Origin of the sequence: Campylobacter sp. 7477a (assembly GCF_014892335.1) — a bacterium.
Taxonomy (GTDB): Bacteria; Campylobacterota; Campylobacteria; order Campylobacterales; family Campylobacteraceae; genus Campylobacter_A; species Campylobacter_A californiensis.
Genome location: NZ_JADBJH010000006.1, coordinates 53369 through 103990, shown reverse-complemented (window position 1 = coordinate 103990; position 50622 = coordinate 53369). Strand labels below are relative to the sequence as shown.

General features: G+C 38.3%; 46 protein-coding genes, 5 tRNA genes, 3 pseudogenes and 1 CRISPR repeat array (1 of these 55 running past the window's edge). Of the genes and pseudogenes, 30 read left to right on the top strand and 24 right to left on the bottom strand.

The window, feature by feature from the left end; translation table 11 throughout:
- The first annotated feature begins 99 nt into the window (after positions 1-99).
- The gene (locus tag CCAL5182_RS04285) at positions 100-537 is read left to right on the top strand and encodes a hypothetical protein (protein ID WP_169938538.1); all 438 of its coding nucleotides are present in this window, start codon (positions 100-102) and stop codon (positions 535-537) included.
- Between the two features lie 62 nt (positions 538-599).
- Positions 600-1043, top strand: a complete 444-nt coding sequence (locus tag CCAL5182_RS04280; RefSeq protein ID WP_336610341.1) for a copper resistance protein CopD — start codon at positions 600-602, stop codon at positions 1041-1043.
- Between the two features lie 35 nt (positions 1044-1078).
- On the opposite strand, the gene CCAL5182_RS04275 is transcribed toward CCAL5182_RS04280, so the two are convergent.
- From CCAL5182_RS04275 to CCAL5182_RS04245, 7 genes and pseudogenes are all read right to left on the bottom strand, one after another.
- Positions 1079-2686 (bottom strand): flagellar hook protein FlgE, encoded by a 1608-nt coding sequence (locus CCAL5182_RS04275; RefSeq protein ID WP_336610340.1) that lies wholly within the window; start codon positions 2684-2686, stop codon positions 1079-1081.
- A 4-nt stretch (positions 2687-2690) separates the two neighbouring features.
- Entirely contained in the window at positions 2691-3542 is an 852-nt protein-coding gene (locus CCAL5182_RS04270) for a flagellar basal body rod modification protein (protein WP_336610339.1), read from the bottom strand.
- A gap of 19 nt (positions 3543-3561) precedes the next feature.
- The gene (fliK, locus tag CCAL5182_RS04265; protein WP_336610338.1) at positions 3562-4968 is read right to left on the bottom strand and encodes a flagellar hook-length control protein FliK; all 1407 of its coding nucleotides are present in this window, start codon (positions 4966-4968) and stop codon (positions 3562-3564) included.
- A gap of 51 nt (positions 4969-5019) precedes the next feature.
- Entirely contained in the window at positions 5020-7032 is a 2013-nt protein-coding gene (locus CCAL5182_RS04260) for a TonB-dependent siderophore receptor (RefSeq protein WP_336610337.1), read from the bottom strand.
- A gap of 15 nt (positions 7033-7047) precedes the next feature.
- Positions 7048-8940 (bottom strand): iron ABC transporter permease, encoded by a 1893-nt coding sequence (locus CCAL5182_RS04255; RefSeq protein ID WP_336610336.1) that lies wholly within the window; start codon positions 8938-8940, stop codon positions 7048-7050.
- On the bottom strand, positions 8937-9785 hold the full coding sequence (locus tag CCAL5182_RS04250; RefSeq protein ID WP_336610335.1) for an ABC transporter substrate-binding protein: 849 nt from the start codon (positions 9783-9785) through the stop codon (positions 8937-8939). The genes CCAL5182_RS04255 and CCAL5182_RS04250 overlap by 4 nt, the downstream gene beginning before the upstream one ends.
- Positions 9786-10042: 257 nt before the next feature.
- Positions 10043-10549, bottom strand: a pseudogene (locus tag CCAL5182_RS04245) (ABC transporter ATP-binding protein); the annotation flags it as partial.
- Positions 10550-10765: 216 nt separating this feature from the next.
- Here CCAL5182_RS04245 and typA point away from each other — a divergent pair.
- Both typA and CCAL5182_RS04235 read left to right on the top strand, forming a co-directional pair.
- The gene (gene typA / locus CCAL5182_RS04240; RefSeq protein ID WP_169938555.1) at positions 10766-12568 is read left to right on the top strand and encodes a translational GTPase TypA; all 1803 of its coding nucleotides are present in this window, start codon (positions 10766-10768) and stop codon (positions 12566-12568) included.
- Positions 12569-12623: 55 nt separating this feature from the next.
- Positions 12624-14975 (top strand): molybdopterin-dependent oxidoreductase, encoded by a 2352-nt coding sequence (locus tag CCAL5182_RS04235; protein WP_336610334.1) that lies wholly within the window; start codon positions 12624-12626, stop codon positions 14973-14975.
- A 41-nt stretch (positions 14976-15016) separates the two neighbouring features.
- Here CCAL5182_RS04235 and flgE read toward each other — a convergent pair whose 3' ends face one another.
- Both flgE and CCAL5182_RS04225 read right to left on the bottom strand, forming a co-directional pair.
- Positions 15017-17629: a flagellar hook protein FlgE gene (gene flgE / locus CCAL5182_RS04230; RefSeq protein WP_336610333.1), complete on the bottom strand. Its 2613-nt coding sequence runs from the start codon at positions 17627-17629 to the stop codon at positions 15017-15019.
- Positions 17630-17772: 143 nt separating this feature from the next.
- Positions 17773-19098 (bottom strand): Na+/H+ antiporter NhaC family protein, encoded by a 1326-nt coding sequence (locus CCAL5182_RS04225; RefSeq protein ID WP_170000368.1) that lies wholly within the window; start codon positions 19096-19098, stop codon positions 17773-17775.
- Positions 19099-19261: 163 nt separating this feature from the next.
- On the opposite strand from CCAL5182_RS04225, the gene ilvD reads away from it, so the two are divergent.
- From ilvD to CCAL5182_RS04120, 21 genes and pseudogenes are all read left to right on the top strand, one after another.
- Positions 19262-20935: a dihydroxy-acid dehydratase gene (gene ilvD, locus CCAL5182_RS04220; RefSeq protein ID WP_169938563.1), complete on the top strand. Its 1674-nt coding sequence runs from the start codon at positions 19262-19264 to the stop codon at positions 20933-20935.
- Positions 20936-21087: 152 nt separating this feature from the next.
- Positions 21088-21753 carry a thiol:disulfide interchange protein DsbA/DsbL gene (locus tag CCAL5182_RS04215; protein ID WP_336610332.1) on the top strand — a complete coding sequence of 222 codons (666 nt, stop codon included), beginning with the start codon at positions 21088-21090 and terminating at the stop codon, positions 21751-21753.
- A gap of 150 nt (positions 21754-21903) precedes the next feature.
- Positions 21904-22548 carry a thiol:disulfide interchange protein DsbA/DsbL gene (locus CCAL5182_RS04210; protein WP_169972446.1) on the top strand — a complete coding sequence of 215 codons (645 nt, stop codon included), beginning with the start codon at positions 21904-21906 and terminating at the stop codon, positions 22546-22548.
- Positions 22549-22557: 9 nt separating this feature from the next.
- Positions 22558-23193: a protein-disulfide oxidoreductase DsbI gene (gene dsbI / locus CCAL5182_RS04205; RefSeq protein WP_336610331.1), complete on the top strand. Its 636-nt coding sequence runs from the start codon at positions 22558-22560 to the stop codon at positions 23191-23193.
- 33 nt (positions 23194-23226) lie between these two features.
- Positions 23227-24126, top strand: a complete 900-nt coding sequence (locus CCAL5182_RS04200) for a cache domain-containing protein (RefSeq protein ID WP_336610330.1) — start codon at positions 23227-23229, stop codon at positions 24124-24126.
- 56 nt (positions 24127-24182) lie between these two features.
- The gene (locus tag CCAL5182_RS04195; protein ID WP_336610329.1) at positions 24183-24872 is read left to right on the top strand and encodes an ATP-binding protein; all 690 of its coding nucleotides are present in this window, start codon (positions 24183-24185) and stop codon (positions 24870-24872) included.
- Positions 24869-25021, top strand: a complete 153-nt coding sequence (locus CCAL5182_RS04190; RefSeq protein ID WP_336610328.1) for a hypothetical protein — start codon at positions 24869-24871, stop codon at positions 25019-25021. The genes CCAL5182_RS04195 and CCAL5182_RS04190 overlap by 4 nt, the downstream gene beginning before the upstream one ends.
- A complete protein-coding gene (locus CCAL5182_RS04185; protein WP_336610327.1) occupies positions 25002-25310 on the top strand; it encodes a response regulator in 309 nt (102 codons plus the stop codon). Before CCAL5182_RS04190 ends, CCAL5182_RS04185 begins: the two co-directional genes overlap by 20 nt.
- Before the next feature lie 39 nt (positions 25311-25349).
- Positions 25350-25550: a hypothetical protein gene (locus CCAL5182_RS04180; RefSeq protein ID WP_336610326.1), complete on the top strand. Its 201-nt coding sequence runs from the start codon at positions 25350-25352 to the stop codon at positions 25548-25550.
- 49 nt (positions 25551-25599) lie between these two features.
- On the top strand, positions 25600-27027 hold the full coding sequence (gene rmuC, locus CCAL5182_RS04175; RefSeq protein WP_169972445.1) for a DNA recombination protein RmuC: 1428 nt from the start codon (positions 25600-25602) through the stop codon (positions 27025-27027).
- Complete coding sequence (locus CCAL5182_RS04170) at positions 27008-27700, top strand: CRISPR-associated endoribonuclease Cas6 (protein WP_336610325.1); 693 nt, start codon at positions 27008-27010, stop codon at positions 27698-27700. The genes rmuC and CCAL5182_RS04170 overlap by 20 nt, the downstream gene beginning before the upstream one ends.
- Positions 27701-27864: 164 nt before the next feature.
- Positions 27865-29262: a hypothetical protein gene (locus CCAL5182_RS04165; protein WP_336610324.1), complete on the top strand. Its 1398-nt coding sequence runs from the start codon at positions 27865-27867 to the stop codon at positions 29260-29262.
- A 3-nt stretch (positions 29263-29265) separates the two neighbouring features.
- Positions 29266-29682 carry a hypothetical protein gene (locus tag CCAL5182_RS04160; RefSeq protein ID WP_336610323.1) on the top strand — a complete coding sequence of 139 codons (417 nt, stop codon included), beginning with the start codon at positions 29266-29268 and terminating at the stop codon, positions 29680-29682.
- The gene (gene cas7b, locus CCAL5182_RS04155) at positions 29675-30550 is read left to right on the top strand and encodes a type I-B CRISPR-associated protein Cas7/Csh2 (RefSeq protein ID WP_336610322.1); all 876 of its coding nucleotides are present in this window, start codon (positions 29675-29677) and stop codon (positions 30548-30550) included. The genes CCAL5182_RS04160 and cas7b overlap by 8 nt, the downstream gene beginning before the upstream one ends.
- Positions 30550-31290 carry a CRISPR-associated protein Cas5 gene (cas5, locus tag CCAL5182_RS04150; RefSeq protein WP_336610321.1) on the top strand — a complete coding sequence of 247 codons (741 nt, stop codon included), beginning with the start codon at positions 30550-30552 and terminating at the stop codon, positions 31288-31290. Before cas7b ends, cas5 begins: the two co-directional genes overlap by 1 nt.
- Positions 31290-33536, top strand: coding sequence for a CRISPR-associated helicase Cas3' (cas3, locus tag CCAL5182_RS04145; RefSeq protein ID WP_336610320.1), 2247 nt, complete (start codon positions 31290-31292; stop codon positions 33534-33536). Before cas5 ends, cas3 begins: the two co-directional genes overlap by 1 nt.
- The gene (gene cas4 / locus CCAL5182_RS04140) at positions 33536-34033 is read left to right on the top strand and encodes a CRISPR-associated protein Cas4 (protein WP_169938582.1); all 498 of its coding nucleotides are present in this window, start codon (positions 33536-33538) and stop codon (positions 34031-34033) included. The genes cas3 and cas4 overlap by 1 nt, the downstream gene beginning before the upstream one ends.
- 8 nt (positions 34034-34041) lie before the next feature.
- Complete coding sequence (gene cas2, locus CCAL5182_RS04135) at positions 34042-34320, top strand: CRISPR-associated endonuclease Cas2 (protein WP_169938584.1); 279 nt, start codon at positions 34042-34044, stop codon at positions 34318-34320.
- 9 nt (positions 34321-34329) lie between these two features.
- Positions 34330-35328: a CRISPR-associated endonuclease Cas1 gene (cas1, locus tag CCAL5182_RS04130; protein WP_336610319.1), complete on the top strand. Its 999-nt coding sequence runs from the start codon at positions 34330-34332 to the stop codon at positions 35326-35328.
- Positions 35329-35464: 136 nt separating this feature from the next.
- Positions 35465-37914: a CRISPR direct-repeat array (repeat unit 30 nt; unit sequence GTTAAAATTTAAGCCGTTGGCTTTTGAAAC).
- Between the two features lie 19 nt (positions 37915-37933).
- A pseudogene (locus CCAL5182_RS04125) lies at positions 37934-38029 on the top strand (winged helix-turn-helix domain-containing protein); the annotation flags it as partial.
- Entirely contained in the window at positions 38022-38495 is a 474-nt protein-coding gene (locus CCAL5182_RS04120) for a hypothetical protein (protein ID WP_336610318.1), read from the top strand. The pseudogene CCAL5182_RS04125 and the gene CCAL5182_RS04120, both read left to right, overlap by 8 nt.
- Positions 38496-39028: 533 nt before the next feature.
- On the opposite strand, the gene CCAL5182_RS04115 is transcribed toward CCAL5182_RS04120, so the two are convergent.
- The 5 genes from CCAL5182_RS04115 to CCAL5182_RS04095 form a co-directional block, all read right to left on the bottom strand.
- Positions 39029-39118: transfer RNA gene (locus CCAL5182_RS04115), tRNA-Ser, on the bottom strand.
- A gap of 47 nt (positions 39119-39165) precedes the next feature.
- On the bottom strand, positions 39166-39321 hold the full coding sequence (locus tag CCAL5182_RS04110; protein ID WP_169938356.1) for a hypothetical protein: 156 nt from the start codon (positions 39319-39321) through the stop codon (positions 39166-39168).
- Positions 39322-39337: 16 nt separating this feature from the next.
- Positions 39338-39411: transfer RNA gene (locus CCAL5182_RS04105), tRNA-Cys, on the bottom strand.
- A 21-nt stretch (positions 39412-39432) separates the two neighbouring features.
- Positions 39433-39518, bottom strand: a tRNA-Leu gene (locus CCAL5182_RS04100).
- 13 nt (positions 39519-39531) lie between these two features.
- Positions 39532-39606, bottom strand: a tRNA-Gly gene (locus tag CCAL5182_RS04095).
- 117 nt (positions 39607-39723) lie between these two features.
- Between CCAL5182_RS04095 and CCAL5182_RS04090 the strand changes: the two genes are divergently transcribed.
- Positions 39724-39799: transfer RNA gene (locus CCAL5182_RS04090), tRNA-Ala, on the top strand.
- A gap of 125 nt (positions 39800-39924) precedes the next feature.
- Here CCAL5182_RS04090 and CCAL5182_RS04085 read toward each other — a convergent pair.
- Entirely contained in the window at positions 39925-41772 is a 1848-nt protein-coding gene (locus CCAL5182_RS04085) for an aryl-sulfate sulfotransferase (protein ID WP_336610317.1), read from the bottom strand.
- Positions 41773-42064: 292 nt separating this feature from the next.
- A pseudogene (locus CCAL5182_RS04080) lies at positions 42065-42694 on the bottom strand (aryl-sulfate sulfotransferase).
- A gap of 75 nt (positions 42695-42769) precedes the next feature.
- Here CCAL5182_RS04080 and CCAL5182_RS04075 point away from each other — a divergent pair.
- The 3 genes from CCAL5182_RS04075 to CCAL5182_RS04065 all read left to right on the top strand — a co-directional run bounded on the left by CCAL5182_RS04075 (position 42770) and on the right by CCAL5182_RS04065 (position 44250).
- The gene (locus CCAL5182_RS04075) at positions 42770-42946 is read left to right on the top strand and encodes a hypothetical protein (protein ID WP_336610316.1); all 177 of its coding nucleotides are present in this window, start codon (positions 42770-42772) and stop codon (positions 42944-42946) included.
- Between the two features lie 94 nt (positions 42947-43040).
- A complete protein-coding gene (locus CCAL5182_RS04070) occupies positions 43041-43556 on the top strand; it encodes an ATP-binding protein (RefSeq protein ID WP_336610315.1) in 516 nt (171 codons plus the stop codon).
- Between the two features lie 10 nt (positions 43557-43566).
- Positions 43567-44250, top strand: a complete 684-nt coding sequence (locus CCAL5182_RS04065; protein WP_336610314.1) for a response regulator transcription factor — start codon at positions 43567-43569, stop codon at positions 44248-44250.
- Positions 44251-44329: 79 nt separating this feature from the next.
- On the opposite strand, the gene CCAL5182_RS04060 is transcribed toward CCAL5182_RS04065, so the two are convergent.
- The 6 genes from CCAL5182_RS04060 to CCAL5182_RS04035 form a co-directional block, all read right to left on the bottom strand.
- Positions 44330-44464 (bottom strand): hypothetical protein, encoded by a 135-nt coding sequence (locus CCAL5182_RS04060; protein ID WP_257792133.1) that lies wholly within the window; start codon positions 44462-44464, stop codon positions 44330-44332.
- A 9-nt stretch (positions 44465-44473) separates the two neighbouring features.
- A complete protein-coding gene (gene cydB, locus CCAL5182_RS04055; RefSeq protein WP_336610343.1) occupies positions 44474-45592 on the bottom strand; it encodes a cytochrome d ubiquinol oxidase subunit II in 1119 nt (372 codons plus the stop codon).
- The gene (locus tag CCAL5182_RS04050; RefSeq protein WP_336610313.1) at positions 45585-47114 is read right to left on the bottom strand and encodes a cytochrome ubiquinol oxidase subunit I; all 1530 of its coding nucleotides are present in this window, start codon (positions 47112-47114) and stop codon (positions 45585-45587) included. The genes cydB and CCAL5182_RS04050 overlap by 8 nt, the downstream gene beginning before the upstream one ends.
- Before the next feature lie 79 nt (positions 47115-47193).
- Positions 47194-47325 carry a hypothetical protein gene (locus CCAL5182_RS04045; protein ID WP_336610312.1) on the bottom strand — a complete coding sequence of 44 codons (132 nt, stop codon included), beginning with the start codon at positions 47323-47325 and terminating at the stop codon, positions 47194-47196.
- A 243-nt stretch (positions 47326-47568) separates the two neighbouring features.
- On the bottom strand, positions 47569-48312 hold the full coding sequence (locus CCAL5182_RS04040) for an XRE family transcriptional regulator (RefSeq protein ID WP_336610311.1): 744 nt from the start codon (positions 48310-48312) through the stop codon (positions 47569-47571).
- A gap of 305 nt (positions 48313-48617) precedes the next feature.
- The gene (locus CCAL5182_RS04035) at positions 48618-48875 is read right to left on the bottom strand and encodes a hypothetical protein (RefSeq protein ID WP_336610310.1); all 258 of its coding nucleotides are present in this window, start codon (positions 48873-48875) and stop codon (positions 48618-48620) included.
- A gap of 84 nt (positions 48876-48959) precedes the next feature.
- On the opposite strand from CCAL5182_RS04035, the gene CCAL5182_RS04030 reads away from it, so the two are divergent.
- Positions 48960-49253: a thermonuclease family protein gene (locus CCAL5182_RS04030; protein ID WP_336610309.1), complete on the top strand. Its 294-nt coding sequence runs from the start codon at positions 48960-48962 to the stop codon at positions 49251-49253.
- A 63-nt stretch (positions 49254-49316) separates the two neighbouring features.
- Here CCAL5182_RS04030 and CCAL5182_RS04025 read toward each other — a convergent pair whose 3' ends face one another.
- Together CCAL5182_RS04025 and CCAL5182_RS04020 are read right to left on the bottom strand one after the other, a co-directional pair.
- Positions 49317-49679: a sulfatase-like hydrolase/transferase gene (locus CCAL5182_RS04025; RefSeq protein ID WP_336610308.1), complete on the bottom strand. Its 363-nt coding sequence runs from the start codon at positions 49677-49679 to the stop codon at positions 49317-49319.
- Positions 49618-50622, bottom strand: the 3' portion of a protein-coding gene (locus tag CCAL5182_RS04020; RefSeq protein ID WP_336610307.1) for a sulfatase-like hydrolase/transferase. It continues 3 nt past the right edge of the window; only the last 1005 of its 1008 coding nucleotides appear in the window; its start codon lies off the right edge, out of view; its stop codon occupies positions 49618-49620. Before CCAL5182_RS04020 ends, CCAL5182_RS04025 begins: the two co-directional genes overlap by 62 nt.

Here is a 50622-nt window from a genome sequence, read left to right as displayed (position 1 = left end):
CTCAAATTTCCATTTTTAATAGTGTCAAAGTAAAAACAGTAGCTAGATTTTATTTTTATTGAGTATAATAAAACGATATTAAAATAAAGATTTCACAAAATGGCTTTTAAATTTAAACTACACTTTTTATCAGCATTTAGGCAGTTTTTAGTCTACCATCATAAGTCGCTTGAGTTTCGCGCGAAAGTTTTTGCGGCGATATTGTCAGCTAAATTTGAGCCAGATGAGAGTGATTTTGAAATTTTACGTAAGATAGCAACTGAAATTTACGAAAACGATGAGAGTCGAAAGGCATTTTTGCTCCAAACCACACAAGAATACATCTCAAAGGTAAAAAGAAAAGATCATTTAACTCTTGATGCTCTCTTGCTTAGCATAGATAAAGACATGAAAAAGCATCGAAGGTATGCTAGTAAGATTGATTTTGCTCATCTTCGTCGCTTGATGAATGGTCATGAGGACGAAATTTTAATCCAACAACGTGTTTATGAATTTTTAATCAACGAGGTTAAAATTTACTCCCAAAACAACACTTGAGCAATATCATTGCAAATCAGATAAAAATACTCTACAATAATCAAAAACCGATAAGGAACTAAATGCAAGCCATATATCCGTATGTCCAGCTTTTGCACGTTATATGTGCGATAATTTTTCTAGGTTACATCTTCTTTGATGTTATTATATTTTCGCGTTTAAAGGGTATTTTGGGTGATGAATTTGATAGAGTTAAAAGTGCTATTTCCAAAAAAGCTATCAAGATCATGCCATTGTGTCTTTTGCTACTGTTTTTAACCGGTGGTATGATGATGAGTACATGGGTTGGCTCAAAAGCTGGAGGGTATTTTCAAACGCCTATTCAGCAAATTTTTATGATAAAGGTTATTTTAGCATTTGTTATAGGTGCGGGAGTCGTGATAAATTTAACTCACCGCGCACTTGGCAAGCAGCCGCCTAAATTTTTACGTGAAAATTTACATAATATCGCTTTTGTTTTTGGATTTGTCATAGTCATACTCGCAAAAGTTATGTTTATGGTATGAGGTTAAATTTGATTGATATTTTAATCAATCAAATTTTAGCTTTTCATTTGGATAGCGGTTTGAAGCATCTCATCGCTTGTTGTGATACTTTTTGAGCTAGCGTCGTAAGCCTTTTGCGTTACGATTATTTCCGTTAGTGCAGAGCCAAGATCGACGTTGCTCATTTCAAGCATATTTGATGATATCCTTGAACCGTATATAACATCTCCCGCTTTGTCTTTGTAAAAAAATGCCTCTCCGGAATTTGCTGTTGCAGAGTAGATGTTATCTCCCATTTTGGCTAGTCCTTGGTCATTTTGGAAGTGGTAAAGCGCTAGTTTTGCCACAGGAAACATCCTTGTGTTGTCAAAGATAGCCAGTATATCGCCGTTGTCATTCATTTGATAGCGTTTTAAAACGCCCTCTTCATACCCGTTTTTAGTTATGCTTATGTTTTTGTCGCTGTTTGCGGTACTTATAAGACCGTCATAGACGCTAGGATCGCCAGAGCCTAGAAAATTTAACTTAACGCCGCCCACACTTGTTAGTGTGTTTGAGACTAGTGTTCCTTGCGGACCAAAGGTCATTATGCCTTGTGATGAATTTAAGACATTGCCGTTTTTATCAGTCATCGTTGCGGTCGCGTTCCAGAGGGTTTGGTCACTTGTTTGAGGGACTTGTTTTTCTAAATTTATGGTTATTAAATTTATCGCTCCGTTTTCACCGTAAGCTTGCGTGCTAAATTGTTGAGTGTTGGCAACCTCTTTGCTCGAAAATATACTAACTTCGGTGCTTATCGTATCAAGGTCTAGGTATTTTATATCTTGATTTTCTAAGCTCCATTTGCCGTTTTTGTCAAGTTGAGTTGTAAATTCACTAAATTTACCGCTCGCATCGGCAATCTTTACCGTGACGCTATCGTTTTTCTTATATCCGGTGCGGGAGTTGCTAAGCTCAAGTGCGCCACTTATGCTTATGGTTTTTACATCTTCGTCTACACTTTGCGTGTATGTGTCTTTGCTAAGTTCGCTTTTTTCTATCTGTGTTTTTACTGTGGAGTCTAAGTTGCCTCTAAAATTTACAAGTGTTGTCGGCTCGGAAGCAAGGTATAAAAAGCTTGGTAGCTTTATGGCCGACTGTGCACTTTCAGAGCCTAAATTTAAGCTATCTATCTTAGATATCGTATAGGCATTTTGAGCACTTTGTCCGGATCCGCTAAAGGTGTTTAGCGCACTTTGGCTTGGAGTTACGGCTGATAATTCATTTATCGTGCCTAGGACAAAATTTCCAAAAGTATCGACTAAATTTCCAGCCGCATCTATGTCGAAATTTCCCGCTCTTGTGTAGTATGTTTTGCCGTATCTATCTAAAACTCCAAAAAATCCATCGCCTTGTATGGCAACATCGAAATTGTTATCGGTATTTTGATAAGATCCGTTGCTCATGTCAAGTGCAGTTGCTTGTTTTACGGCACCTAGTCCTACTTGATCGGTTGTTGGCTTGTTGCCGGCAGAATACATTGTTTGATAAAGTATGCTTTTGTATTCCGGAGTAGAGGCTTTAAAACCGACGTTATTGATGTTTGAGATGTTATTTGCCCAAACATCCATGCCAAAGCTCTGGGTTTTTATCCCGGAAACACCATTATAAAGTCCTCTCATCATGATTTTATCCTCTGTTTAGCAGTGCATTGTATTCTGCTTCTGCCTCATCGGCTAATGCATTTTCTGTAGCTAGTGCACTTTCTGCGACACTTTGTTTAGGTGTTTGGTTGTTTGTTGAACTTGATGATGTATTAGTTTGTCTGTTATTTAAATTTACTTCTTCGTAATATTCTGAAACATCATCTGCGGATATGTATTCGCCTGCTATTTTTACCTGAGCTTTACCATCTATAAATTTAACGGCTTCAACAGGATATGAGCCGTATGTTGCAGTTTTAGCGTCGCCTTCGCTATCTGTGTAATTAACCTTAACGGCATATGTTCCTGTGCCGGCTTTTGTTCCGCTGTTTGTGATCAAATTCCAGTTAAAGGTATTTGTTCCGGCATTTTGCGACCCGATACTTTCGGTTCTTACGACGTTGCCGTTGGAGTCTGTTATGCTTAGCGTTCCGCCTGTGGCATTAGATGGGAAGTAGATAGGGATCGTTAAATTTACCGTTTCTTCCGTTACGCTTACTCTATCGGTGCCGATGTTTGCCATTTTTCCAAGCGCGGATAGGGCATACATGCTTGAGTTGGCTTGTAGCTGCGATACAAGTTCTTTCATGGTCGAGTTTGTGTTTTCTTGCATTTCTAGCGTGGCTAGTTGGCTTGTTTGTGTTAGCATTTTTTCCGTATCCATAGGTGAAGTCGGGTCTTGATACTGAAGTTCTGTTAGTAAAAGCTTTAAAAATGCGTCTTTGTCAAGTTGTGAACCGGGATTTGTCCCGTCTGCGCTTGCAAGTTTTGCTGCGTCTTTTTTGGCTTGTATCTTATCTGCTGTAAATTGTGTTTGAACGTCGGCTACGCTTGCCATTTTTTATCCTTTTAAATTTTTAAACATATCTTGGTATAACAAGCTCAAGCAAATTTTGTTCCGCTTCTTGTATCTCTTCACTCTCTTGTGCTTGTTTGTTTTGGTTTTTGTAGGCTTGTTGACCCTTTTCTTGTCTTTGGTTTTGGTCGTTAAAATTCATCTCAAGTTCGGTAAATCCCATATTTACAAGGCTGTTTTTAAACTCGGCTTGATTTTGTAAAAACAAATTCATTGTAGCCGTGTTTGAGTTGAAATTTATGTGCAGGTTATTTCCGCGGTTAAGCATTGTTATCTCGACTTCGCCTAAATTCATCGGATTTAACGTGATATTTACCCTTGTTAGCGGTGCTTTATAGTTTTGAATTTGCTCTTTTAAATTTTCGCTAAAGTTGCTAAAAGTCTCTTTTACGAGAGCTTTTTCTTGTATCTGTGACCTAGCTGCGCTTGATATGTCGCGCACCATGGAGTTTAGAGGATTTTCATCTTGGGTTTGAATTTCCTCGCCTTGCGCCATGCTTTCTTGTGCTAAATTTTGCTCCCTTTCAGGGTATAAAAGTGACTGTAAATTTATATTTTTTTCATTTTTTGCACTTAAATTTTGAACTGTTTTTATGGCCACTTCTTCGGTATTTGTCGTTTCTATAGCCTCATCTATCATGTTTTCTGATGTTTGCAATGTTGGCGTTTTGGTTTGTGATGTTTGGGTTTGCTGTTTTAAATTTGGTTTTACCTCTTTTGAAATTTCATGCAAAAGAGCGTTTAGCTTAACAGGCTCTGTGCTTTCATTCATGCTGATGGTTTGCTCGACTTGATTTTTAAGTTCGCCACTATAAATGTTTTGTGCTTGCGGCAACACGGGCTTAAAAAACTCCTTGTTGGCTAGTCCTTTAAACATCTCGCTTAATGTTTCTACATCGTCGTTCGTGATAGTGAGATTTTCAAGTCCAAGGTCAAATTTCTTAGCAAGATCAAGTAGATCCGTGATACTTTTTGCCTCGCTAAGCTCTTTTACGTTTGCGCTATTTGATAAAAATGCGGCTATTTTATCGCTAAAATTTGGGAATTTGCTTATCTGCTCGCCACCGTTTAAAATTTCTAAAACTTGCAAAAGCTGCATGAAATTTGCATTTTCATAAAGTTCATTTTTGGTGGTTTCGTCTAAGTTTGCTAGGTCGGTTAGAATTTTATTTTGCTCTCCGACTTGTGTTTCTTCTTGAATTCTTATCTTGTCATCTATTGTTTTTACGATCTCTTTGACATCTTTTTCGTTTATACTTTCGCCTTTGTTAGCTTTGTTTGACGCAGCGTTTAGTATCATAGATAAGAACTCGCTATCCTCTTTGTTATTACTTTTAGAAGAGGTTTGCTTTTTAGTCGGTGCAACGTTAAGCAGGTCTATGGGGTTGCTTGATTTTAGGGTTTGCATATCTTGCCTTTGTTTATTTCTAAAAGCAGATATGCAAAATTTGTTCCAAAATTAGAATTTGTATTTAGCCGTAAGAGTAGCTCTTAGTCCTTCTCCGTAGTAAGCCCAGTAGTTTACAGCAGAAACATACTCTTTATCCGTTAAATTTGTCGCGTTAAGTGCGAAGTCCCATTTTTTATACGTGTATCCGATCATGGCATCAAGCAAGGTGTATAAAGGAACTTTGTAGTCAGGATAGTATTGGTTATCGACCGTGCTACCCACATAGCGTAGACCGGCTCCTGCCTTGATAGTTCCTAGCTGACCCAGTTCAAATTTATACGTTAGCCAAGATGAAAGTGTGTCTTTTGGCATCATTTTCGTTCTTATGGTTTGTGTTGTGCTAAGGTCGGTTTTCGTGCTGTTATAGTGAGTGTATGATAGTAGCCAGTTTAAATTTTCAAGTAGGTTTACATTGGAACTAAGCTCAAAGCCTCTTGAAATTTGCTTACCAACCTGTCTACCAAATGCGCTTCCATCTGCAATATTTGAATTCTCAAGCTTTGCATCAAAGTAAGAAGCTGTAATTTCCGCATCTATGAAATTTGGCAGATATTTTACGCCGACTTCAACTTGTTTACCTCCAAGAGGCTTAGCGTTGCCGTAGTTATCCGTAGCCGTTGGTGGCGTAAATGACTCAGAATAGTTTGCAAACGGCATAAGTCCTAGCTCCTCAAATACATACATCGCACCTAGTGAAAATGTCGTTTGGTTGATCTTTTTGCCGTTTAAGCCCGTGTTGTTCATATTAACGGTTGTCTTTGTTTTATCGTGACGGATGGCACTTGTTAGGATCAAGTTGTTGTAAATTTTAGCCTCATCTTGTAGATAAAAGCCGACTTGGCTTTGGTTAAGATTAAAGCCCGGCACTATAGGGCGTGCTTGATAAATTCTAGCAGGATTGTATTTGTTTAATGGGCTTAACATGCCGTCGCCGTAAAAACCGCTACCTTTCATTTTACGATAGTCTATGCCAAAAATTACCTTGTTTTCAAAATTGTCGCTTTTATAGTCATACGCTAAGCGATTATCAAATGTATGCGTTTTTATAACCGCATCAGCTACGCTTCCGTATGGTTGTGCTACGCCTGGCGCGCTATCAAAAAAGTAATACGCACCAAAATAATCCTTATCTTCTTCTATAAATTTATAACTTGAAGTAAAATTTAGGCTGTCGTTAATGTTATGAGTTAGCTCATATCCTGCCGTGTAGTAATGACGCTCAAGGCTATCGTTTGTGGCACCATAGCTTGTGCTAGGGCTTATCTTGCCATAACCCTCGTTTACGAGTGTGCCTTTAACGGAAAAAAACGGTTGTGAACCGGTGCCCTTATCTTTTGTGTATGATGTAAGTAGCGTAAGAACGGTTTCATCACCAAGCAAGAACATCAAACTAGGAGCTATATAGTAGTGTTCGTTTGTTACGTAGTCTATCTCGCCGTCTTTCTTTTCATAGTCGCCGACTAAACGAAATTTAACTCTATCTGTATAAAGGTTGTCGCTTGCGTCAAAAAATACACCGCGTTGGTTTTTGCTACCAAGTTTAAATCCAACTTCCGCAAAAGGTGAATTTGTAGGACGTTTGCTGATTAAATTTATAATACCGCCGGCATTTGACGAGCCAAAAACGGTAGAATTTGCACCTTTAAGGATCTCTATGCTTTCATAGCCGTAAAGATCCGGTTGATAGCCAAAATACCCGCCCTTATACGGGCTTGAGCCGTCAATCGTCATTGTCGCGTCAAAGCCACGTATTTTAAGCCACTCTGCACTTGTATCTATGTCAGCGCCGTAAAGCTGACCTACCGCACCGCTTTCATACTTTATGGCTTCATCAAGTCCTTGTACGCCTTTTTCTTCCATCTGTTCTTTGCTTATAACAGATGTTGAGCTAGGCGACATATACTCGACTTTGCCGCTTCCTTTAGCCACTGAGCCGACTATGGATACTTCATTAAGCACGACATTTTCCGCCGCTAGGGCGCTTATAGCTGGTAGGCTTAAAAGCCAAACAAATTTTTTCATTTTTCTCCTTTTAAATTATCTGATTTTTCTCATTACAATTACAAAATAAAACGATCCGATGATCGTTGCGATCAGGCCTGATGAAATTTCATAAGGCGTTATCAAATTTCTACCGATAAAGTCGGCAAACAGCATTATCACGCCTCCTAAAAATGAGGCGGCTAAAATTTGTGCTCTTACTTTAAAAAAGCCTAAAAAACTAGCCAAATGTGGAGCCAAAAGTCCTACAAAACTAACAGGGCCGATACTTAAAGCCATTATCGCTGACATGATCGCACAAAATCCAAACAAAATAATCCTATATCTAAAAATATCAACCCCAACAGCTCTAGCGTTTACTTCGCCAAGGTTTAAAATTTCTATCTCGCGCGAGAAGAAAATTCCAAAAATAACCGTGATCACGCAAAAGCCAAAAAGTAGCAAAGAGTGAAAAAACGTAACCGAGTAGGTGCTTCCGCTCGCATACGCTATAAAGTTATAAACTCTGCTGTCGCCAACGGCTAATAAAATTTGCCAAGTCGCACTTACAAACGATATGATGGCGATCCCGGTTAAGATCACTTTTTGCGGAAGCATACCGTTTTTGTAGTTTATAGCCACCATGATCCCCAAGACTGCACAAGCGCCTACTATGCCAAGAGGCACGCTTAAAAACGGAGCGAAAAATATAGCCGCCAGCACACCAAAACTAACGCCTGAATTTATACCAAGAAGCTCCGGGGACGCCATCTCGTTTTGGCTTAGGCGTTGCAGGATAACACCAACAACTCCAAGAGCTATACCGCTTGCAAGAGCGGCTAAAACCCTACTAAATCTAACCGACAAGATCTCAAATCCGCTAAAATTAAAAAATAACGAAAAGCCAAAACAAAACATCAAAATACCAAATACAATGTAGATAAAATATGACTTAGCTTCTTTTGTGCTAGATCCGCTTTCACTGCTTTTAGCTATGCTCTCATGCTCTTTTATGCCGTAAAATATCATCCATAAAAGCAAAGGCGCTCCCAAAAACGCACTAACGCTACCGGATGGTAAATTTATGCTTGTTAGGTTTAAGATGATAAGCAGCAATGCGTCCGTGATACCAAGAAGCAAAGCTCCTAAAATCCCGCTATAAAAAAGTTTTAGCAAAAAGGAGTTTATCTTAAATCTACCCACGATAGCACAGGCTCCAAGTCCTATAAAACCTATGATGCCTACATGAGCTACGACGATAGCGCTTAGATATGCGGCGATTAAAAGTCCTAGAATTCTCATTTTTGTAACATTTACGCCAAGAGCCTTGCATGTGCTATCTCCTAGGCTAAAAAGCTCAAATGAGCGCGAAAAAATAAGTATAAGTATAAAAATCGGCAGGAAGTAACCGAGCATAAAAATGAAATTTTTAGTCCCTTCTTGAGCTAAGTCTCCGCTTAACCAAATGGCTACTTTTGCACTCTCTTCGTTAAAAAATATAATTAAAATTGTGCTAAGAGAGCTAAAAAATAGCCCGATGATAAGTCCTGAAAGTGTGGTTGTAAAAACCGAAAAGCCTCTTCCTAAAGAGAGTAAAAGCAGTATGGATAGGGCTAAAACTGAGCCTAAAAATGCCGCTGCTATATCGCCAAATACTAAATTTGGAAAAAGAAGGCTAAAGACTAAAAGCATAAAGCCTGCGCCATTTGAAACTCCAAGCGTGCTGTCGCTCGCAAGCGGGTTGTTAGTTATTTGCGCCATTAAAGCACTAGCAAGCGCCAAAAATGCACCGCTTAGCACGGCTACGCCAAGACGTGGCAATGTGTAGTTAAATATGACTAAATTTTTGATGCTGTTTTCGTATTCGCTCAGGGCGTTAAATTCCAAAAATACAGCAATGGCTGCAAGTAGGGCAAATATGACAAAAAGAGTAATACTAAGGTTTTTCACTGCTTATCTCCAAGTAAAGAGATTAGTGCTTTGGCAAATTTTTGCATACTCAAATACGCCCCGGCCCCCCAAACAGGCTCAAGCTCAACATAGTCCTTAAACATATCAAGAGAGGCAAATAGTGAGTTAAATTTTATCTGCTCTTTTAAATTTATAGGATTTGGTTTTATGATGACGGCTTTTGTATTTTTAGGTAGTTTAAACAGTGAGGTTACGGGGATAGTTGCTATGCCCCATAAATTTGTTTCAAATTCATTTGAGAGTGCATTTTTTAGACCAAGCTTGGATAGCGTGATACCATAAATGCTGTTAGTGCCGTAAATTCGAACTCTTTTGCTATCTACAAACTGTATAACTGCAAATGTATCGTCTTTTAAATTTGTTACTTTTGCACTTAAGGAGTTAAAAAATTTATCGTTTTCATCTAACAAATTTTTTGCTTCGTTCTCTTTGTTTACGAGTTTTGAAATTTCAAGTGTTGCCTCTTTTAAATTTTCTTCTAAATTTCCGCTTTTATAAGCGTCGATCACTATTATTTTGGTATTTGAAAGATGTTTGGCAAGTGCGGTTATGTTAAAGCTAAAAAATGAAGGCACGATGACGATGTCAGGATCTAACTTTATAAGGCGTTCGATATTTGGCTGCATCCTAAGACCAAGATCAACGACATCTTCACCCAAATCAGGCTCACCGACCCAAATTTTATAAGAGTTCTTATCGCCAACGGCACTTGGCTCATAGCCGATAAATTTTAAAATTTCAGCTGCCGTCCAGTCGGTGGACACGACTTTTATTTGTGCGTGTAAAACACCAAAAAGCAGAGCAAGTAAAACAAGAAATTTCATTAAAAAACCGCTATGTTTTGTTTACTGACAGGATGAGTTATGATGCTTGCCTTTACTCCATAAATGTTTTGAAGATACGCACAGTTCATTATATTTTTTGCATTTATATTATAAGTTAGCGTGCCGCCCTTTAAGGCTATTAGATCATCGCAGTAAACAGAGGCTAAATTTATATCGTGAATGACTATTATAATACCTAAATTTCGCTCTTTACTTAGTTTTTGTATGAGTTGCATAACTTCGATTTGATAGGAGATATCAAGCGGAGCTAGAGGTTCGTCAAGTAGCAGAAATTTACTCTCTTGAGCAAGCAACATAGCTAAAAAAAGACGCGACTTCTCTCCTCCTGAAAGCGTGGCAACCTCTTGGTCTTTAAATTTTAGAGTGTTTGTATCTTTTAGTGCCTCTAAGACTATCTTGTCGTCTTTTTCTTTATCTCTTATAAAACCGCTTTGATGAGCGTATCGCCCCATGCTAACAAGCTCATATCCGTTAAGATGTGCTGTGTTTGGTAAAGTTTGCGGAAGATAGGCGATTTTTTTTGCAAATTCTTTAGAGTGATATTCATTTATGTTCTTATCGTCTAGCCAAACTTTACCCTCATAGCCTTTTTGCTGATTTGCTAGGATTTTTATAAGTGAGCTTTTCCCAGAGCCATTATGTCCGATAAGACCATAAATTTTACCACTTTGAAATTTTAAATTTAAGTTGGTCAGTATGGACTTGTTATTGATTTTAAAGCCGAGATTTTCGGTATTTAGCATAGATAGTAACCTAAAATACAAATAATAATTTTTATCATTATAACCAAGATAAACTTAATGTAAAATCAAAAAATATTAGCCTATCATAATATGAAATTTAAAATTTAAAACGTAAATTTATCTTTTTTTAGATATAATCGACCCTCGCTAAAATATGAATTATACTTTTTAAAACCGCGAAATCAAACCTAACAAGCTTAGGAAATGGAGAAAACATTGGAAAATATACGAAATATCGCCGTTATCGCTCACGTCGACCACGGCAAAACCACGATGGTAGATGAGCTACTTAAACAATCAGGCACATTTAACGACCACCAAAGCGTTGGTGAGCGCGTTATGGATAGCAACGACATCGAGCGTGAGCGCGGTATCACGATCCTTTCGAAAAACACGGCGATAAAATACAAAGACACCAAGATAAACATCATCGACACCCCGGGACACGCCGACTTTGGCGGCGAGGTCGAACGCGTGCTTAAGATGGTTGATGGCGTTTTATTGCTTGTCGATGCGCAAGAGGGCGTTATGCCTCAAACAAAATTCGTTGTTAAAAAGGCTCTTTCACTAGGTCTTCGCCCTATCGTTGTAGTAAACAAAATAGACAAACCGGCAGGCGATCCTGATCGTGTTATAAATGAAATTTTCGACCTTTTTGTAGCACTTGAAGCAAACGACGAACAGCTTGAATTTCCCGTAGTTTATGCAGCTGCTAAAAACGGCTATGCAAAACTAAGCTTAAGCGACGAAAATGTAAACATGGAACCACTTTTTGAAACGATCTTATCTCACGTTCCTGCTCCAAGCGGCAACGATACAAACCCGCTTCAACTTCAAGTTTTCACGCTTGATTATGATAACTATGTAGGCAAGATAGGCATCGCAAGAATTTTCAACGGTAAAATTTCGAAAAATCAAAACGTAATGTTAGCAAAAGCCGACGGAAGCAAAACAACTGGTAGAATTTCAAAACTAATCGGCTTTATGGGGCTTGATCGTGCTGACATAAATGAAGCAGGAAGTGGCGATATCGTTGCGATAGCAGGTTTTGAAGCGCTTGATGTCGGTGATAGCGTAGTTGACCCTGCTAACCCAATGCCACTTGATCCTTTGCATATCGAAGAGCCGACCCTTAGCGTTGTATTTAGTGTAAATGACGGTCCGCTAGCCGGAACGGAGGGTAAGCATGTAACTTCAAACAAGATAGATGAGCGTCTGCAAAACGAGATGAAAACAAACATCGCAATGAAGTATGAAAACGTAGGCGAGGGCAAATTTAAAGTTAGCGGTCGTGGCGAACTTCAAATCACAATCCTTGCCGAAAATATGCGTCGCGAGGGATATGAGTTCTTACTTGGTCGTCCGGAAGTTATCGTAAAAGAGGTTGATGGCGTAAAATGTGAGCCTTATGAGTTGCTTGTTATAGATGCGCCTGATGATTGCACGGGAACGGTTATAGAAAAACTAGGTAAAAGAAAGGCTGAAATGACCTCAATGAGTCCAACTGGAGACGGACAAACTAGGATAGAATTTGAGATCCCGGCTCGTGGTCTTATCGGTTTTAGAAGCCAGTTTTTAACAGATACTAAGGGCGAGGGTGTGATGAACCATAGCTTTTTAGAATTCCGCCCGCTTTCAGGAACTGTTGAACACCGCACGAACGGCGCACTTTGTAGTATGGAAAACGGCGTGGCTCTTGCTTATTCGCTATTTAACTTACAAGATCGTGGCGTTCTTTTTATCGACCCGCAAACAAAGGTTTATACAGGCATGATCATCGGCGAGCATAGCCGTCCAAATGATCTTGATGTAAACCCTATAAAAGGTAAAAACCTAACAAACGTTCGTGCTAGCGGAAGCGATGATGCTATCAAGCTTGTTCCACCGCGTAAACTTAGCCTTGAACGCGCGCTTGAGTGGATAGAAGACGATGAGTTGGTTGAGGTAACTCCTATAAATATCCGCGTTCGTAAGCGCTATCTTGATCCAACAGAACGCAAAAGAAAATCAAAAATTTAACCCCTTTAACAACCCCTAAAAATGGGGTTGTTAAATTTAAAGACTAAACTACACTATGCAAAATTTAAATACAGAGTATAAAAGTGAACGAATTTTAGGTGCAAATAGACTCGGTATATTTTGGGCGAATTTTAAAGACGGTAAATTTACGCACATAAGCGATTTTGAGGGTGATAAGTCGCCAAATATACTAAACTACGCACTTCCCGAACTCTTGCAAAGTAAAACAAGAGTTCTTTATCCTATGGTTAGAAAGAGCTATCTACAAAACAACGGTGTGTCAAAAAATGAGCTTAGAGGAAAAGAGGAATTTGTCCGCGTTAGCTGGGACAAGGCTCTTGATCTTGCGGCAAAAGCCTTAAAAGATAGTTTTGAAAAATACGGCGCACAAAGTATCTACGGTGAGTGCTACTGGTGGGGTGGTAGCGGTAAGATCGGCTTTGGTAGAAGTGTCGCACATAGGATGTTAAGTCTACTTGGCGGATATGTAAGAGAAAGTGGCGACTACTCGACCGGAGCGGGGCTTGTTATCATGCCTCATGTGCTTGGAAGTAGTGTGGTTTATGACAAGCCTACAAAATGGAAAGCTGTCATAAAAAATGCCAAAAATGTTGTATTTTGGGGAACAAATCCTATCATAACATCTCAAATTTCAGGCACACCGCCGACTCACGACGGATATGAGTGCATGAAAGAACTTAAAAATACAAAAAATATCAAATGCTATAGCGTCGATGTCATGACAAATGAGACGGCTAAATTTTTTAACTCGGAAAATATCATCGTGCGCCCAAATACCGACGTCGCGTTAATGCTTGGGATGTGTCATTATTTACTTGTTAATAATCTATATGATGATAAATTTATCACAACTTATACTGTGGGATTTGATAAATTTAAAGCCTATCTGCTGGGTCAAAGCGACGGTGTGGTTAAAGATATCTCTTGGGCTAGTAAAATTTGCGGTGTAGATGCGCAAGATATTGTTGATTTTACTAAAAAAATCTCTCGTGAAAAAACAACGATCTTAATTGGTCGTTCTCTTCAAAGAGCTGATCACGGCGAGCAGGTGTTTTGGGCACTTGTGGCACTAAATTCCATGCTTGGGTATATCGGCATGGAGGGACTTGGTTTTGAATTTAGCCTAGGATATAGTGCAAGCGGGGCGCAGGATAAGATAGCGCCAAAGCTAAAAAGCATAAATTCTAATCCAAATAAAAATGCAAAACTCATAACCATACCGTCATCACGCTTCATAGAGGCTCTTACAGGCGAAATAAAAGAGCTTGATTATAATGGAATTAAGATAAATTTACCCAATATAAAGGTCGGCTACTTTGCTTCCGGTTCGCTTTTTACCAGACATCAGGATGTAAACAATATTATTAGAAGCTGGCATAAGCTTGATACTGTTATAACTGCAGAACCTTACTGGACTAGTGCTGCAAAACTAAGCGACATCGTCTTTCCGGTAGCCCTTGAGATAGAAAGAAACGACATAAACCAAAGCTCAAATACAAATGAATACATCCTGGCATATAAACCGATAACTACACCTGCAGGAGAGAGCAAAAGCGACTTTTGGATATGCGAGCAAATTTGCAAACGCTGGGGGCTTGGCGAGGCTTTTAGCGAGGGTAAAGATGAGCTTGGCTGGATGCGTGAAATTTATAATGAGGCAAAAGAGGACGCAAAAAAACTTGATATAGAAATGCCAGAATTTAACGAATTTTATCAAGAGGGCTTTGTTAAATTTGATAAAGACAACAAAGATAGCGAGCTTTATACTAGACTGTCGGACTTTAGAGCCGACCCTAAAAAATTTGCCCTTAACACTCCGTCGGGAAAGATCGAGCTTTACTCGGAGGTTATAGCTGGTTTTGGGTATGAAGACTGTCCGGCTCATCCTGCTTGGCTCGAGCCTTTTGAGTGGTTGGGAGATGAAGAGCTAACGGAAAAATATCCGCTTCATCTAGTAAGCGCCCACTCAAGATACCGTCTTCACTCGCAGTTAAATAACTCGGTGATTGGGGAATTTGCAAGCGTTGCATGCCGTGAGCCTATCTTGATAAATCCGCAAGATGCAAATTTAAGAGCTCTGCAAAATGGCGATATAGTAAGAGTTTTTAGCGCCAGAGGGGAGATCTTGGCGGGGGTTTTTATAAGTGAAGCCGTCCCTAAAAATGTCTGTGTGATATGCGAGGGAGCTTGGTATGATCCAGAAATTTTAGGCGAAGAAAGTCTTTGTAAACATGGTTGTGTAAATGTCTTAACCCGCGATAAAGGTAGTTCAAAACTATCCCAGAGCAACACCTCTCACACGACTTTAGTGCAAGTTGAAAAATTTAAAGGCGAGATAAAGCCGATCACTGCATTTTCTAAGCCAAATATAGTAGAAAGTATTTGAAATTTAAAGCAAAAAAGCGGGCGTTAAACCCGCTTTAAATTTTAATTTTTAAGCTGTAAGAGCGTATTTAACATCTCATCGCTTGTGGTGATTGTTTTTGAGTTTGCTTGAAAGCCGCGTTGGATTACGATTAGCTGTGTTAGTGCGCGACTTAGATCGACGTTACTTTGTTCCAGTTTAGCAGCCGCTATGCTACCTCTGTTGCCAAAACCTGCTACGCCTACTACCGCTTCACCTGAGTTTGCCGTTCTTGAAAATACGTTTCCGCCCTCTGCTTGTAAGCCTTCGTTGTTTGTAAACGTGGCTACGGCAAGTTGAGCCAAGCCAAAGCTTTGCCCGTTTGTGAACGCGCCGATTATCGTGCCTGATTCGTCGATTTTGATATCTTTTAGCGTTCCACCCTCATATCCGTCTTGAGAGATAGACTCTGTTCCTGAGTCTTTATCAAAGCTTGTTAGACCGTTAAAGTCGGTTCCAAGACCAAAATTTAGCCTTACGCTTTGTCCTGCTTGTGAGCCGTTGTTTGCCGTGAAGGTAAAGCTTGCGGGGTTAAAGCTCGCTAGTGAGCCGTCTGGGTTAAATCTTAACGAGCCTGTGATAACGTTTGCAGGACCTGTGCCGGAGAAATTTATCTCTGCCGGTTCTGGGACCTGGATAACCATATTCCACTCTGTTCCACCGTCGTTTGTAGTGCCTGTTTTTGCCCATTTTACACTTACGGTGTGTTTAGAACCTAGCGAGTCGTGTATCTCTATGGTAGAGCCATGCGCGCTCATAGTAAGTTTACCGCTTGTTCTTACTGCTTGTCCTGGGCTCATAGCTCCTTCAAGGGCGCTCATTATAGTTGTTAGTCTTGTGTTTGCGTTTACTGCGGCAACATTTGCGCTAGCCTCTTTTGTAAGGGCTGTTACCGTTAGATATAAGGCTTTATCGTGCTGGCCGTCGCTTGGGTTTTCTAGCTGAAATTGACCCTCTGCATTTACCGTGATCTTTACTCCGTTGTTTAAGTCTTTGAGTGCCGCTAATCCTGCCGCGTGCTTTGCGTCGTTTGTGCCTGAAGTAGCAGCTACGGCATTATCATAAAGTACTTTATAACGACCGGTAAGTGCGGCCGATGCATCGGCTAGACTGCCACCGCCGGCTACGTAAGCAGTATTTGCCGTTTTGACTTCATTTGGGTTGTTAAACGCATCAAGTTCCGCTAATCCTGCCGCGTGCTTTTGGGCGTCTGTTCCTGTTGTGTTTGCCACTGCTGTGTCGTATGCGGTTTTGTAGTTGCCTACTAGTATCGCTGAAGCTGCGGCTAAGTCACCGTTACCGTTTTCATAAGCTTCGTTTGCTAATGTATATTGTTCTACGGCGGTTGCATCGGCCTTTACGCGACCGTCGCCATTGTAGTCTACAAACTCTCTAGCATCTCTTTGCATAGCGGCTCTTAGGTCTTCGGTTGTAGTTACTCTTCTTGGTATAGAGTCATCTGCTCGGTGGTTTGCCGTGATTTGAGAGCTATTGTAGATGTATTGGTATGCCGTTATAACCTCTATGTCGCCAAGTCCTGCTACTGTGTTACCGCCGTTTACGGTTAGGTGTATATTTTTTGTGCTTGCTGTTGTATTTGAGTTGTTTCTATTTATAAGTGTTAGTTGGTTGCCGCCTGAAATTTCAGCTCTAACACCAGTTAGGTTATACTGCTCGTTGATCTTAGCCGCAACATCACTGATAGAAGTCATAGCGCCTGTTGCGCTTGTTATCCTTGTGCCGTTTAATGTTATGTCAAGCGTTGAAGCGGCTATGCCTCCGACATTGGCTGTGCCAGGACCGTCTCCGACTGTAAATGGAGTAGCTTTAGCGTCTGCGTAACTTACCCAAATGCCTTGGTTATTCCTTAGAGCAATACCGTTTCCTAGCTCATCAAAAAGCACTCCTAGATCGACGCCGCGCTCAGTTAAAACCTGCTCGTTGTTTGAGTTTGTATAAAAAGAGTTGCTGTTTACGTCGTTTTCTACGTGAACTTCAGATAGATCGCCGATGCCGTCGTTATCATAGTCTCTATATCCTGTAACCGAGTCTAGCGAATAGATAGGTATACTTCTAGTTCCTATGTCGTTACCTGAGTCTAGGTTACCTTTTACTGTAACTACTGTTGTAGCACGTGCGGGGGTTGTTAGTCCTTCGCGTATCACGATGTTGCTTATAGGTCCGGTTGTATCGATAGAGCCGGTTTCTTCATTTCTTGTCCAGCCTTGTGCGATATAGCCGCTGTTGTTTACGAAATTTCCCGCTTTATCTCTTACAAAGTCACCATTTCTTGTATATAAGTCTGTTTTGCCACCGTCAGGGCTAATAATGAAAAAGCCGTCTCCTTGAAGTGCTACGTCGGTATTTTTGTCGGTTGATTGAAGTGTGCCTTGGCTAAAAATTCTTGTAGTTGATTGAACCGTTGTTCCAAGACCTATTTGCATGGCATTTTGACCACCCATCTCTCCTTGTGGAGCAGTTGCGATACGTGGAGTTTGGCTTATCATATCCGAAAAATTTGCTCTGTTATATTTATAGCCTACGGTATTGACGTTTGCGATGTTGTTACCTTCAACGTCCATAGCAATTTGGTGAGCTTGCATACCTGTTACGCCTGACCAAAGTGATCTCATCATGGCTTTATCCTTTAAATTTTTAAATTCTTTGCTCATATAAGCAAAAGATGTTCCAAAAATAAAGATGAGAAATTTGATTATAAAAAAGAAAACAAGATCGCCGCTAAAAATTTGCAACGATCTTGTTTTTGAAATGGTTAAATTTATAATACCAAAGCGCCGATCACTCCGCCTATCATAAGTGGAATGTTAAAAAATACAAAGGTTGGCACGCATGTGTCGTATATGTGGTTGTGTTGCCCATCGGCATTAAGTCCTGATGTAGGTCCCAGGGTACTGTCGCTTGCAGGGCTTCCTGCATCTCCAAGAGCCGCCGCTATGCCAACGAGTAGGATTATGGCGGCTGGCGAAAAGCCTAAATTTAAAGCAAGTGGCACATAAATAGTTGCAATGATCGGTATCGTGCCAAAGCTAGTTCCTATACCCATGGTTACAAGCAGTCCGATCGCAAGCATTAAGATCGCTCCGCCAAGCTTACCTCCGGCTAAAGAGGAAGCAAAGCTTACAAGTTGCTCTATACCGCCGCTCTCTCTTAATACCGCACCAAATCCTGCGGCAACAAGCATGATAAAAGCTATAAAAGCCATCATCGCAAGTCCACTATCCATGATATTATCTATCTTTTTATACTCTATACCACCAAAAACTATCATTACCAAAAGTCCTAAAAGTGCACCAAGAGGCATGCTTGAGGTTAAAATTTGAATTCCAAAGGCAACTACCGCACCGCCAAGTACCGCCCACTCTTTTTTTGTCATTTTTAGGCTTTTTGCAAATTCTGCTTCTTTCATCTCTATCGTGGTCGCTTCGGTATTTTGATACTCTCTTTTACCTCTATAAAAAACAAATACCGCCAAAAGCAAGCCGACAAGCATAGAAGCCCCACCTATCCACATAACGCCCGAGATATCAGACATCTCTACTTTTACACCGTTGTTTTCAAGCTCCCTTTTGATTATGCCGTGAAAAATAAGTCCAAAACCTACGCTAAGGCTTACATAAGGCGCTTTTAGACCAAATGTCAAAGCCGCAGCTACCGCACGACGATCTATCTTTAGCTTGTTCATGAGCGGTAAAAGAGGCGGGATCAAGATAGGTATAAACGCGATATGCACGGGGATTAAATTTTGTGAAAAACACGCAACGCCTGCGATAATTAATGCAAAATACGTCCTGGTGTCGCTTAAAATTTTACTTATAGAATTTATTAGTATCGCGGTTAAATTTGTATTAGCGATAGCTGCAGCAAGCGCTCCAAGCAATATATAACTAAGAGAGGTCTCTAAATTCCCTTTCATGCCGGTGATTAACGTCGAAGTTGTAGCCGTAAGCGCATCAAGAAATGAGCCGTCTTGATACATGATACCTGCAACAAGCGCCGAAACTAAAATGGAAAGCAATATATTAAATCTAAGCAGACAAAGTATCGTCATAACTACGATACTAAGAACCACGGGATTAGTAAGCATTTGTGTCCTTTTTGTTGTATTTTTGTTTAATTATACATTTGAATATAAAAATTTGGGTTAAAATGACCTAAAAAAAGCGTTAAAGTTAAATTTTTGGGCAAATTTTTCACGCTATTTTAAAAAAGTTAGCTAAAATAAGTCAAATTTAACATAAAGGAAATTTATGAAAAGCGACATTATAAAAAAGGGCTACACAAGAGCACCGCACCGCTCACTTTTGCGTGCTACGGGGCTAAAGGATGAGGATTTTGCTAAACCGTTTATCGGCATTGCAAACAGCTTTATAGAGATTATCCCGGGGCATTTTTTCCTAAATAAATATGCTGAAATTTTAAAAGATGAGATTCGCAAATGTGGCTGTGTGCCGTTTGAATTTAACTGCATCGGCGTAGATGACGGTATAGCGATGGGGCACGGCGGTATGCTTTATAGCCTCCCAAGCCGCGAGATCATCGCAAATTCGGTCGAAACCGTGATGAACGCTCACGCACTTGACGCACTTGTTTGTATGCCAAACTGCGACAAAATCGTGCCGGGAATGGTAATGGGCGCACTTAGGGTAAATGTGCCGACCGTGTTTGTTAGTGGTGGACCGATGAAAAAGGGTCACACAAAGGACGGAAGACCGATCGACCTTGCGACCGCGTTTGAGGCGGTGGGTAAATTTGAGACAAAAGAGATAGACGAAGCCGAGCTAAAAGATATCGAGTGTAACGCGTGTCCGAGTGGCGGCTCATGCTCTGGAATGTTTACGGCAAATTCGATGAATACACTGTGTGAGGCGATGGGTATCGCGCTAAGTGGTAACGGCACGATACTAGCCCTAACTCCAGAGCGTGAGGAGCTGGTGCGCCGTGCGGGACGTAGAATCTGTGAAATAGCCCTTGATGAGCGCTATAAGATCAGAAATATTTTAAACAAAAAGGCCGTTCGCAACGCACTTGTCGTCGATATGGCTATGGGCGGAAGCTCAAATACCGTGCTTCATATGCTAGCTATCGCCCGTGAGGCGGGAGTTGATCTACAAATTTCAGAGCTTAACGAGATCAGCCGAAACATCGCTCACATCGCCAAAATCAGCCCAAGCTTGCCAAGTGTGCATATGGAGGACGTTGGACGAGCCGGCGGAATGAACGCGGTGATAAAAGAAATTTCACGCCGTGATAACGGAATGTTGCATTTAGAAAATTTGACCGTTAGCGGCGAGACTCTAGGCGAGCGTGTCGGAGCAAGCGAGATAAAGGACGAGTCGGTTATCCATAAGGTTGAAAACGCATATTCACAGGTTGGTGGACTTGCGGTATTATTTGGAAATTTAGCCGAGCAAGGCTGTGTGATAAAGACGGCCGGGATCGTTGGCGAGCGTAAATTTAGAGGTAAGGCGGTTTGCTTTAACAGTCAAGATGAGGCGATAGCGGGAATTTCAAGCGGCAAAGTGGATAAAGGCGATGTAATCGTGATCCGCTACGAAGGTCCGCGCGGAGGTCCTGGTATGCAAGAGATGCTAAGCCCAACTTCGCTTATAATGGGACGCGGGCTTGGTGCGGACGTGGCACTTATCACCGACGGACGCTTTAGCGGTGCTACAAGGGGTCTTAGTATCGGACACGTGAGTCCCGAAGCTGCCGAGGGCGGTATGATAGGTCTTTTAAAAGATGGCGATATAATAGAAATAGATGTCGATAAATACGAGATAAACGTGCGTCTTGACGAGGCTGAAATCGCTAAGCGAAAGGCGGAGTTTAAACCACATCAAAAAGAGCTAAGTGGCAGATGGCTAAGACAATACCAAAAGCTAGTAGCCAATGCAAGTAGCGGAGCGATTTTGGAAGCGTAAGAAGCGCTAGCTTAAACACAACATACTTTAATAGGTGCAGGTTGTTTGGTCTTAGGACTTTATACGCCTGCGCCGATTTACGAATGGCATCAATCCCCCAAGCCGTTTATATTTACCTGCTATAATCTTGCGAAAATTTAAGGAGTAAAAATATGAAAATATTATCTAAAGCTATCAAGCTTTTATCTGTGGTTGCGATTTTTGGTGCATTAAACGCAGCTGCATTTTCTGAAGGCAAAGACTATGCCGTGCTTGAAAAGCCGTTAAATGTTGGAGAAAATACTCTAGTAAAGGTTTTTAGTTATGCGTGTCAGTATTGCTATAAATTTGATAAGAGTGTTACGCCAAAGATAGTTAAAGAGCTTGAAGATATGAAATTTATGCCGTTTCATTTAGGCACAAAAGGTAGCTATGGTGAGACTGCAAGTAGTGTTTTGGCTGCACTTTTAACCAAAGATCAAATGAATGGAGTTGATATATTTAGCGATAGCTCTTCATTCAAAAAGGCTAAAATGGCATATTACAAAGCCGTGCATGAAAAAGGCGAGCAGTGGATGAGTAAAGACGGTAAGCGTGACAAGGCTGCATTTATAAAAACAGGACTTGATGCCGCGGGTGTTAGCCTAAGCGAATATGAGGCGATCTTAAACATGCCAAGAACTCAGGCCTTGCTTTTACTTTGGAGCGAGGGGTATAACGCTGCTAAAATTTTTGGCGTTCCTGCGTTTGTAGTAAATGGCAAATACGTTATAAACGCTGCCGCCGTAACCTCTATAAAAGATCTTGAAAAGCTTATAAGGGAGCTTCAGAGTAAGTAAATTTACATTTTAGATGTCGCTTGGCATCTAAAATTTCCCTATATGGGATATTTAAATTATCAAAAAATTTATTTTATTTTAATCTTAGCGTGATTTTTCTGTCGAAAACATCTTGTATAATTGCTTTAAATTTAAATCAAGGAGATTACAATGAAATTTCTAAAACTTCTATCTGCGGTTGCGATACTGGGTGCATTAAGTGCAAATGCCTTTACCGAGGGTGTTGATTATGTCAAGCTTGAAAAGCCTCTTTCTGTTGAAAAAGGCACGCTTACAAAAGTTTTTAGCTATGCTTGCCCGTTTTGTTACAAATACGACAAGAGTGTAACACCTGCTGTTATAAAAAAGGTCGAAGGGCTTAAATTCGTTCCTTATCATCTAAAGACTAAAGGTGAATACGGCGAAGTTGCAAGCAAGCTTTTGGCGGTTTTGGCTGTAAAAGATATGGCAAATGGCGTTGATTTCTTTGATGAGAAGTCTTTGTTTAAAAAGGCTAAGATGGCATACTACAAAGCTTATCATGATAAAAAAGAGAGATGGGGCAACGGTAAAGATGAAGCAGCGTTTTTAAAGACGGGACTTGAGGCGGCAGGCATAACACAGGCGGAATTTGAAGCCGGCTTAAACGATCCAAAGGTAGCAGAGCTTCTTAGTAAATGGGATGAGAGTTATGATGTGGCTAAAATTCAAGGCGTTCCTGCATTTGTAGTCGATGGTAAATACCTAATCTACACAGCCAAAATCACATCTATAGACGGAATGGCCGGTCTTATAAAAGAGCTAATGGCTAAATAAGGCTAAAAAATGAATTTGATAGAAAAGATAGGCAAATGGCAAGGTAGTCGCTTTCCGTGGCTTCTTATGGCGCTTGTGAGCGTGTTTTTGGTTGTATTGGCGCACTCGTTGTTTCAAAAGTATATACACATGCCCCCTTGCGAGCAGTGTGTTTATATACGAGTTGCGTTTTTGTGTATGGCGATAGGCGGAGTGTTAGCTGCCATTGATCCTAAAAATTTGATCCTAAAAATTTTAGGCTATGCGTTTGCGTTTTTAGGCTCTATTTACGGCATTATATGTAGTGTAAAGCTTGCAAAAATCCATGCCGCCGTTCATAGTGACGATCCTTTTGGGGTGCAAGGCTGCTCGACTGAGCCAAACCATCTATTTGGCTTACCATTTGAGAAGTGGGCGCCTGACTGGTTTTTACCGACTGGTGATTGCGGTTATGATAATCCTATGGTTCCTGACGGTGTGATTTTAAGTTCGCTACAAAACTATCTTGTAGAGCTTTATAGCGATGGTTGGTATCTTATACCTTCTAAAAAATTCCTAAGTATGGCTGACTGCACGCTTTTGGGATTTGGACTTTGTGCGATCATTTTGGCTTTAATGGCCATAGGCTTTATCGTAACACGCGTTAAGGCTAAAAAAGAATTTTAAATTTATCTGCTATACTCTTGCTAAAGGACGAATATGAACGTGTTTCTTAAATTTAGCAAGAGTGCGGATTTTAAAATTTATCTTGTTATCATATTTGCCAGCGTTACCGTTTTGTTTATGGGGGTAAATTTATATCAAGCTACAAAAGATCAGATGATATCCCTATCCGATAAAAATAAGATCGCAACTACACAAAACATAGTAAAAAGATTTGACACATGGCTTCACGAAAGGATACAAGCCCTTAGCACTATCTCGCTTATTATGCAAAATTTAGAGCTTGCCGATGATAACGAGCGCTTGTCAAATATCCTAAATTCTTTCTATAAAAATTCCAACAACTTCGACGCTGTTCAGTTTTTAAAAGATAACGGCGATATTTTCGTAAACGGTAAGAAATACACGGGCGATGACGCTGAATTTAAACAAAGAACAAGTCTGGTTTGGTTTGTAGAAACAAAGCAGACAAATTCTCCCACGATAAATTTCATCGCCAACCACACTGTTTTAAATATCTGTGTACCAAGCCATAAAAATAGCGAATTTGTGGGCGTTTTATGTGGAGTTGTTAAGATAAGCAATATCTTTAAAAACATAAGAAATTTAAAACTTTCGCCAAATTCTTACTACTTTATCGTAACTCACAGCGGCGAGGTCTTAACCCAAATGAGCGATATAAATTTAAAAGAGCAGATACAAAGTAGATTTAAAGAGATGTTTTTAGCAGGTGAGGATCTATCCGGTATAAATATAAACTCAAATTTCATCTCTCTTGCTGAAATTCCGTCGCTAAACTGGTTTGTAGGGGCGGGTGCTTACGACGAGCGCCAAGTCAGCGAGCTTTTGTCGATATTTCAAAACAGCGCCGCGTTGTTTTTCATCTCATTTTTAGTGCTTATACTTTTAGCAAATTTACTTCATAGCCTTATGTAAAAAAGATAAAAGATAAAAACGATGAGTATGAAATTTTACTTGCTCATAAGGCTAAAATGAGCGAAGCAGGGGAGCTTATAAGCGGCATAAATCATCAATTCATCCAGCCTGTAAATTCGTTAAAGCTTATGATAACGACACTTCAAATGCTTGAAAGAGACGGAAATTTAGACAAGCAAACTCTTAATGAGATACTAAAAGGTGGCGAGAGTTCAGTCTGTCTTCTAAGTGATACGATCGAAATTTTTAGAAATTTTTACAAAACAAGCGAAAATATCAATAAATTTAGCGTCGCCAAAAGCGTGAAAAACCTACTCATGCTTATGCATACGGAGCTTAGCCGTGTAAATGTCAATGTGATTTTGGTAAATTCAAGCGATGTTATCGTGACACAAAAAGACAATATCATACAGCAAATTTTACTCATCCTCATTCACAACGCAAAAGACGCCGTGGTTGAAAAATTTGAAAATATCAACAAAAGAGAGATAGAAATAGACATCAAAAGTAATGAGACTAAGTGCTTTATAACTGTTAGCGAGCATGGTTGGGGTGTTAGTGAGGCGATGAGAGATAAGATATTTTCCATGCCAAAAACAACCAAAAAAAGCGGTAACGGTATAGGGCTTTATTTTGGTAAAAAGCTAGCAAACGAAAAGATAGGCGGCGACTTAAAACTTGTTAGTGATGCAAATCCAACCGTGTTTGAGCTAAGTTTTGATATAAATTTAAAAGGTGAAAAATGAAAGAGGAAATTTTAGACTCGCTATCAAAAATATCCATCCTAATCGTTGAGGATGATAATGTTGCGCTTACGCTTTTAAAAAGCGCTTTAAAGCCGTATTGTATGAGTGTTTATACCGCAAATGACGGATATGAAGGGATCGAGTTTTAATAAAAACAACCCAGATGTCATCTTAACGGACATTCACATGCCTATGATGAATGGATTTGAGATGATGAACGAGATACTAAAGACAAAACCGCATCAAAAATTTATTATCTTTACTTCGTATGACACTGATAATAACCTACTTAAAAGCGTAAAGGTAGGAGCCGCACTGTTTCTTAAAAAGCCCATAGATATTGAAATTTTACGCTCGATGTTAATGAGTCTTAGCGTAAAGTCGCAAGATAAACTGATCAAACTAAGTCACGATATCAGCATAAATCTAGAACGCTAGAAAATTTATAAAGGCGGCAACGAAGTTTATCTGACATTTTTGCAAAACAAGCTGTTTTGCTTACTTGCTTATAACCTAAATTCGCTCGTAACCTACGACAAGATCACGGAGTATGTTTACGAGGATGAAAACGTAAGCAAAAGCGCTATACAAAATATCGTTTTATGTATCAAAAAAGAGCTTGGCATAAAGATAAAAAACCTTTCCGAGCTTGGATACATGATGACATCACAGAGATAAATTTACAATACTTTTGATAAAATCGCTTTTATTTAAATAAAGGCATTTTATGAACGAAATTTATATTTTTTATGCGGTTAGCTTCTTTTTGTGCGTGATATGCGCTGTTTTACTCGGTGTAGTTTTAAACGATAAAAAGACGATCGAGAGTTTAAAATTTAGCAAAAACGAGTTTGAAAATTTAAGTATCGAGCAAAAAGTAAGGCTTGAAAACGAAGCCTTAAGAGTGCAAGAAAGCAAAGAAATAAATGCGAATTTAAGCCAAAAGTTAGAGCGAAAAAGCATAGAAAATGATGCGCTTGAAGATGAAATTTTAAATTTAAAAACACAAATTTCAAGTCTAAAAACCACTCTTGAGGAGCGTGAGAAAATTCAGCTCGCTAAAGAGGAGAATTTCGTTCAAGTAAAGAAAAATTTAAGCACCGAATTTGAAAATCTAGCTAATAAAATTTTTGAAGAAAAGAGCGCAAATTTTAATAAAAACAGCCAAACATCACTTGAACTCCTTCTAAATCCCCTAAAAGAACAGATACAAAATTTTCAAAAACGAACAAATGAAATTCACGATAAAACTCAACAAAATAGCCTAAATTTAGAAAACGAACTCAAAAAGGTGCTTGACATAGGACTTGGTATGAGCCGTGAGGCTAGTAACCTTACAAATGCACTAAAGGGCAACAATAAGATCGCGGGAAACTGGGGCGAAATGCAGCTTGAAGCGACCTTGCAAGCCGCCGGTTTAGTAAAAAACGAACAATACCGCGCGCAAGAGAGCTTTAAAAGCGAAAGCGGGGCCAGGATGGTGCCTGATTTTGTTGTGTATCTACCTGATAATAAACATATCATCATTGACAGCAAGGTCTCTCTTGTGGCTTACGAGGTAGCTATGAGCGCGGGAAATGAAAATGAGATGAAGGCCGCGCTTAGCGAGCATGTAAAGTCAGTCAAGTCACACATCGACGAGCTTAGTAAAAAAAACTATAGCATGATAGAAGGGCTTGAGAGTCCTGATTTTGTCATGATGTTTATGCCTATAGAGGCAGCTTATATCGAGGCTTTAAAATACGAAAGAGAGCTTTTTGGATATGGTTACGAACGAAAGGTCGTGCTTGTATCTCATACGACTTTAATGCCGATACTACGCACCGTGGCAAATTTGTGGCGTATAGAAAAGGGCAACAAAGAAGCCATACAAATAGCCGCTAGTGCAGGTGAAATTTATAATAAAATTTGCGTCGTAGCCCAGGATCTAAACAAGCTTGGGGCAACGCTTACAACCGCAACTAGGCAGTATAACCAAGTAGTCACATCACTTGCCGGAAGACAAGGACTTTATGGTAAAACACAGCGCTTTAGGCAGCTTTCTCAAAAAGCTACGCAAAATATGCCAGAAGTTGGCGAACTAGAGATCGAAGTAGAGAGCGCAAAACTTGAAAATTTAAGTAAAAAGGACGATGATGGTAGTGATAGACTCTAAGCTTCCTACGACAAATTTAAAAATAACCAAAATCTTGCCCGAACTCATACAAGGCTTTATATATCATCATTTGCCAGCTTCACAGCATGTCGGATATAAGCATGAAAAAACCGGGAAAATTTTTAAGAAAACAAATTTTGACTATAGACTAAAAGTGGCAGATTTGCGCGTGCGATTTACTGCTTTTGAGCCAAAATTTGAAGAGCTTATCGCTATGGCTGTATTAAAAAACGGGCTAAATTTGGGTGAAATTCATCTAACTGGTAGCACAGTGTCCTTGCAGCGACACAGGGTTGATGAGGCGGATTTAGCTACGGTTTTGCTAAAAGGAAACGTGGTGTGCGCTTTAAAGGGGCTTTTGGGGCATAAAGTCTATCTTGAACCGCAAGATTCCAGACATCTTGAGATGATGAAGAAAAATGCGCTAGAGCGGTTTGAGACGCTTTGTGGACGAGAATACGAGGGAGAATTTGAGCTAAATTTAAAGTGGCAAAATTTAGAAAGTCCGCTTTATTTTTATTATGGTAACAACAAGATGCCTGTGCGTGCTTGGTCGGCAGTCTGGGAGGTAAGGGCTAGTAGTGAGATGATAAATTTAATACTTGATACGGGCGTGGGAAGCGGATGTATGAGCTTTGGTGTCGGATTTTTAGAGGTTGCAAAAGAAAAATAACTAAAATCCATATAAAAATTTCAAATTCTAAAAGAATAAATTCTCTTTTGCAATGTTATTATTGTAGCATATTTTATAAAATGTGTAAAATCCATGTAAAATAACTTGACTTTTTAAAGATATTGCTATAAAATTATTCAAAAATATTTCAGGATAGCGTATCTATGGGCTTAGTACATAAACTATACAAAATAGGAAGTTTGCTAAACGACGATGATATTAAGGCTATGATTGAAAATACAAATTTTAAAGATAGTGAACATATTGTCGTTACTATCGACTTTAATATACAAAATGATAAACTTACCGAAACACCTAAAATCAAGCACTCCTCTTTGGATAATATCAAGACGTTTTTTACAAAAAAGATAGGCGGGACAAGCAATTCATACTATCTTTATCCAAATTTTGAATTTCAAGACGAAAAAGATCTGTATAAAAAATTTCAAGCCATATCTCATACACTAAAAAACTCTATTATGATTTATGCTAATAACAATAATCAAGCTTTAGCAAAATTGATTTTTGATTACGTTGATAAATATAATATCGATGAACTCGGGCTAAAAAACTATAAACAAGATGATTATTTTTTGATCCTGCTTATAAATGGCAAGAGCTTTTACGAGCTTATGCCAGAAATTTTGGAAAACTACATAGATGTTTTTGTTGAACCGCACATAGATAATGATAAAAAAGGTGCAACCTTAAAGGAGTGCGTTGATATTATTAACAATAAGAGTGAAATTTGCGGATACAATCCTAATATCAAATTTTTTACTATGGATAACTATGATGATGGCTTTAAAATCCAAATAATAAACAAAATGCCTATGTCAAAAGATACCGCAAAAGCCGTGAAAAAAGGCTGGATGTTTGCGATAAATTATCTTAGATTTTACTACAAAGGGCTTGAGTATATCATTATTCCATCAATGATAGATTATGATGAAGTTGTGTTTAAAGATATGATTTATTTCTTGCGCGAGTCAAAGGGCGGGCTTGGTAGTTTTGCTTCAAGGGAGGAGAGCTTTATCTGGCTGCTTGATGAGCAAATAAATAGTTATAAGAATATCAATGGTTTTACGCTCGATATATTTTTTACCGATGTAAACCTTACAAATTTATCTGTAAAAATTTTTGCCACACTTGAAGATGTGTTGCCAAGCAAGATAAGAAAAGTCGCAAATTTAATGCAACAGCAACGCATAAGCGATAGTATAGATATTATTAAAGGCGATAAAAATGAGCCTAAAACAATCTATTTAAGGGATTATTTTGGAACTACTGAGCTATTTAAAAGATCAAGAAAACTAAAAACATTGGACAATAAAATATTGCAAGAAAAGATAGTCTTAGCCAAAATTTTACTTGGATATTCGAAGATAAAATATCAAGAGCTTTTAAAAAGATTTGAGTATTTTAGAGAGTTTGAATTTGACGGCACGAAAAAACTAGACGACAATGGTGTAAAAAAATGGATAAGCTTTCCAAACTCATACATTGAAAATGAGGATAGAGTGTTGAAATTTTTACAAGAGATAAATGCTATAAAGGGATAATAGATGGAGCTTTTTTCTGAATATTTCGAAAATTTGGTAGCAGTTCAACCTGATTATTTTAATAACGGGCTGATAAAAGGAGCATATCTTATAGGTGCATATACAAAGGGTATAATAGATAGTTCTTATTTCTCTGAAGTATCAAAAAAGAATGAAACCTTTAAAAAATGGCTTTCTAATCAGAAAATTACTGAGCAAAATTTAAAAAAGATATTTAACAAGGCAGCTGAATTTGAAAGAAAACTAAGGCTTGGAAGTAATAGAAACAGCGATCTTTCAACGCTAGTAACCACGCATTTTATGTGCGAAAAAGAGATAAAAGTAACTCAACAAGAGGTATCATTTGCTTTTATTAGGGGTTTTAACGACTATGCAAAATTTAAAAAAGATAATCCAATAAAAGGAGAAGACAGTGAGTGAGTTAGCAAAACATAGTGAAATTTTATTTTTATGGGATGCGAAAATGACAAATCCCAACGGCGATATGCTAAATGATAATGCGCCAAGATATGATGAAAGCGATAGAAAAGCAGTTGTTAGTGATGTAAGAGTAAAGAGAACTATTAGAGATGATTTGCAAGATAGAAAGGGTAAAACTATTTTTGTAAATAATGCCGAGCAGGTTCAATCAGCGGAGACTAGATTTAAAGAGCTAAAAGATGCCCTAAAACTCAAAGATGATAAAGAGGTATTTTTACATTGTATAGATAATAGGCTTTTTGGTGGAGTGGCACCTAAAAGCAATATCCAAATCATCGGAGCAGTGCAGTTTTCATGGGCTAAATCCCTAAATGAAACTGAGACAATTTTATCTCAAGGAACAGGGGCTTTTGGTAAAGATAATAGTCAAAATAAAACTTTCAGAACAGACAACTATATACCTTACGGGCTTTTTGCTATGTATGGCACAATAAACTCACTAAACGCTAAAAAATCAAACGCTAGTGAAGATGATATAGCCGATATGCTTGACTCTATGTGGCAAGGAACAAAGCTGCTAAACACTAGAAGCAAGGTCGGACAAAAACCAAGAGTTCTTATAAGGGTAGTTTATAAAGACACATATATGATCGGTTTGCTTGATGAACTTGTAAAGATAGAAAATGAAGATTCACAACAAATTCGTGCCTTTGACGAGTGCGAGTTAAGCTTTAAAAGTCTTATCAACTCCCTAAAAAATATGGGTGAAAAGATAGAAAAAGTTGTTATCTTTTATGACTCTTCGGCACAAAAGTATATAGATGATTTTAAAGATACGGGCTTAAATTTAGAAATTAAAGAGCTTTAATGTTTGCATTTAAGATTTGGGGGAAATTTGCTTGTTTCAAAGACCCGTTAAGCATTAGTCAAAACATAACCTTGCCTATACCGCCAAAGAGTGTAGTTAGTGGGATGCTGGCGGCACTGCTTGGTAAGGAGGAATATCTTAAGGATGAAGAGTTTTGTGGATTTAAATATAGCGTTGTCTTGGATGGAGAGATCATCAAAAAGACTTTTTCGCAAAACTATATAAATGACTACACAAAACTTACAAAAACTCATTTAAACAGTTTGCTCAAATTTGATATGCAAAAAATTTCAAGTGGATTAAGGGATGGCAAGTCTCCACAAAAACCGATAAACAGAGAGCTTTTGATGAATCCTAAATATATAATCTTTGTAAAGGATTTCAAATTTGAAAATGAAGCGATACACAATCTAAAAAATAGAATTTGCAAATTTGCCTTTTATCTAGGAAACAGTGAATTTGCTGGAAATTTTGAGTTTTTGCCGATAGATGAGGCTAGAGATATGGAATTTGATGAAGTGGAATTTGATTCATTTGTGCTTCAGAGTGACTTAAAAAACATAGAGTTTAAAGAAAATATTTTATATTCACCACTTAGTTTTGCTACGGAGCTAGACTCAAATAGATCACCTAAAGTAAGCATGGATCTGATTTTTTCAAATAGTAAAATATGTGCCAAAAACATTAAAGCCTATAAAATTCATTGCAATGAGAGAATTTATCATTGTAAATTTGTATGATGAAAGTCGCAGATACACTTAACTCTCATCCTAATAAGCCGTATAATTCGCATATAAAAAACATAAATGATAGTTTTATTGGAGATGCGGAGCATATACAAGCAGGCTCTTATCACGACTTAGCAAAGCTTATAGAGAGGTTTCAGCTCTATATAAATCTCAGGCTTGAGAAATTTCCATCAAAAAACGAATATGAAAAAGAAAGAGCTAGACTAAAAACCACGCATGCTCTTGAGGGTGCTTTGATCTATTTTTTTGTTAGGGAAAACAAAGATATAGATTTTCTGGCTAATTTTTTTACTATTTTAAAGCACCATAGTGATTTGCCCGATATTTTGCATTTTATAAAAGAATATCTATCTGTGATTAATTCAAAAAATAATATAAAGCAGCAAATTCAAACTTCAAAAAAGGTATGTGAAATTGCAAGCATAGAAGCTAGTATTGATATTCGCACATTTATAAAGCATTTTTTACTTTTGGAGAGAAATTTTAACCAATATCAAAATTTAGATAATTTCTTCCTCTTTAAAAAGCGATATTCCCGTCTTATTTTAGCAGATAAATTTGAAGCGATATTTTCAAAACCATATCAAAATGTCGCTATTTTGGATAATAAAACAATAGATAATTATATAGGGCAACTAAATAAAGAAATAGGTAAAAAAGAAGCAAATAAATATAAAAATAAAGCAAGAGAGATAATTTTTAAAAACTATGAAAGTAACACTGATAAAAATAAATTTCTAATCAAAGCCCCAACAGGTATCGGCAAGACCTTTCTAGCTTTAAATTTAGCCCTTTGTTTAGCTAAATTTAGAGGCGATAAAAGACGCATAATCACCGCCATACCATTTACTTCGATAATAGATCAAACGCACATAGAGTACGAAAAGATAATAGGCTCAAACAAGGTTTTAAAATATCATCATCTAACAAGCTATAAAAAAGATGATAACGATGAGGTGGAACAACTTTCACAAAAGCTGTTTTTAGCCGATATTTGGCAAGAAAATTTTATCGTTACTACTTTTAATCAGCTTTTTTACACCTTTTTCTCAAACCATAATAGAGATAATATAAAGCTAGAAACACTACGTGATAGCGTCATTATCATTGATGAAATTCAAAATATACCAAGAGTTTTGCTAAAGCAAATTAGCATTATGTTTAACGAATTTGCAAAAAGATATAACATCGACTTTATACTGATGTCCGCTACGATGCCTTGTATCACGCAAGAGCTTGAGAATTTTACCGAGCTTTCAAGCCCTGATTTTTATAGAGATAAGAAAGATAGATACAGACTTATCTATAAGCCAAATTTAAGCAGCTTTGAAAGTGTACGAGATGAAATTTTGCGTCAAAGTAATAAAAGCGTTCTTTGTGTGGTAAATACTATTCTAAAAGCAAAAACTCTACATAAAATGTTAAAATCTTGTAATAACGAGCGAGAAATTTATCTCTTAACGACTCATCAAGTGCCGATCCATAGAGCGCAAATCATCGAAGAGATAAGAGAGAAGCTTAGTAAAAATGACAAAAAGATAGTTCTTGTATCGACACAACTTATCGAAGCGGGCGTGGATCTTGACTTTGATATAGGATTTCGCGAGTTTGCGCCATTTGGCTCTATTATACAATCGGCAGGTAGGGTAAATAGAGAAGGAAAAAACAGCATGACAGATGTTGTGGTTTTTAACTATTTAGATGGTAAACCGCACCCGTATCACGACACTGACTTGCAAGAGGAATTTATCAAAGATACTCTTTTAAACAATATAAAAGAGAGTGAAATTTATGAAATTTTAGAAAACTATTTTAAAGTTGCAAGGTCTCAAACAACCAGCGTTAATTTGCTTAAATACGCTACAAATTTGGACTTTGAAACGCTATTTTGCGAATTTAACAAAAATTTTATGCCGCAACAAAAGTGGAAAGTTTCACTTTTTATTGAGGAGTATGAAAATCACTTTGAGGACTTTCTGAACAAAAGAGAGGATTTATTAAATTCTAATAGCGATAGATTTGAGATTATGGCTGATATTAAAGAAAGAGAAAAAGATCTATCTTTGCACACGATTTGTGTTAATGAAAGCTTGATAAAAAGTAGTGGCATAAATGGCTTTAAAGAGATGTTTGGCAGGTATATTTTGCCTTATAGCGTATGGAAAGATAGTGGAATTTATTCTAAACAAGATGGCTTTAATCCTGAGATAACCCGCATAGAAGAGGCTTTTACCTAATGTTTAACAAAGAGCAGATCACCGGAACGCTTGTGAACTACTACGCCACTTGCAAGCGTGAAGCGTGGCTATACGCCCATCATATCCACGCTGATCAAGAGGATGAAAACGTCGCATTTGGCAAGGCGATGGCGGATATAAAAGAGCAAAATTTACAAGAGTTTGCCTTTGCAAATTTGAAATTTGACAAGCTTTCAAAAGAGCGCGGACACTACGTCGTAACCGAATACAAAAAGAGCCTAAAAAACGAATATGCCGCTAAAATGCAGCTACTTTTTTATATCTATCTTTTAAAAACAGGTTTAAATTTAAAAGAGGTAAAAGGCAAGATAATAAGCGGTAAAAAAGTAGTGCTCGTGGAGGATAGCGATGAGAATTTTGCCATTTTAGAGCAAATACTAGGCGAGATAGAGGAGCTCGCCAACATGCCCGTGCCGCCTAAATTTGAGCACAAAAAGATATGCGACAACTGTGCTTATAGAAACTATTGTATATAAGGGGCAAGATGTATGTGATACTTTTTTATGATATTGCAGGAGCCGAGCAAAAAGAGAAAAATAATGCAAACCGCATAAGAAAAGCGGTGGAGAAGTATCTGCCGCGCGTGCAGTTTTCGGTCTTTGAGGGCGAGATAAGACAAAGTGACTTTAAAAGGCTCACGGCGACACTTCAAAAGGAGTGCGACAAGGAGCTTGACTCCATCGTGATTTACACGTTTAACTCGCTCAAATACTCCGAGCGCCTAGTCATTGGACAGGACAAAAACGGCTCACTATTTAGCTAAGGCGGACAAATGCAAAAGAACGACAGAACACACTTTATACTTAGCCCCGGGCGACTTAGGCGGCAGGATAACAACCTGTATTTTGATAAATTTGACGAGGATTTGAGCGTATGTGCGACTAAAATTTTGCCTATTAACGCCATTGATGAGGTCTATATTTTAGCCAGAGTTGAGATAGACAGCTATACGCTTGCGTTTTTGGCTGACAATAACGTGCTTTTGCACTTTTTTAGCCCTTACGGCAGCTTTCGTGGTAACTTTTTCCCAAACACGTCAAACTCCGTAAATAAAAGCGGTTTTGTGCTCTTGCAGCAGCTTCGTGCCTTTGACGATAGCGTAAAGCGCCTATATATCGCACGTGAGATAACTAGGGCACATATCCTAAACGATGCGATGAACTGTAAAAAACACGGCGTGAGCTTTGACATAAGTCCGCATATCGCAGCACTTGAGGGAGCAACAACGATAGCGCAGATAATGGCAGCCGAAGGTGCTTTTCAAAAGCTGTATTACGAAAAATGGAACGAGATAATCACCGATCAAAAGAGCTTTAAATTTACAGTGCGTTCCAAGCGCCCGCCCGCAGACAAGATAAACAGCTTCATAAGCTACATAAATACACGCATTTATAATGTCTGTCTAAGTGAGATTTATAAGACCGAGCTAGATCCAAGGATCGGCTTTTTACACGAGCCAAACTACCGTGCGCTTAGCTTGCATCTTGATATTGCTGAGATTTTTAAGCCGATTTTGGGCGATACGCTGATCTTTACAATACTAAATCGTCGTGAGATCACGGCAAAGGACTTTGAGACGAACGCCGGACGGATCAAATTTAGCAACGAAGCCGTGCAAAAGATCGAGATAAAGATAATCGGCAAGCTCACCGAGCAAGTAGAAATAGCGGGGCAAAAGCTCACGTGGAGGCAGGTGATCCGCCGAGAAGCCAATAGACTTAAAAAGTGTATTTGTGAGGACGCGCCTTATGAGGGGTTTGTATGGAGATAAAGCTTGTTTTAAGCTTTATGATGACCCGATATTTTGGGCACTTGGCTGTTTGATGTGAGTAAAATTTAGCCTTTTATAAGGTAAATAGATATAGACTTTATCTTGCAAACAGCCCTAAAATGTGTGTTTTGGTGCTGTTAAAATTTAAGCCGTTGGCTTTTGAAACGATAGAATAGAGTGTTTTGAAACGGTTTTTTCGGTGTTAAAATTTAAGCCGTTGGCTTTTGAAACTCAGTACTGTCAAAATTTCTTTGACAGTTCAGTTCGGTTAAAATTTAAGCCGTTGGCTTTTGAAACAACTCGTCCGCGCAAACGGCGCGTGAGAGTTCCGGTTAAAATTTAAGCCGTTGGCTTTTGAAACTCTCGCTTACGGCTTCGTTAATGCCATCTATCGCTGTTAAAATTTAAGCCGTTGGCTTTTGAAACGCCAAAGCTTTTGGCCTAAAAGCGCGATAGTGTAAAAGTTAAAATTTAAGCCGTTGGCTTTTGAAACATAATATGATACCAGATGACGAAAAAGAAAAACCTCGTTAAAATTTAAGCCGTTGGCTTTTGAAACGCCCGTTTAATATTTTGCCCTGAAACGCCCTTGCTAAGTTAAAATTTAAGCCGTTGGCTTTTGAAACGCTCTATTGTCGGTACTTCGCCCATATCCAGCTTGTTAAAATTTAAGCCGTTGGCTTTTGAAACTATTTCACAAGATGAAATGAAAAAAGAATTAAGAGTTAAAATTTAAGCCGTTGGCTTTTGAAACTTGTAGTTGGCTTTTTTGATAGCCCCGATACTTTCGTTAAAATTTAAGCCGTTGGCTTTTGAAACAACGGATTTTATTCACGCAAATTTTATGAGCTTGAGTTAAAATTTAAGCCGTTGGCTTTTGAAACTGCAGATGATGGGTCTTTATTTGCCGTTGGAGTTGGTTAAAATTTAAGCCGTTGGCTTTTGAAACTTTTTATCATCACCCCAAATCTTGATCATATCCCAGTTAAAATTTAAGCCGTTGGCTTTTGAAACGAACTATACTAAATCTTTATAGTTCCCGTTTACAAGGTTAAAATTTAAGCCGTTGGCTTTTGAAACCTAGCTATCACGATTGTATCGTTTGCTTGTTTCATGTTAAAATTTAAGCCGTTGGCTTTTGAAACAATTCTTTGTAACACCTAAATAGCCTTGTCCGTTAAGTTAAAATTTAAGCCGTTGGCTTTTGAAACCTCCAAATTTAGCTGCCATGCTTTACTCCTTTTGTTGTTAAAATTTAAGCCGTTGGCTTTTGAAACGATCTATTTTTTCGGGTTTAGCGTCGTAGAATTTGGTTAAAATTTAAGCCGTTGGCTTTTGAAACGTAGTGAATTGGCAATTGAAAAAACTAAAAACTACAGTTAAAATTTAAGCCGTTGGCTTTTGAAACTCACTCAAAGCGTAAATGCGATAATCGGCGCATTCAAGTTAAAATTTAAGCCGTTGGCTTTTGAAACGGCAAATCAGCCGACACAATCTCTGCCGGTATAACGTTAAAATTTAAGCCGTTGGCTTTTGAAACGTATGACTATGTCATAGCCAAAGCCCTCGATATTGTTAAAATTTAAGCCGTTGGCTTTTGAAACTTTTGTCCGCTTTATCCCTGTTTTGCAATACGATGGTTAAAATTTAAGCCGTTGGCTTTTGAAACTTAACGTTGGACGAGTATTGTTTATTATTGCGCCACGTTAAAATTTAAGCCGTTGGCTTTTGAAACCGATAAATACGACGGCGGGCTTATAAAAATGGGATGTTAAAATTTAAGCCGTTGGCTTTTGAAACACTTGCATTTTGCACTCCGTTCATTTTGTCTAGTTGTTAAAATTTAAGCCGTTGGCTTTTGAAACTTTTTCTTTTTGTTATAATAGTGCTTTAGTAAAACAGTTAAAATTTAAGCCGTTGGCTTTTGAAACAATTTATTTAAAAGACCTTTTGCAACTTTAACAACAGTTAAAATTTAAGCCGTTGGCTTTTGAAACAATTCAAGCGGTTTGCTAAAAGGTCGCTTGCAAACTGTTAAAATTTAAGCCGTTGGCTTTTGAAACCTAGGCTTTCACGTCGGCGCAAAAATAACAAAGGCGTTAAAATTTAAGCCGTTGGCTTTTGAAACTACACAAATGAAGCAAAATGGGTATTAAACACATTCGTTAAAATTTAAGCCGTTGGCTTTTGAAACCAAATCTTATTCAAACTCATTTAGAGGTAGGCGGAGTTAAAATTTAAGCCGTTGGCTTTTGAAACGTGTGTATTCGTTTTAACGATAAATTTAGAATACGGTTAAAATTTAAGCCGTTGGCTTTTGAAACTCCAATGAGGATACGAAATTTTTAATGGATTTGGGTTAAAATTTAAGCCGTTGGCTTTTGAAACTAGCGTTTTTTTAGCTGGCGAAAACGATGGCTACGGTTAAAATTTAAGCCGTTGGCTTTTGAAACTGTATTCATCGGGGATTTTAGCCCCGCTGTGCTCGGTTAAAATTTAAGCCGTTGGCTTTTGAAATTGCAATGGTTGGGCGGATTGGTTGGATAGCCTACTAGGGTTAAAATTTAAGCCATTGGTTTTTGAATTAAAATGAATGAAGACAGGTATAGGGCGACTGCGTCAAAAGATAGGAGATGACTCTAAAAATCCACGATATATCCACCCCGTGCGCGGTATAGGGTACAAATTTATCAATGCGTAGTATATCTATAGTAAAGCTAATAACTTTTTTCTTTTTTATCGCTCTTATCATAGTAAACTCAGCATTTTATATCGAATCAAACAGGCAGATAAGAGACGCAGAGTACTTTACTTATCAGCGCTTTATGCTAGGTATGCGTATACGCGGACAAGAAGACAGTGGTGCTACCGAGCAGTTAAAGCAAATAGGGCTTAAAAACAGCGAGTATGACCCAAATGAGATCAGGCAAAACGGTGAGAAAATTTTTAGTGACTCATATGCCGATATGATAAGATATAACAAAAAGCTCTATTTTGTGCCTAGATTTTTTTCTGTAGATGCCAAAATGCTACCACGTATTATGATAGCAGCAGGGCTTGATCCGCTAAAAAACGACATCACAACACACGAAGTGCCTTTAGAAAATTTAGAAGAGATGTCTACAATATCTTTTGGACTTATGCTTGGTTCGATCTTGATCTCTTGAGTGGTTTTTTTCTCGTTATTTAAAGAGATAGGTCGATAGAAGTCAGACACTACTCGCTTAAATATCTCTCTATACTCTTTATAGTCTATATAGCCTTTGACAATATCTGCGCTGTTTTTAATGGATTTGATATATTTTTCAAAGCTGGTGTATGACTCTTGATGGATGCTCTCTTGGGTTGTTGAAATTTTATCTATTGTTGATTTTACTTTTATGGCTATAGCTTTTGCTTCATAAACATCATCTGTAAAAAGAGAGTATTTGATAGTTACCCGTTTTCCATCTTTAAGAGCTTGATCAAAATAATAATAGCTTGATCTGTCTTTTATCTTCATTATCATTTTAGAAGCCATAGCAAACTCCTAAAATCAGCACGAAAAAACGTATGGTATAGAGATGCAATTTATTCAACAAATGGGCTATTTCTATTCCGCATCTGCAAATTTGCATCAAAAATAGCAAAATTTGATATAAATGAAAAGTTGACTTAATGCTGATACAAACGATATTTGAAGGGGATTTTTTATAAATAGTGGCCGGGAGATAGGGATTCGAACCCCAGGAGGCTTTCACACCTCAACGGTTTTCAAGACCGCCGCTTTCGACCGCTCAGCCATCTCCCGAAAACAAGTTGTGATTATATCAAAATTAGCTTAAAATTTGATATAAATTATTCTGTTTTTTCCTTGACATAAGTAGCGCCATCATTTATCTTCTCTTTTGTCCATTCAGCTGCGTTTGAGCTATCAGCCTTTATGCCACTCCATGTATTTGAACAACCAGTAAAAAATACAAAAATAACAAAAACAAAAGATAAAATTCTCATGAACATCCCTTAGTCTTGGAGGCGACACCCGGATTCGAACCGGGGGTAAAAGCTTTGCAGGCTTCTGCCTTACCACTTGGCCATGTCGCCATACAAAAACTCTAACAAAAGTGGTGCCCAGAGCCGGACTTGAACCGGCACGGAAAAAAATCCGAGGGATTTTAAGTCCCTTGTGTCTACCATTCCACCACCTGGGCAACAAATAAAAAATGGAGCGGGAAACGAGATTCGAACTCGCGACCCTAACCTTGGCAAGGTTATGCTCTACCCCTGAGCTATTCCCGCGTTTTAAAAGGAGCAATTTTAACCAATCTTTGCTTAAAAATTTATTTGATTTTGCTTTAATTTTGTAAAATTTCAAAATTTTGTAAGAATGTTTTGTGTAAAATACCGAAACATTTTGGGGTTATAGCTCAGCTGGGAGAGCGCTTGAATGGCATTCAAGAGGTCGGCGGTTCGATCCCGCTTAACTCCACCAAAATTTATTCTATTTATTCCATTCATTTTAAACTCGCAACTATTTTTGAGGATATTTTATTTAATCATTAAAGTGGATTTGTATGAAATTTAAGCCTCATTTTTGAGGCTTAAATTCTAAAAGCATTACTTTGTAAATGCCTTTTCTACGCTAAATGGAAACGCTTGATATCCCATCGCGTTTGTCATCTTAATCTCAATAGAGGGCTCTTTTGCACCCCATTCAAATTCGTTGATATGTGGGCTTGGTTGACCTACCGGACGACCTGTTGCTATATCAAACTGCATACCGGCAACAGCAGAGTAGGCAAATACGCTATCAAGATCATCTTGATACTGGGTTAGGCTGGTAACCGAGCTATACCACTCTGAGCCTCGCTCTTTGCCGTATTCCCATACTTGCTCTACTGTTTTGGCTTTTTCGTCTATTTTAAATACCACCGCCCTGCTGTATTTCATGCCGGCGATCGCAGGTTGCTCAAAGCCACGACTATCGCCGTTGTCAAATACTGTTAGGTAAACAACACCTTTTTTAGACTTGCTGTCTATTCTAAATGCTGTGTGCTGTGTGTATTGCCAGTCAAATCCACCCTTGTCGCTTTCATATCCCGGGCATTTTGTGTAGTCGTCTTCGCAGACTATTTTGTTGCCGTTTTTATCTACCGGTTGAAGCAAGGCTGATTTAAATTGCTCTTTCCAGCCTTTGTGTCCGCCCATTATCCATTTGACTTTTTTATCACGTCCGATTTTAATAACGGCATTTTGGTGACGTGAGCTTATTATGATGCTATCGTCTGTTGGATCATGATCTACGCTGTTTACGTGAGCCCAGTTGCGTCCCGGACCTGATCCTACGATGTCACCCCATTTTTCCTCTTTATCCATAGACATTAGCTCATCTGTTGAGGCTGTATGACCGGCTTTTGAAGCATCAATGTTTAGACAAACTGCACCTTGGTCAAGCACTTTTAGGACAGTATCTCTGTAAGGATCTAAAATTTCATATAATCTCCAGTCATCCACTACGTTGCCGTCGCGATCGACCTCGACGATCACGTCGCGCACGGTGCGGACGTTTTTGCCGTCGCTTCGCTTGTAGTTTGCGTTTGCGACGCGAAGCAAGTAGTGTCCGTTATCCATGACGTCCATTGAGTGAGAGAAGTCGTTGTATCCCGCAGGCAGCTCGCGGTCAAAAATTTCGCGTCCTAAAATGTCGTATTTAGCGTATCTTTGTCCATATCCCCACGTCATCGCGCCGTCGCTGTTTTGCTTAAAGCCCATCATCACCCCAGCGTTAAACGGCTTTTTAAGATCGTAAAATCTGCTTGGCTCGAGATACCAGCGCACTTCACCTTTAGTATCTAAAATAAAGTTATTTGGCGAGTAGTTCCATTCTAGCGCGCCGCCTGCCGGGTTGTTCCAGACGACTTTTGTGCCTTTGCCGGTTTTATTGACGAAGTTATTTACATAATAAAGGCGGTTGGCAAATTTTGCGCTTGGTGCTTTTACGACTTCGATTTTATCAAATAGCGCACCCTTTTGATTTGGTGTGCCGGAGCTTTCTAGATAGATCGCCGGAGCGTAAATTTTATACGTTTCTTTTATCTTCTCCTCGGCACCTTTATAAATTTTTGTGTATTCAACTTCGATAGTATTTTGGTAGTCCGGATACATGCCAAATACAGGAATTCCCCCGTGTGTGCGTAGATGTTTGTCGGCTACTTTATAGCTTATCACTTGTCCACCCGGTTTTGGGACAACTGTTACTTTTGCGTCTTTGATGGTATAGCCACCGTTTTTGATAACAGCCGTAAGAGGAGCTGTATCGTAAGGATTTACAACTACTTCACCAAGTTGTCCAGGTATCGCATAGTCGATATGTGCGCCACTTGGTCCGCCGATAGCAAGAGCTGTTGTAGCAACTGTGCCTACTAACAATCCTGCAACTGCAACCGATGAAAGAATCTTTTTCATATTTTCTCCTTTTGAAAATTTTTATCAATTTGAATTATAGCAGTTTGTTTTCTTGTAAAACTATCGCTAATATTATAAAATGCTTAAAATTGAATTTAGATAAAAATTTAAAGAACGCCAAATGAAAGAAATATGATGAGGAAAGGAGATATTATTCAAATGGCGTAGGAAAAGTTGCATTATACATTATAAATCCTTTAATAAATCACAAAAAACTTGCTCTTCGTTTAACAACGTATAGAATTTACACAAAACGACCCTTGTTTATGCAAAGGTCGTTTGTATATAGTGTCTATTTGGAGTTGAAGGCTTTATTGATATCAATAGGTAATGCCCTATAGCCAATGGTATTTGAGTTAATAAATTTCATCTCAAACTCAACCTCTTGTGTGCCATACTTAATCTCTTCTAAGAATGGAGTAAGAGCTGCTTTACCAGCACGGAATGCCTTAACATCACCAAGTCCGGCTGTAGCAGAGTAGACAAACATAGTGTCAAATTTAGGGTTATACTCAGTAACCGAAGTTATCGGGCTATACCACTCAAAGCCACGATTTTTGCCGTATTCTCAAACTTGCTGAACAGTCATGTTTTTCTCATCTACGACATACTCAACCGCGCGTGAGTATTTCATATTTATAAGTGCCGGTTGCTCCATACCGCGACTATCACCATTGTCAAATACGCTTACGTGAACCTTGCTACCTTTGCTTTTTTCATTTACTTTATAAGCTGTGTGTTGTGTCCAAGTGTAATCAAATCCGCCCTTATCACTTTCATATCCAGGGCATTTTGAGCCACTTTCGCCACAGTCTATAGCTTTGCCGTTTGCATCGATAGGTTTAAGTACTTTTGTTGCTAGGTCGCCAGTCCAGCCCTCTTTTGAAGCAAGGATCCATTTTACTTTTTTATCGCGAGTGATTTTTACAGTTGGAGCAGGAGTTGATAATGAAAAGAGATTGATAATCTCTTAAACGATATCAGTAAAAACGCTGCATTGCTTCTTTGTGGCTTTTTAGCTCTTAGCTTGCTTGCAAATTTCTTGCATAACTTTATGTATAATAAAATCAATGCTCGAAAAAAAGAGTATGAAATTTTACTTATGCATAAGGCAAAAATGAGCGAGATAGGAGAGTTGTTAAGCGGCATAAATATCAATTTATCCAGCCTGTAAATTCCTTAAGGCTCATAACAACAACCATAAATGCGCTGAAAAAAGATGGTCATCTAAGTGATGAAAAACTAGAAGTAATGTTAAAAAATCAATCATGCTTTTAGGCGATACTATTGAAATTTTTAGAAATTTTTATAAAACAAATGAAAACATAAGCAAATTTAGCATAAAAAGGAGTATTAAAAATCTTTTAACTCTTATGCATACTGAGCTAAGTCGTGCAAATGTAAGTGTGGTGCTTGAAGAATTTGAGGATAGAAATATCAGTCAAGTAGAAAATATCATCCAGCAAATTTTGCTTATTTTAATCCACAACGCAAAAGATGCCGTAGTGGAAAAATTTAAAGATGATTTTAAATCAAGAGTGATTAGTATAAGTGTGAAATTTGATGAGAAATACTGCTATATCAAGGTAAGTGAGTTTGGTTGCGGAGTAGATAAACGCATACAAGAAAAGATATTTGATACTCCAAAGACGACAAAAGAATTTGGTAGCGGGATCGGACTTTACTTTGGTAAAAAGCTCGCAAACGAGAAAATCTGCGGTGATTTAAAGCTCTTGAGCGTCAAAGATCCAACGGTGTTTTGTTTTAGTTTTGCTATAAATTAAAAGGAAAAATATGAATGATGAGGTATTAAGCTTATTATCAACGATCTCGGTTTTAATCGCTGAAGACGACGAGATAGCTCGTGAAACGATAGCTGAAGGGTTGCGTCCATGTTGTAAAGCCGTAAATGTTGCAAGGGATGGGTATGAAGGAGTTGAACTGTTTAATAAATTTAACCCCGATATAATTTTAACCGATATTCACATGCCGTTAATGAACGGCTTTGATATGATGAAAGAGATATTGAGGGTAAAACCACGTCAAAAATTTATAATATTTACTTCGTATGATACAGATCATAATTTAATTAAAAGCATAAAGCAGGGTGCGACACTGTTTTTGAAAAAACCGATCGACATGCAAACTCTTAGGGGTGCGCTTGTGACTTTAACTTTTAAAAACGAAGACGAGCTTGTCAAGATAAGTGACGGGGTTAGCATAAATTTGGCTAAGGAAAAAATTTACAAAGATGGTCAAGAAATATATCTTACGTTTTTACAAAATAGACTATTTTGGCTACTAGCTTATAATCTAAATTCTTTAGTTAGCTATGAGATGATAGACGAATTTGTTTACAGTAATGAGCCGACAAGCAAAAACAGCGTGCAAAAGGCTATATTACGTCTTAAAAACGAGTTAAATTTAAATATCAAAAACATCTTTGACGGCGGATACATGCTGTGTGCTAGTAAGTAGCTTTTGTTTTGGTTTTAAAGTATATTTGGTAAGTTTAAATTTAGGTTTATTTACGATAAGACGGGAAAGCCCCGTCTGTTTATTTGTTTTTATCTTCAAAGTCAAAGTATCTTTGCGGATATTTTTCAACTTCTTTTATGTTTAAGAGCACAAATTTATACCCTAAAAACAGAGATAAAATCCACAAAAAGAAAAATACTAAAGCCGATATCATCATCTCTCCTTAATAAGCGTGCTGATCGTTTTTGATCTCTTCTTTTGTGATCTTCTTGCTATCTATAGCTCTCCAAACCACAAAGATATAGCCTAAAACCACAGGCACAAGCAGGCTAACATAAGCCATGACGTTTAGTGTATAGTGGCTTGAGCTTGCATTTTTTATCGTAAGCGAGCTTTGTAGGTTGCTAAAAGACGGATAAAACGCGGTATTGTTTAGTCCTGTGATCAAGAACAATGAAGTAACAACCAAGACTACACCTAGTCCATAAGGAAAGATCGCGTGTATACTCTTTGTAAAAGCACCTTTAAAAACACTATAAAGAACGGTTACGACACCAACAGTCATCGCAAGTGCGATCATAGGCATTTTTACTAAATTTAGAGAGTATTTGTATTTGCTTAGCGTAACCACGCCGTTTGCATCGTATTCAAATCCGTCTTTTGTAAGTATCCAAAACAAAAATGCCAAGAAAAACGGTAAAAACAAAATGGTATTTTTAAGCACCGCTTTTCTTGCGTTTGCCCTTAACTCCTCATCGTCTATGTTATTTATAAGATATAAAGCACCGCCTATACGAGACAGGAAAAACATCGCAAGACCAAGCAGGTATAGCATCGGGTTGGCTAAAGCTTCAAGTCCGCGCCAAGGTGTTTGCCAATCAACGAAATTTCTTTCATTTAGCATAAAGTCGCTTCCTGAAAAAAATGTACTAACTGCCATTCCTATCAAGATAACGCCAAGCGAGCCGTTTATATAAAGAAAAATTTCATAAGTTTTTACACCTAGAAAATTATCAGGTTTTTTGCGGTATTCGTAGCTTACAGCTTGAAGTATAAAACAAAACAAGATCGCAAGCCAAACCCAATACGCACCACCAAAGCTTGTTGCATAAAAGAGTGGAAATGCCGCAAAACAAGCGCCGCCAAACATAACAAGCGTGGTAAAGGTAAGCTCCCATTTGCGACCGATAGAATTTATGATCATATCTTTTTGAAGTTCGTTTTTAGCGAGTGAAAAGATAAGTGTTTGTCCGCCTTGAACAAACATCATAAACACAAGCAGCCCGCCAAGCAAACTAACTATAAACCACCAGTAAAATTGAAGAATTTCTAAACTAAACATGACTTTCAAATCCTATCTTTATCTGTTTTGACATGATTTTTATCTCAGCTATAAGTAGCGTCGTAAAAAGCACGGCAAATAGCGTGAAAGAAATTTTCACGTTTGTATCGGCTAAATTTGTAGCGCCGACACCTACGGTCATGAGGTCTTGTATCGTCCAAGGTTGGCGACCGACTTCTGCCACTATCCATCCTGCCTCAGCCGCAATGTATCCAAGCGGTATACTAAGCACACAAAGCCAAAGGAGTTTTGGAAAGTTTTCGATCTCGTTTGCCATGCAAAGGTAGGTAACAACCAAAAATAGCGCTATAAAGTAACCCCCAAGTGTAACCATAAGGTGAAAGCTGTAAAATGTCGTTGCTACAGGAGGAATGGCATCTTCTGGTTTATCAAGGTAGTTGTAGCCCAAAAATTTCATATTTTCATCTAAAATTTTTGCAGCATCTTGGGCTGTTTGCGTATCGCCTGACTTCTTAGCTTCTTTATAAATTTTAAGCGCGTCGGCTGCGATTTTGCCTTTTTCCATCTTGCTTGCGACACTTTCTACGCCATGTGTTTCATTTCCGTAAACCAAGTCGTCGATCCCCGGTATAAAGCCCTCTATGCTTCTTGTGCCAAGCAAAGATAGCATGTAAGGTACTTCAAGGTCTATTAAGAACGGATCTTTGTCATCACCGGGTTTTTTACTTGGATCCAAAATTCCCATAGCGACTAGACCTTGTCTAGTATCTCCCTTATAAAGACCTTCCATTGCAGCTAGTTTCATGGGTTGGGCTTTTGCGGCTTGGTATCCGCTCTCGTCACCGCTAAATAGTAAAAACAAAGACGTGATAAGTCCAAAACTAGTAGCTACTATCATGCTCTTTTTTGCCATAACAAGATGACGACCTTTTAGGATAAACCATGCCGAAATTCCTATAACAAAAAGTGCAGAGATGACATATCCGCTAGTAACCGTATGTAAAAATTTAATGATACCGACCGGGCTAAGTGCTACTTCGAAGAAATTTTCCATCTCCATCCTTGCGGTATCTGGATTAAATTTCATGCCGATAGGGTATTGCATCCAGCCGTTTGCGACAAGTATCCAAAGTGCGCTTAAATTTGAGCCGATCGCAACAAGCCAAGTAGAGATAAGGTGAAATTTTTTACTTACTTTATCCCAACCAAAGAACATTACGGCAAAGAATGTGCTTTCCATAAAGAACGCAAGTAGTCCTTCTATCGCAAGCGGTGCTCCGAAGATATCACCCACAAACCAGCTGTAATTTGCCCAGTTTGTGCCAAATTCAAATTCCATTATGATGCCCGTCGCAACACCGATAGCGAAGTTAATGCCAAAAAGTTTTAGCCAAAATTTGGTTATGTCACGCCACTCTTTGTTGCCTGTTTTGACATAAATGCTCTCCATTATCGCGATAATGAAGCTAAGTCCCAGTGTGAGCGGAACAAATAGAAAATGATACAGAGCCGTTAATGCAAACTGTGCCCTAGACCAATCAACCGAAGCTAATTCAGCCATATTTTTTCCTTTAAAAAAAATTATTATTCTTGATTATAATACAAATTTCATTTTTTTTAAATAAATTTGCTAAAAACGGCTATTTAAAGCTGCTAATATCAATTGCGGGATCGCCGCTTATATTTTTTATCAGCATTTTTGAATTTAAAAAATCATCTTGTTTGACTTCTTCAAAAACATCACTTATCTCGTTAAAATTTTCAGTTTGCACACAGATCCATTTTGCAAAGCTTTGTGGAAAATGTGTAAATTTGTGTATGAAATGAGAATTTATATAGACAAGAAAAAAGATAAGAGAATTGCGATAGTGTCGTGATTTGAGTTATAAATTTTCTCATTTTAATGAGATTAACAAAAGTGTTCGCAAGTTTAAAATTTCATACACCAATCATACATTTTGGCGACAATGGTTAGACAGGTGTCAAAAAATGGTTAGAGAGCCGTTAGAATGGCGTTAGAGCGCAAGCACGCCAAGAGGCACGACTTTTCTTACGACACCTACGATTTTAAGCATATCCAGCTCATCGCCGCTCATTACAATATCTTTGTAAAGCTCATTCATCGAAGTTAGCTTAACCTCCCTATTTATCGGATCGCGCAGTAGTTTTTTGACATAGAGATCGCCGCTAATGTTTGCGATGACGATTTCGCCGTTTCTTGCCTCGTGGGTTGGCTCGACAAGCAAGGTATCGCCGTTTTTTATAATAGGCTGCATACTATCGCCAAATACGTTGATAAGGTCGTATTGGCGCACGGGGACGCGCAATACTTTGGTTAGAAATTTAGCGGTGATAGGGACTATGTCGTAAGCTTCATCATCATTATTTGCGCCGTATCCCGCCGCTACGCTAACGCTAGGGAAAAAGCGCAAATTTATAATCCTATTTTCTTGCTCGTCAATAAGTGTTCGCAATTTTTGTAATTTTTCGGATTTTTCTGGACTAACGTCATTACTTACGAACGACTTACGAACTAAATTTTCGTTAGACTTACGAACTATCGAATTGTCTAAAAAATCAGTCAAACTTACATTAAAAACACTTGCCAGCTTTTCCAAATTAGCTGTAGTGATATTGTCTCCCTTTCCAGTCTCATATCGTTTAATACTTTGTATTGATATGTCTGATTTGTTAGCCAAATCTTCCTGTGTCCAACCAAGTTCTAAGCGATAAAGTTTAATTTTTTGAGCTAAATCCATAAAATACCCTTGACAAATCTAATTTATTAGACTATAATTCTTTTAATTTTAATTTTGAAATTATAACTTTAAAAGTTTAATTAAAATTAAAAGTAGAGTTCTTTTAAATTTTATTGTTAAGTCGGTAGAAAGGTCAAGAATGAAAGTCGCATTTTGTAGTACCGAGCCAAGCGCGTCTAGCTTTAGTGTTAGACAATGGCTCGGTAAAGGAGTAGAGAGGCTGCTTGCAGTTTTAAACCAAAGCGGATATTCGAGACGGCTTGTAAGATATTGCGATATGATTTTATATAGACATATAGACTCGATCAACACTCAAGACAAGCAAATGTGCGATGAGTGTGCGAAAAAGCTCTCAGATATGCGTTATAGAGTCTCGTATAGTGGATCAAATCGGCGTAATCAAGTAGATGTAGTCCGAGAAATTCGCGGTCTTTTTCGTTAGGTATATCCTTATAAGAGGCTTTTAGATACGGCTCATCCATAACTTCGCTAAATTTATACGAAAACTGATAAGAAGCGGGTATAAAATAATTGTTTGGATGAGCTATGCTATCGTCGTGCAAAACACGTAAAGTAAAGTGCCTAAATACAGGGCTTATAACAGGCTTTAAGTGTTCGCACTATATACGTAATGCTATAATACGAATATGAATAAAATACTACTTGTCGCACTTGTTTTTTTACTAAATTTAAACGCCGATACTCTTTTTGGTAAGGTTGTAAAAATAATCGATGGAGATACTATCCACATCCTTGATAGCTCAAAAAGACGGCACAAAATAAGGTTGTTTGGCATAGATGCTCCTGAAAAAAAACAAGCCTACGGCAATAGGGCGAAAAACTATCTTAGCGGCTTAATAGCCGGCAAGGAAGTAAAAGTTGAATATAACAGCCTAGATAAATATCAAAGAATTTTAGGCGTAGTATTTTTAGAGCGTTAAAGTTAGCCGTAGAAAATAAAGGTATTAGCTATTTAAAGCTAATACAAATCATTGACGAAGCAATCATAAAAGAACGTGAAAAAAAGTAGAACGCGTCCTTGCCTGCGTAAGCTCAAACTTTAGCTCCGAAGAGTTTGGGCTTGACGAGTGTAAATGCTCTTTTGCTATATGTTCTACCGCCAAAAGTTCAACAGGTTTTTTGACGTGAGTTAGCCCGTGATCGCTAAAATATATCATAGAAAAACTTTCGTTGTTTTCTTGTAAATTTCTTGTCAGAATTTCATAAACCGACTTAAGGTCGTTGTCCGTTTGCCTTATGCTTTCGACATAGCAGTTTATCTTAAATGTCGCTTCGTCTGGGTATTTAAGATACTCTTTTGAAGATAGCTTGTTGCAAGTTATCGGATGAGAGCCTATAAAATGCAAAAATATAACACGCGGTTTTTTGTGATGGAGTATCAAAAATTTTAGCAAAATGACCAACCAAATCGCTATCAAATTTACCGCCTCCTTCTTTTGGCATGAAATACACATTTTTTGTGCGTTTAGCAACCAAGGTAATAAGTGTGTCGTAGTATCCTAGATAGCCTTGGTTAGAAAACCAAAATGTTTCAAAGCCGCTTAAATTTGCTAGATCGACGATGTTTAAATTTAAATTTCTATTGTGATTTAAAATTCCGTTGAGCGAAGGGATGGTGTTTATACCGACTGCATTAAAGCCGTCTATGAAAGTGCCGTTTACACTGCTTAAAAACGGGTTGTTTTTGACGCTATAGCCGTAAATTTCATGATAGTCACGTCTTGCGCTCTCACCGATAACAACGACATGGTTTTGGTATTTGTTATCTATGCTTTTTATTTGCCATTGCGGCTTTATGACCGTGTTTTGATATAGTTTTAAGTCGTTGTATGATTTTTGAAAAAACTTAATTGGCTTAACAAAAGAACTAGTAGTTGCTATACCCCAGAGTTTTCCAGTAGCTGTGGCTACGGCAAAAAGTGTAAAAAATATAAAAATTTGCCTTTTTGTTAAAACTGTTTTATTTGTTTTTCTAAGATAAATTATCAAAGATAAAGAAAAAATCGAAAGCAAAACATACTCTGCAGGCAGAGTTCTTGAAAATTCGCTAGCCTCGCTTAAGTAGGTGCCAAATATCGACATTACAAATGCCTCATTTACCATACCGTTTGTAAGTCCCACCGGTGCATAAAAGCATAAAAATAGCACGAAAGGGAAAAATATCAGCCAAAAAATATAGCGAAATTTCACAAAAAGCCAAACACTACCATAAAGATATAAGGTATTAAGAAGTAGCTTTAAAAGCTCGTTGTATCCTCCGCTGTATGTTAATCTCCCGGTTCCTAGGCA

What these genes read in the sequence shown, in the direction of transcription:
- CCAL5182_RS04280 (WP_336610341.1), top strand. Translation starts at nt 600, where the DNA reads ATGCAAGCCATATATCCGTATGTCCAGCTTTTGCACGTTATATGTGCG.
- CCAL5182_RS04190 (WP_336610328.1), top strand. Translation starts at nt 24,869, where the DNA reads ATGAAAGAGGAAATTTTAGACTCGCTATCAAAAATATCCATCCTAATC.
- cas4 (WP_169938582.1), top strand. Translation starts at nt 33,536, where the DNA reads ATGTTTAACAAAGAGCAGATCACCGGAACGCTTGTGAACTACTACGCC.
- CCAL5182_RS04250 (WP_336610335.1), bottom strand. Translation starts at nt 9,785, where the DNA reads ATGAAATTTCTTGTTTTACTTGCTCTGCTTTTTGGTGTTTTACACGCA.
- CCAL5182_RS04185 (WP_336610327.1), top strand. Translation starts at nt 25,002, where the DNA reads ATGAAGGGATCGAGTTTTAATAAAAACAACCCAGATGTCATCTTAACG.
- cydB (WP_336610343.1), bottom strand. Translation starts at nt 45,592, where the DNA reads ATGTTTAGTTTAGAAATTCTTCAATTTTACTGGTGGTTTATAGTTAGT.
- CCAL5182_RS04270 (WP_336610339.1), bottom strand. Translation starts at nt 3,542, where the DNA reads ATGGCAAGCGTAGCCGACGTTCAAACACAATTTACAGCAGATAAGATA.
- CCAL5182_RS04030 (WP_336610309.1), top strand. Translation starts at nt 48,960, where the DNA reads ATGAATAAAATACTACTTGTCGCACTTGTTTTTTTACTAAATTTAAAC.
- CCAL5182_RS04120 (WP_336610318.1), top strand. Translation starts at nt 38,022, where the DNA reads ATGCGTAGTATATCTATAGTAAAGCTAATAACTTTTTTCTTTTTTATC.
- CCAL5182_RS04195 (WP_336610329.1), top strand. Translation starts at nt 24,183, where the DNA reads ATGAGCGAAGCAGGGGAGCTTATAAGCGGCATAAATCATCAATTCATC.
- ilvD (WP_169938563.1), top strand. Translation starts at nt 19,262, where the DNA reads ATGAAAAGCGACATTATAAAAAAGGGCTACACAAGAGCACCGCACCGC.
- CCAL5182_RS04225 (WP_170000368.1), bottom strand. Translation starts at nt 19,098, where the DNA reads ATGCTTACTAATCCCGTGGTTCTTAGTATCGTAGTTATGACGATACTT.
- fliK (WP_336610338.1), bottom strand. Translation starts at nt 4,968, where the DNA reads ATGCAAACCCTAAAATCAAGCAACCCCATAGACCTGCTTAACGTTGCA.
- CCAL5182_RS04260 (WP_336610337.1), bottom strand. Translation starts at nt 7,032, where the DNA reads ATGAAAAAATTTGTTTGGCTTTTAAGCCTACCAGCTATAAGCGCCCTA.
- cas3 (WP_336610320.1), top strand. Translation starts at nt 31,290, where the DNA reads ATGAAAGTCGCAGATACACTTAACTCTCATCCTAATAAGCCGTATAAT.
- CCAL5182_RS04235 (WP_336610334.1), top strand. Translation starts at nt 12,624, where the DNA reads ATGCAAAATTTAAATACAGAGTATAAAAGTGAACGAATTTTAGGTGCA.
- CCAL5182_RS04285 (WP_169938538.1), top strand. Translation starts at nt 100, where the DNA reads ATGGCTTTTAAATTTAAACTACACTTTTTATCAGCATTTAGGCAGTTT.
- CCAL5182_RS04275 (WP_336610340.1), bottom strand. Translation starts at nt 2,686, where the DNA reads ATGATGAGAGGACTTTATAATGGTGTTTCCGGGATAAAAACCCAGAGC.
- CCAL5182_RS04160 (WP_336610323.1), top strand. Translation starts at nt 29,266, where the DNA reads ATGGAGCTTTTTTCTGAATATTTCGAAAATTTGGTAGCAGTTCAACCT.
- dsbI (WP_336610331.1), top strand. Translation starts at nt 22,558, where the DNA reads ATGAATTTGATAGAAAAGATAGGCAAATGGCAAGGTAGTCGCTTTCCG.
- CCAL5182_RS04050 (WP_336610313.1), bottom strand. Translation starts at nt 47,114, where the DNA reads ATGGCTGAATTAGCTTCGGTTGATTGGTCTAGGGCACAGTTTGCATTA.
- cas2 (WP_169938584.1), top strand. Translation starts at nt 34,042, where the DNA reads ATGTATGTGATACTTTTTTATGATATTGCAGGAGCCGAGCAAAAAGAG.
- CCAL5182_RS04200 (WP_336610330.1), top strand. Translation starts at nt 23,227, where the DNA reads ATGAACGTGTTTCTTAAATTTAGCAAGAGTGCGGATTTTAAAATTTAT.
- CCAL5182_RS04065 (WP_336610314.1), top strand. Translation starts at nt 43,567, where the DNA reads ATGAATGATGAGGTATTAAGCTTATTATCAACGATCTCGGTTTTAATC.
- CCAL5182_RS04215 (WP_336610332.1), top strand. Translation starts at nt 21,088, where the DNA reads ATGAAAATATTATCTAAAGCTATCAAGCTTTTATCTGTGGTTGCGATT.
- CCAL5182_RS04110 (WP_169938356.1), bottom strand. Translation starts at nt 39,321, where the DNA reads ATGAGAATTTTATCTTTTGTTTTTGTTATTTTTGTATTTTTTACTGGT.
- CCAL5182_RS04210 (WP_169972446.1), top strand. Translation starts at nt 21,904, where the DNA reads ATGAAATTTCTAAAACTTCTATCTGCGGTTGCGATACTGGGTGCATTA.
- flgE (WP_336610333.1), bottom strand. Translation starts at nt 17,629, where the DNA reads ATGATGAGATCACTTTGGTCAGGCGTAACAGGTATGCAAGCTCACCAA.
- CCAL5182_RS04170 (WP_336610325.1), top strand. Translation starts at nt 27,008, where the DNA reads ATGGTAGTGATAGACTCTAAGCTTCCTACGACAAATTTAAAAATAACC.
- CCAL5182_RS04070 (WP_336610315.1), top strand. Translation starts at nt 43,041, where the DNA reads ATGCTTTTAGGCGATACTATTGAAATTTTTAGAAATTTTTATAAAACA.
- rmuC (WP_169972445.1), top strand. Translation starts at nt 25,600, where the DNA reads ATGAACGAAATTTATATTTTTTATGCGGTTAGCTTCTTTTTGTGCGTG.
- cas1 (WP_336610319.1), top strand. Translation starts at nt 34,330, where the DNA reads ATGCAAAAGAACGACAGAACACACTTTATACTTAGCCCCGGGCGACTT.
- CCAL5182_RS04165 (WP_336610324.1), top strand. Translation starts at nt 27,865, where the DNA reads ATGGGCTTAGTACATAAACTATACAAAATAGGAAGTTTGCTAAACGAC.
- CCAL5182_RS04060 (WP_257792133.1), bottom strand. Translation starts at nt 44,464, where the DNA reads ATGATATCGGCTTTAGTATTTTTCTTTTTGTGGATTTTATCTCTGTTT.
- CCAL5182_RS04085 (WP_336610317.1), bottom strand. Translation starts at nt 41,772, where the DNA reads ATGAAAAAGATTCTTTCATCGGTTGCAGTTGCAGGATTGTTAGTAGGC.
- CCAL5182_RS04040 (WP_336610311.1), bottom strand. Translation starts at nt 48,312, where the DNA reads ATGGATTTAGCTCAAAAAATTAAACTTTATCGCTTAGAACTTGGTTGG.
- cas5 (WP_336610321.1), top strand. Translation starts at nt 30,550, where the DNA reads ATGTTTGCATTTAAGATTTGGGGGAAATTTGCTTGTTTCAAAGACCCG.